This is a genomic window from Desulfosalsimonas sp. (genome assembly GCF_055149105.1).
This window is the reverse complement of the sequence record NZ_JBSRLA010000006.1, coordinates 1-57,671: the sequence shown is the minus strand read 5'-3', so window position 1 is coordinate 57,671 and position 57,671 is coordinate 1. Positions and strand designations below refer to the sequence as shown.

At 54.4% G+C, this 57,671-nt stretch carries 50 protein-coding genes (1 of these 50 running past the window's edge); 23 read left to right on the top strand and 27 right to left on the bottom strand.

Annotated elements, in window-relative coordinates:
- The 4 genes in view from lptF to ACTCIA_RS02525 are tightly spaced (at most 22 nt apart) and all read left to right on the top strand, a layout consistent with a single transcriptional unit that may run on beyond the window.
- Positions 1-524, top strand: partial view of an LPS export ABC transporter permease LptF gene (lptF, locus tag ACTCIA_RS02540; RefSeq protein ID WP_463000238.1) — the final stretch only. 664 nt of this gene lie to the left of the window's left edge; the window shows 524 of its 1,188 coding nt (coding positions 665-1,188); its start codon lies off the left edge, out of view; it ends in the stop codon at positions 522-524.
- On the top strand, positions 521-1,615 hold the full coding sequence (lptG, locus tag ACTCIA_RS02535; protein ID WP_463000237.1) for an LPS export ABC transporter permease LptG: 1,095 nt from the start codon (positions 521-523) through the stop codon (positions 1,613-1,615). Before lptF ends, lptG begins: the two co-directional genes overlap by 4 nt.
- Before the next feature lie 22 nt (positions 1,616-1,637).
- Positions 1,638-2,792, top strand: coding sequence for a tetraacyldisaccharide 4'-kinase (gene lpxK, locus ACTCIA_RS02530; RefSeq protein ID WP_463000236.1), 1,155 nt, complete (start codon positions 1,638-1,640; stop codon positions 2,790-2,792).
- Positions 2,789-3,448, top strand: a complete 660-nt coding sequence (locus ACTCIA_RS02525) for an RIO1 family regulatory kinase/ATPase domain-containing protein (RefSeq protein ID WP_463000235.1) — start codon at positions 2,789-2,791, stop codon at positions 3,446-3,448. The genes lpxK and ACTCIA_RS02525 overlap by 4 nt, the downstream gene beginning before the upstream one ends.
- On the opposite strand, the gene ACTCIA_RS02520 is transcribed toward ACTCIA_RS02525, so the two are convergent.
- The 8 genes from ACTCIA_RS02520 to ACTCIA_RS02485 form a co-directional block, all read right to left on the bottom strand.
- Entirely contained in the window at positions 3,445-4,035 is a 591-nt protein-coding gene (locus ACTCIA_RS02520) for a methyltransferase family protein (RefSeq protein ID WP_463000234.1), read from the bottom strand. The two genes, ACTCIA_RS02525 and ACTCIA_RS02520, sit on opposite strands and share 4 nt — an antisense overlap.
- A 44-nt stretch (positions 4,036-4,079) precedes the next feature.
- Positions 4,080-4,826: a 3-deoxy-manno-octulosonate cytidylyltransferase gene (gene kdsB, locus ACTCIA_RS02515; RefSeq protein WP_463000233.1), complete on the bottom strand. Its 747-nt coding sequence runs from the start codon at positions 4,824-4,826 to the stop codon at positions 4,080-4,082.
- Complete coding sequence (locus tag ACTCIA_RS02510; protein WP_463000232.1) at positions 4,823-6,118, bottom strand: 3-deoxy-D-manno-octulosonic acid transferase; 1,296 nt, start codon at positions 6,116-6,118, stop codon at positions 4,823-4,825. The genes kdsB and ACTCIA_RS02510 overlap by 4 nt, the downstream gene beginning before the upstream one ends.
- A gap of 134 nt (positions 6,119-6,252) precedes the next feature.
- Positions 6,253-7,185: a methylenetetrahydrofolate reductase gene (locus ACTCIA_RS02505; RefSeq protein ID WP_463000231.1), complete on the bottom strand. Its 933-nt coding sequence runs from the start codon at positions 7,183-7,185 to the stop codon at positions 6,253-6,255.
- Positions 7,182-7,853 carry a methylenetetrahydrofolate reductase C-terminal domain-containing protein gene (locus tag ACTCIA_RS02500; RefSeq protein ID WP_463000230.1) on the bottom strand — a complete coding sequence of 224 codons (672 nt, stop codon included), beginning with the start codon at positions 7,851-7,853 and terminating at the stop codon, positions 7,182-7,184. Before ACTCIA_RS02500 ends, ACTCIA_RS02505 begins: the two co-directional genes overlap by 4 nt.
- Positions 7,854-7,906: 53 nt before the next feature.
- On the bottom strand, positions 7,907-8,338 hold the full coding sequence (locus tag ACTCIA_RS02495) for a hydrogenase iron-sulfur subunit (RefSeq protein ID WP_463000229.1): 432 nt from the start codon (positions 8,336-8,338) through the stop codon (positions 7,907-7,909).
- Positions 8,335-12,804, bottom strand: a complete 4,470-nt coding sequence (locus ACTCIA_RS02490) for an FAD-dependent oxidoreductase (protein ID WP_463000228.1) — start codon at positions 12,802-12,804, stop codon at positions 8,335-8,337. The genes ACTCIA_RS02495 and ACTCIA_RS02490 overlap by 4 nt, the downstream gene beginning before the upstream one ends.
- Before the next feature lie 276 nt (positions 12,805-13,080).
- Positions 13,081-14,223, bottom strand: coding sequence for an FAD:protein FMN transferase (locus tag ACTCIA_RS02485; RefSeq protein ID WP_463000227.1), 1,143 nt, complete (start codon positions 14,221-14,223; stop codon positions 13,081-13,083).
- 180 nt (positions 14,224-14,403) lie between these two features.
- Here ACTCIA_RS02485 and mobB point away from each other — a divergent pair, with 180 nt between their 5' ends.
- A complete protein-coding gene (mobB, locus tag ACTCIA_RS02480; protein WP_463000226.1) occupies positions 14,404-14,901 on the top strand; it encodes a molybdopterin-guanine dinucleotide biosynthesis protein B in 498 nt (165 codons plus the stop codon).
- Entirely contained in the window at positions 14,898-15,761 is an 864-nt protein-coding gene (locus tag ACTCIA_RS02475) for a hypothetical protein (protein ID WP_463000225.1), read from the top strand. The genes mobB and ACTCIA_RS02475 overlap by 4 nt, the downstream gene beginning before the upstream one ends.
- Positions 15,762-15,799: 38 nt before the next feature.
- On the opposite strand, the gene metK is transcribed toward ACTCIA_RS02475, so the two are convergent.
- From metK to ACTCIA_RS02460, 3 genes are all read right to left on the bottom strand, one after another.
- Entirely contained in the window at positions 15,800-16,969 is a 1,170-nt protein-coding gene (gene metK, locus ACTCIA_RS02470) for a methionine adenosyltransferase (protein ID WP_463000224.1), read from the bottom strand.
- A gap of 72 nt (positions 16,970-17,041) precedes the next feature.
- Positions 17,042-17,956 (bottom strand): pantoate--beta-alanine ligase, encoded by a 915-nt coding sequence (panC, locus tag ACTCIA_RS02465; RefSeq protein WP_463000223.1) that lies wholly within the window; start codon positions 17,954-17,956, stop codon positions 17,042-17,044.
- Complete coding sequence (locus ACTCIA_RS02460) at positions 17,946-19,274, bottom strand: DUF1015 domain-containing protein (protein ID WP_463000222.1); 1,329 nt, start codon at positions 19,272-19,274, stop codon at positions 17,946-17,948. Before ACTCIA_RS02460 ends, panC begins: the two co-directional genes overlap by 11 nt.
- A 376-nt stretch (positions 19,275-19,650) precedes the next feature.
- Here ACTCIA_RS02460 and ACTCIA_RS02455 point away from each other — a divergent pair, with 376 nt between their 5' ends.
- The 11 genes from ACTCIA_RS02455 (at position 19,651) to serA (ending at position 32,703) form a co-directional block, all read left to right on the top strand.
- Entirely contained in the window at positions 19,651-20,487 is an 837-nt protein-coding gene (locus ACTCIA_RS02455; protein WP_463000221.1) for a methyltransferase domain-containing protein, read from the top strand.
- A 143-nt stretch (positions 20,488-20,630) separates the two neighbouring features.
- Positions 20,631-21,269: a corrinoid protein gene (locus ACTCIA_RS02450; RefSeq protein WP_463000220.1), complete on the top strand. Its 639-nt coding sequence runs from the start codon at positions 20,631-20,633 to the stop codon at positions 21,267-21,269.
- 148 nt (positions 21,270-21,417) lie between these two features.
- Positions 21,418-22,899: a trimethylamine methyltransferase family protein gene (locus ACTCIA_RS02445; RefSeq protein WP_463000219.1), complete on the top strand. Its 1,482-nt coding sequence runs from the start codon at positions 21,418-21,420 to the stop codon at positions 22,897-22,899.
- Between the two features lie 94 nt (positions 22,900-22,993).
- Positions 22,994-24,460 carry a trimethylamine methyltransferase family protein gene (locus tag ACTCIA_RS02440; protein WP_463000218.1) on the top strand — a complete coding sequence of 489 codons (1,467 nt, stop codon included), beginning with the start codon at positions 22,994-22,996 and terminating at the stop codon, positions 24,458-24,460.
- Positions 24,461-24,646: 186 nt separating this feature from the next.
- Positions 24,647-26,707 (top strand): hydantoinase/oxoprolinase N-terminal domain-containing protein, encoded by a 2,061-nt coding sequence (locus ACTCIA_RS02435; RefSeq protein ID WP_463000217.1) that lies wholly within the window; start codon positions 24,647-24,649, stop codon positions 26,705-26,707.
- Positions 26,708-26,744: 37 nt separating this feature from the next.
- A complete protein-coding gene (locus ACTCIA_RS02430; protein WP_463000216.1) occupies positions 26,745-27,191 on the top strand; it encodes an aminoacyl-tRNA deacylase in 447 nt (148 codons plus the stop codon).
- Positions 27,192-27,214: 23 nt separating this feature from the next.
- A complete protein-coding gene (locus ACTCIA_RS02425; protein ID WP_463000215.1) occupies positions 27,215-27,745 on the top strand; it encodes a glycine cleavage system transcriptional repressor in 531 nt (176 codons plus the stop codon).
- Positions 27,746-27,750: 5 nt separating this feature from the next.
- Entirely contained in the window at positions 27,751-29,502 is a 1,752-nt protein-coding gene (locus ACTCIA_RS02420) for an ASKHA domain-containing protein (protein WP_463000214.1), read from the top strand.
- A gap of 9 nt (positions 29,503-29,511) precedes the next feature.
- A complete protein-coding gene (locus ACTCIA_RS02415; protein WP_463000213.1) occupies positions 29,512-30,249 on the top strand; it encodes a DUF1638 domain-containing protein in 738 nt (245 codons plus the stop codon).
- A gap of 40 nt (positions 30,250-30,289) precedes the next feature.
- Positions 30,290-31,087 carry a methyltetrahydrofolate cobalamin methyltransferase gene (locus ACTCIA_RS02410; RefSeq protein WP_463000212.1) on the top strand — a complete coding sequence of 266 codons (798 nt, stop codon included), beginning with the start codon at positions 30,290-30,292 and terminating at the stop codon, positions 31,085-31,087.
- 23 nt (positions 31,088-31,110) lie between these two features.
- Positions 31,111-32,703 (top strand): phosphoglycerate dehydrogenase, encoded by a 1,593-nt coding sequence (gene serA / locus ACTCIA_RS02405; protein WP_463000211.1) that lies wholly within the window; start codon positions 31,111-31,113, stop codon positions 32,701-32,703.
- A 102-nt stretch (positions 32,704-32,805) separates the two neighbouring features.
- On the opposite strand, the gene ACTCIA_RS02400 is transcribed toward serA, so the two are convergent.
- From ACTCIA_RS02400 to ACTCIA_RS02365, 8 genes are all read right to left on the bottom strand, one after another.
- Positions 32,806-33,402: a F0F1 ATP synthase subunit B family protein gene (locus ACTCIA_RS02400; RefSeq protein ID WP_463000210.1), complete on the bottom strand. Its 597-nt coding sequence runs from the start codon at positions 33,400-33,402 to the stop codon at positions 32,806-32,808.
- Positions 33,395-33,853, bottom strand: a complete 459-nt coding sequence (locus ACTCIA_RS02395) for an ATP synthase F0 subunit B (protein ID WP_463000209.1) — start codon at positions 33,851-33,853, stop codon at positions 33,395-33,397. The genes ACTCIA_RS02400 and ACTCIA_RS02395 overlap by 8 nt, the downstream gene beginning before the upstream one ends.
- A 48-nt stretch (positions 33,854-33,901) precedes the next feature.
- Positions 33,902-34,150: an ATP synthase F0 subunit C gene (gene atpE / locus ACTCIA_RS02390; RefSeq protein ID WP_463000208.1), complete on the bottom strand. Its 249-nt coding sequence runs from the start codon at positions 34,148-34,150 to the stop codon at positions 33,902-33,904.
- A gap of 93 nt (positions 34,151-34,243) precedes the next feature.
- Positions 34,244-35,458 carry an ATP synthase F0 subunit C gene (gene atpE, locus ACTCIA_RS02385; RefSeq protein WP_463000207.1) on the bottom strand — a complete coding sequence of 405 codons (1,215 nt, stop codon included), beginning with the start codon at positions 35,456-35,458 and terminating at the stop codon, positions 34,244-34,246.
- A gap of 2 nt (positions 35,459-35,460) precedes the next feature.
- The gene (gene atpB, locus ACTCIA_RS02380) at positions 35,461-36,135 is read right to left on the bottom strand and encodes a F0F1 ATP synthase subunit A (protein ID WP_463000206.1); all 675 of its coding nucleotides are present in this window, start codon (positions 36,133-36,135) and stop codon (positions 35,461-35,463) included.
- 6 nt (positions 36,136-36,141) lie between these two features.
- Positions 36,142-36,534, bottom strand: coding sequence for an ATP synthase subunit I (locus tag ACTCIA_RS02375; protein WP_463000205.1), 393 nt, complete (start codon positions 36,532-36,534; stop codon positions 36,142-36,144).
- Positions 36,535-36,541: 7 nt separating this feature from the next.
- The gene (locus ACTCIA_RS02370; protein ID WP_463000204.1) at positions 36,542-36,823 is read right to left on the bottom strand and encodes an AtpZ/AtpI family protein; all 282 of its coding nucleotides are present in this window, start codon (positions 36,821-36,823) and stop codon (positions 36,542-36,544) included.
- A 185-nt stretch (positions 36,824-37,008) separates the two neighbouring features.
- Entirely contained in the window at positions 37,009-38,175 is a 1,167-nt protein-coding gene (locus ACTCIA_RS02365) for a response regulator (protein WP_463000203.1), read from the bottom strand.
- Positions 38,176-38,363: 188 nt separating this feature from the next.
- Here ACTCIA_RS02365 and ACTCIA_RS02360 point away from each other — a divergent pair, with 188 nt between their 5' ends.
- Both ACTCIA_RS02360 and ACTCIA_RS02355 read left to right on the top strand, forming a co-directional pair.
- Entirely contained in the window at positions 38,364-39,998 is a 1,635-nt protein-coding gene (locus ACTCIA_RS02360) for an endonuclease/exonuclease/phosphatase family protein (RefSeq protein WP_463000202.1), read from the top strand.
- A gap of 32 nt (positions 39,999-40,030) precedes the next feature.
- The gene (locus ACTCIA_RS02355; RefSeq protein WP_463000201.1) at positions 40,031-44,269 is read left to right on the top strand and encodes an acyl-CoA dehydratase activase; all 4,239 of its coding nucleotides are present in this window, start codon (positions 40,031-40,033) and stop codon (positions 44,267-44,269) included.
- On the opposite strand, the gene ACTCIA_RS02350 is transcribed toward ACTCIA_RS02355, so the two are convergent.
- A complete protein-coding gene (locus ACTCIA_RS02350) occupies positions 44,255-45,067 on the bottom strand; it encodes a DUF3786 domain-containing protein (RefSeq protein WP_463000200.1) in 813 nt (270 codons plus the stop codon). The two genes, ACTCIA_RS02355 and ACTCIA_RS02350, sit on opposite strands and share 15 nt — an antisense overlap.
- Before the next feature lie 1,077 nt (positions 45,068-46,144).
- Between ACTCIA_RS02350 and ACTCIA_RS02345 the strand changes: the two genes are divergently transcribed.
- Both ACTCIA_RS02345 and ACTCIA_RS02340 read left to right on the top strand, forming a co-directional pair.
- Positions 46,145-47,011, top strand: a complete 867-nt coding sequence (locus ACTCIA_RS02345) for an MBL fold metallo-hydrolase (protein WP_463000199.1) — start codon at positions 46,145-46,147, stop codon at positions 47,009-47,011.
- Between the two features lie 58 nt (positions 47,012-47,069).
- Positions 47,070-48,548: a CDP-alcohol phosphatidyltransferase family protein gene (locus tag ACTCIA_RS02340; protein ID WP_463000198.1), complete on the top strand. Its 1,479-nt coding sequence runs from the start codon at positions 47,070-47,072 to the stop codon at positions 48,546-48,548.
- A gap of 44 nt (positions 48,549-48,592) precedes the next feature.
- On the opposite strand, the gene ACTCIA_RS02335 is transcribed toward ACTCIA_RS02340, so the two are convergent.
- Complete coding sequence (locus ACTCIA_RS02335) at positions 48,593-48,973, bottom strand: cytoplasmic protein (RefSeq protein WP_463000197.1); 381 nt, start codon at positions 48,971-48,973, stop codon at positions 48,593-48,595.
- Between the two features lie 14 nt (positions 48,974-48,987).
- On the opposite strand from ACTCIA_RS02335, the gene ACTCIA_RS02330 reads away from it, so the two are divergent.
- The gene (locus tag ACTCIA_RS02330; protein WP_463000196.1) at positions 48,988-50,601 is read left to right on the top strand and encodes a sensor histidine kinase; all 1,614 of its coding nucleotides are present in this window, start codon (positions 48,988-48,990) and stop codon (positions 50,599-50,601) included.
- Between the two features lie 99 nt (positions 50,602-50,700).
- Complete coding sequence (locus ACTCIA_RS02325; RefSeq protein ID WP_463000195.1) at positions 50,701-51,207, top strand: peptidylprolyl isomerase; 507 nt, start codon at positions 50,701-50,703, stop codon at positions 51,205-51,207.
- A 34-nt stretch (positions 51,208-51,241) separates the two neighbouring features.
- Here ACTCIA_RS02325 and ACTCIA_RS02320 read toward each other — a convergent pair whose 3' ends face one another.
- From ACTCIA_RS02320 to ACTCIA_RS02295, 6 genes are all read right to left on the bottom strand, one after another.
- Entirely contained in the window at positions 51,242-51,844 is a 603-nt protein-coding gene (locus ACTCIA_RS02320) for a hypothetical protein (protein ID WP_463000194.1), read from the bottom strand.
- A 25-nt stretch (positions 51,845-51,869) separates the two neighbouring features.
- Positions 51,870-53,195 (bottom strand): DUF362 domain-containing protein, encoded by a 1,326-nt coding sequence (locus ACTCIA_RS02315; RefSeq protein WP_463000193.1) that lies wholly within the window; start codon positions 53,193-53,195, stop codon positions 51,870-51,872.
- Positions 53,196-53,213: 18 nt separating this feature from the next.
- Entirely contained in the window at positions 53,214-54,125 is a 912-nt protein-coding gene (locus ACTCIA_RS02310; protein WP_463000192.1) for a 3-hydroxyacyl-CoA dehydrogenase, read from the bottom strand.
- Between the two features lie 53 nt (positions 54,126-54,178).
- Positions 54,179-56,287 carry a molybdopterin-containing oxidoreductase family protein gene (locus ACTCIA_RS02305; RefSeq protein WP_463000191.1) on the bottom strand — a complete coding sequence of 703 codons (2,109 nt, stop codon included), beginning with the start codon at positions 56,285-56,287 and terminating at the stop codon, positions 54,179-54,181.
- Between the two features lie 33 nt (positions 56,288-56,320).
- On the bottom strand, positions 56,321-56,944 hold the full coding sequence (locus tag ACTCIA_RS02300; RefSeq protein WP_463000190.1) for a TetR/AcrR family transcriptional regulator: 624 nt from the start codon (positions 56,942-56,944) through the stop codon (positions 56,321-56,323).
- A 173-nt stretch (positions 56,945-57,117) separates the two neighbouring features.
- Positions 57,118-57,246, bottom strand: a complete 129-nt coding sequence (locus tag ACTCIA_RS02295) for a hypothetical protein (RefSeq protein ID WP_463000189.1) — start codon at positions 57,244-57,246, stop codon at positions 57,118-57,120.
- Positions 57,247-57,671 lie beyond the last annotated feature (425 nt).

The window sequence follows — 57,671 nt, the reverse complement described above, 5'->3', positions numbered from 1 at the left end:
GCAGCGGGGGGGCGCATGCCACGAATTTCAAGACCTATGATATCCGGCTGGATATCGCCGGGCCTGGTGCAAATATGGGATCAAGGCGAAAGGATGAGAAGGAAATGCGTTTTTCCGAACTGCGCGAGTATATAAAAAATGCGGAAAATCGGGATAAACGCTATTATTCGGTTCTTCTGGAACTGCACCGGAAATTCTCCATCCCTTTTGCCTGCATTGCCATGGGACTTCTGGCCCTGCCGCTGGGGGTCATGTCCGTGTCGGCAAGGAAGTCAGCCGGCCTGGGCATGGGCCTGCTCTGCTTTCTGCTTTATTATCTGCTTTTGTCAGCCGGCACAGTGCTTGGTGAAAGCGGCTGGTTCCATCCGGCGTTAGGTTTATGGGCGCCAAACGGGATTATGGGAGTCCTGGGACTTTATATGCTGGTGAAGACGGCAAAAGATGAGCCGGTTGGGCTGCTGCCCTGGTTTGCTTTCACAGTCGGCCGCGTCCGTGGGTTTTTGTCGGGCGGGGGAAAACCATGAGCATTATTCATCGATATATTACCGCTGCTTTTGTGCGATATTTTTCCATGGTTCTTGTCATGGTCGTGGCCATTTACCTGTCAGTGGATTTTCTGGGGCGGATCGACAACTTTATTGAAGATCAGGTGCCGGTGGGGAAGGTTGCGTTTTTTTTCCTGCTCAAAATTCCCTTGATCGTATCCCAGATTACTCCCGTGGGGGTGTTGCTGACAGTCTTGATCATTTTCGGCCTGATGAACAAAAACAATGAAATCATTGCCTTGAAAAGCAGCGGCATCAGCGTGTTTTACCTTCTGGTGCCGGTTGCGGCCATGGGTGCGCTGGTATCTGTGATCTTGTTTATGTTCTCCGAGGTGGTGGTGCCCATCAGCGTCTCAGAGGCCAACCGGATTGCCGAAGCCGGCGATGAGACACCCCGCACGGTGCCTCGGGAAAATATCTGGATCCGCTCAGGGCAAAATATTGTTCATGTGAAATATTATCGTCCAGCGGATGAAACGTATTCCGGGATGACCATTTACTTTCTGGACCGGGAATTTAACCTGGTGCGCCGGATAGATGCTTTGTCTGCCCGGTATCATCAGGACCGCTGGGAACTGACGGGCTGCATGGAGCAATCCTTTAGAGGCGGTGCGGCCAATGGCGGGGCCCCTGAGTTCAAAGGTCCGCAGGTCCGGCAGTACGATCAAAAGCAGTTTGATCTGGCCTTTTCCCCGGAAGATTTCAGAAGGGTGGCCCGGGAGTCCGGGGAAATGAATTTTATCGCCCTGGGCCGGTATCTCCAAAAGGCCGAGTCTGACGGCTATGACGCCACCCGTTACCGGGTGGACTATCATGCCAAGACAGCTTTTCCCCTTGTATGCCTGGTTATGAGTTTGATGGGAGCCGCTGTTGCCCTGGGCGGCACGACCCGGGATGGCATGGCAGTGAGTTTTGCATATGGCATTATCATTGCTTTTTTATACTGGTCGGTTTATAGTTTCTGTTTGTCTCTGGGTTATGGGGGAATGCTGCCGGCGTGGCTTGCGCCCTGGTGTGCCAACGCAATGTTTGGCCTGGGCACGGCTGTGATGTTGTTGAACCTGGAGTAGATGCGGGCAACCAAAGAAAAATATGTTTGAAAAATTAAAACACAAGGCCGGTGTTGTGAGAACCGATTACCGTCACAGCAATCCGTCTGCGCTGAGCCGGGTGCTTTATGCGGCCTCAAGGATTTACAGCGGGGCTGTAATGCTTCGCAACAGGGGCTTTGACAAGGGGATTTTATCGGTTCGCCGCCTGCCGTGTCCGGTTGTATCCATTGGCAATATCACGGCCGGGGGTACGGGCAAAACCCCCATGGCCCTGTACCTGGCCCGATTGATGTTTCAGATGGGCTACCGGCCCGCTGTGATCAGCCGGGGATACCGGGGCAAGGCGGAAAAAGCCGGAGCTGTGGTCACTGATGGATATCATTTGTTTGCTGATTGTGCCACAGCCGGAGACGAGCCATTTATGATGGCCAGTGTTTTAAAGCGAGTGCCGGTGCTGGTGGGCAGGGATCGGTTCCAAAGCGGCATGCGGGCCGTGGCGGCTTTTGATTCGGATGTGATTATTTTAGATGACGCTTTCCAGCACCGGCGGCTGCACCGGGACCTGGATCTGGTGCTGCTTGATGCCGCCCATCCGCTGGGAAATGGGCATGTGCTGCCCCGGGGGAGCCTCAGGGAGCCGGCATCCGGGCTTAAGCGAGCAGATGCCGTGATTTTAACCCGCAGCCAAAGCCGGGAGGCCCGGGAAAGTCTGCCGCAGATGATTTCCGGGCATGCCCCTGTGTTCCGTGCCGACCATGTGCCGTTTTTGTCCGGTATTTATGGGCAGGCCGACTGTCTGGAGGAAAAGGGAATTTCAGGCCACGGAGATCCCGGGGATTTGTCTTTTCTGGGTGCCGCCCGGGTTTTTGCTTTTTCCGGAATCGCGCGAAACCAGGAGTTTTTAAACATGCTTTCGGGATATGTTGGTTCATTGAGGGGTTTTGCACAGTATCCGGATCATTATTGCTATTCCGGCAGGGATCTGGGCAAAATTGAACAAAAGGCCATAGCTGCGTCCGCAGACTGCCTGATGACCACGGAAAAGGATTATGTACGCATTGCCGGCCGGCTGCCCACAAGCCTTCCCCTGGTGGTAATGGGTGTGGAAATGCGGTTTTTAAACAATGACGAGTCCGGGTTTATTGCGCTGCTGCGTCGTAAACTGCTGGAAACAAAACTGGAAACCAGATCATGAAGCAGCGAAGAGCTATATTTGAAACAGATGGGCACCAGTTGGAATTGCTGTCAAAAGGCAGATGGGCAAATGCGGATTTGTTCAGCTTTTCCGAGCGGGGTACCAAATGGGTGGTCAAGGATTATTCCGGATGCCCGCCGCTGGTATCCGGAACCTGGGGACGGTGGATGATAATGCGCGAATACCGGGCCCTGGTCCGCCTCCAGGGCATTGACGGCATACCCGAAAAGCCGTTTCTCCGCGATGGCCAAGCCCTTGGATATCAGTACGTAAACGGTATAACCCTTCGCCGGGTGCGCACCGAGGAGATTCCGTCCAATTTTTTTCCAGACCTGGAGCATTTGGTCCGCCGGATGCACCAGCGCAAAATGGTGCATCTCGACATCCGGAACCGGCGAAATATCATGCTCCGTTCAGACGGCCGGCCGGCGCTGCTTGATTTTCAGTCCAGCCTGAATGTGCGTCACATGCCCCCTGCATTGGGGCGCATGCTGAAGCAAATCGACCTGTCCGGGGTTTATAAAATCTGGTACAAGCTGAGGCCTGACTTGATGGATGCCTCTCGTCTGGCCAGATTGCAAGCCATTGAGCGCAGGCGTTTTATCTGGGTGTTTAAGGGCTATCCCCTGGAGCACATGAAAAAACGTCGGCGCTAAAGGGGCCGGATAAACGTGAAAAACAGGATAATGAGCCAGCAGATGCCCACGGCTGTGAGGTTGCGCACCCCGTGGTTGTCGGAAAAGCTTTTGCGGTCAAAAACAAAAAGCCGGGATGCGTCAAACCGCTTGTTAAAGGTGGGCAGATAGGGCCGGACATCGCGTTTGTACTGCTGGTAATCCTGGCCGAAAAGGCCGGCCAGCAGCTGTTCTTCCCGGTTGACCCGGTTGACCATGTAAAAGTAATAGATAACCGAGTAGGCAATCAGGATCAAAAGGCTGCCGGTTGCCATCAAGATGCCGAAAATCAGAAAGAAGCGGCCGAGATACATGGGATTGCGCACAAACATGTAGGGCCCGCCCGTGGTCAGCTGCTTTTTGGTTTTAATGGTGGCAAAACACCACAGCTGCAGCATTTCTCCGGCAACAGAGACGATCAGGCCCGGCAGAAACCATTGTTTTTCCAGCAGGGGCAGCATCAGTACAAACAAGACCGCCATGAGGGGAAAACGCAGTTTCAAAAATGTTTTCCTTGCTTTGCGGTTGTTAAACAATTCATTGATACGGTCAAATACGGGGGTGCTCATGAGACAACCTTTCCAGGGACGGTGCATCCCGGTTTGTTAAATGTTTACAATTGATTGAATTCGGCAACGACTTTCTCCAGATCTCCGGGGCTGTCCACGCTGAGGCTTTTTCCATGGGTGATTTCCACATGGATGGGAATGCCGTTTTCCAGAAGTCTTAATTGTTCCAGTTTTTCAATCTGCTCCAGCCGACCCGGCGGCAGGCTGACAAATTGATCCAGCGCGGATTTGCGGAATCCATAAAGGCCGATATGGCAGAAATAGGCGGCTGTTTGCGCATTTCTGGGATGGGGGATGGGCGCGCGGGAAAAATACAGTGCCCGCCCGTCTGGGGCAAAGGCGGCCTTGACCCGGTCCGGGTTTTGCGCGGCTTCAGGTTCCAGGGGATGGACAAGGGTGGTGACCGCCATTTCCGGGTCTGCAAACGGTCGGATCAGTGCAGACAGCATGCCCGGATCCAGCAGCGGCTCGTCGCCCTGGATGTTGACCACAACTCCGTTATCACGGATTCCAATCCGGTCTGCAGCCTCATGAACCCGATCCGTGCCGCTTTTATGATCATCGCGGGTCATCACCACGGGCACATCCAGGGCTTTTGCAGCACTGAAAATTCTTTCATCATCTGTGGCAACCACTACCTGCCGGAGCTGGGGGCATTGCCGGGCCCGGGTGTATACGTGCCAAAACATGGGTTTTCCCCGGATTTGTGCCAAAGGCTTTCCCGGAAACCGGGTGGAGGCGTATCGCGCCGGAATCACGCCGCAGCATTCCACGGGAACGGATAAATTCATGATTTCTTCCCTGGGTTGTGGGGTTTGAGGTGGGCGCCAATGGTTTGACAGGCCAGGGATGTGCCGCCCTGGCGGCTTTGGATATACTGCCGGGCCTGGTGTTTGATTTCACGGCGATCAGGCCGGGTTTCAAGCTGGCGCAGCAGCCGGGTCGCAGCCTTCTGCCAGGTGTTTTCCTTAAATACAAGGCCCTGGCGGAAAATGCTTTCCCCCACCCAAAAGAAATTGTCCCAGTGCGGCCCGATGACCGGCTGTACGCCGTGAACAAGGGGTTCCAGAAAGTTCTGACCGCCCAGGGGCGCCAGACTTCCGCCCACAAACACGGCATTGGCAGCGCTGTATGCATCCGAGAGTTCGCCGAATGTGTCCCACAGCAGGATATGGCCGGGTCTGGCCGGCTTTTTTAATTCCGAGCGCAGGGCCCATTCGGCGTTGATCCGGGAAAGGGCGGACTTCCAGAAGTCGATCCGGTGCATGTGGCGGGGAAACAGCCCGATGATCAGATCGGTGTTGGCGTTTCGGATCTGCTGAATCATCTCCAGGACCTGCGGTTCCTCGGGTTGCCGGATGGAACCAAGAACAAGAAATTTGCCCTCCGGTGGCAGCAGATTGGATAAGGTGCTGCTTTCTCCGGGTTCCTTGCCAACCTGCAGCCGGTCAAACTTGATGTTGGCCATCCGGGTGACAATGCGGCTTCCGAACAATTTTGAAAATCGGGCGGCATCGGCATCGGATATGGCAAGCACCTGTTCCGGGGCCAGGGCATTGAGCAGGCTTTGCAGGCGGATGTATCGGTTAAGGCTTTTTTTTGTCATGCGGCCGTTGATGATCACAGCCGGACAGCCCGCTTTTTTCAGGGCATGCAAAAGCCCGGGCCAGATTTCGGTTTCCAGCAGCACCACGAGTTTCGGGCTGATCTGGCCTACCGCTTTATCCATGATCGTTGGCCGGTCAAAGGGAAACCAGCAACACTTCAGTGCGGGTTTGTCGGTTTTCCCCTGGCTTCCATGGGCGTGTTTTTCAAGGATCTCCATGCCCTGACGGGTATTGGTGGTGACCAGTATTTGCGGCCGCAGCCCGGCTGTCAGAAGGCCCTCGGCAATGGCGCACGCCAGATAAGCCTCACCGGCAGAAGCGGCCTGGATCCACAGGTCGGCCGGGGGCAGAGGGGTTTTGAGTCGGCGCCGGGCATATCCGTCTTTTAGCCGGGCATTGAGCCGAAGGCTTGGTATGGCCAGGTGCCAAGCCGTATCATAGGCGGCAATGGCGGTTTTCATGCTTCGTGTGTTCAATTTTGATGATAATCCGGTTCCGGTTACAGGTTTGACTTGTGTCTATAGCACCTTTTGCGGGGTTTGATCAAAAAAAAAACCGCTCCGGTATCTGCCGGAGCGGTTTGCTGCAGGACAAAAAAGAAAATCTGCAATCAGTCTGTTTCAGGGCGGGGCATCAGTCCTGCGCGCTCAACGATTTCAGGGACTTTTTCCTCCCATTCAATGGCCATGATATGAAAGCCGCTCACACCTTTGAGCTCTTTTAACCGCTGAATGGTTTCCACACAGATGTTAACGCCTTCTTCGGCCTGCTTGCCCTTGGGGGTGTCGGCCATGCGTTTGACCACGTCATCGGGAACATCCATTCCCGGCACCCGGTTTTTCATGTATTTGGCCATGCCTGCGGATTTAAACGGGGTAACACCGGCCATGATGTAGCATTTTTCCGTCAGCCCCCGGTCTTCTGCCTGCCGGATCCATTCCTCGAATTTTTCCAGGTTGTAAATGCACTGGGTCTGGATAAATTCGGCACCGGCCTCGATTTTTTTGGCGAGCCGGGGAACCCGGATTTCAAATGGATCGGCAAACGGGTTGGCCGCAGCGCCCACAAACATTTTCGGGGGCCGCTTGATCTCATCTCCGCCAAGAAACGTGCCCTCGTCGCGCATTTTCCGGACGGTCCACAACAATTGCATGGAATCGAGATCATGGACGTTCTGTCCCTGGGGATTGTCGCCGAAACTCTGATGATCGCCGGACAAACACAGTACATTGGAAATGTCAAAAGAGGCCGCTCCCAGAATATCGCTTTGCAGGGCTATGCGGTTTCGGTCCCGCGTGACCATCTGCAAAATGGGCTCCAGGCCCATGAGCTTTAAGTGAATGCAGGTGGCCAGACTGCTTGTGCGCACAACAGAGGTCTGGTTGTCTGTTACGTTGATGGCGTCCACGCAGTCCTTGAGCAGTTCTGCTTTGTGGCGGATGACCTCGGGGTCGCTTCCCCGGGGCGGACCGCATTCGGAGGTGACCCCCAGATGACCGGCAGCCATGACTTTTTCCAGTTTGCTCGGAGTTTTCGCGCTCATATTTGTACATCCTCCCTCTCCACTTTTCTGGGGCCGCCCGCCCGGTCAGTGGACCAGTCCTTGACATTAAAGAGTTTTTCATAAAGATCCATGCGGTCGATGGCCTTGAGGCGATCGATGATCAGCTGCCAGGCGCAGTCGAGTTCCTTGTTGATCTCGCATTTGCCCTTGGAGGATCCCCCGCACGGGCCGTTAAACAGGCGCTTGGCGCATCTGGCCACCGGACAGATGCCGCCGGTATAAGCCAGGATGCACTGGCCGCAGGCCTGGCACCGCTCGGTCCACAATCCCCGCTGCTCGGTCACGCCCAGAAAACAGGTGTTGACGCCCGGATACACGGGAATGGAGTGGTACTTTTCAGCGGTGAACTGGATGCCGACGCCGCAGGCAATGGACACAATGGCATCGTACTGATCGGCAATATCCCGGATTTCTTCCAGGTATTCGTGGTCGCACTGGCGTTCCAGGGTGCGCTCGTCAACCTGCACATCTTCTTTTCCCTGGTTGGAAAAGTACATGCGCAGGGTGGCGGCCAGTACGCCCACTTCTTTTTTACCGCCTGCCTCGCAGACCGTGACGCATTCATTGCAGCCGAGAACCAGGATTTTTTTGGAATCCTTCACATATTCAATGATTTCCTCGACCGGCTTTTTATCTGCAACAATCATTTACAGACCTCTTTGATAGAAGGTTAACGGGTTGAGATGAATTTTATTTGGCGTCAGGCAGCTGACTGTTTCTTCTTTTTCATTGGGTTGGGGCCCAGTTCCCGTATCTGTGCATCCATTTCCCCCGCGTACTTGGCAAACAAGGGCCCGTCGCTGGATGACAGGTTATACATCCTGGCCCTGCCGGGATCCGCGCCAATGGATTGGAGTATCCGCTGCACCTGCTCAACCCGCTTGCGGGCACGGAAATTTCCGGTCTTATAGAGGCATTCCCCCTCCATACATCCAATTACGCAAACACCGTCAGCGCCTTTTTCCAGGGCCCGGAGCATGTGCTGCACATCCACCTTGCCGGTACACGGCACCCGGATGATGCGGAAACTCGTGGGGTATATCAGTCGCATGGAACCTGCCAGGTCCGCAGCCGAATACCCTCATTGGTTGCAGCAGAATGCGATGATTCTGGGATTAAAGTCTTGGCTCATGATTCTTCCCCTTCTTCCAGTAAAGCGTCTACCTTGCTCGTGATTTGATCGTCTTCATACCACCGCAGTTCAATGGCCTTGGCCGGGCATTCCGCAGCGCAGGCGCCGCAGCCCTGGCAGAGGGCGTCATCGATTTCACTGACGCCTTCCTCGTTGATCCGGGGCACCCCGTAGGGGCAGGTGCGCGCACAAATCAGACAGGATGCGCATTTTTCCGGATCCACCTGTGCCGTCACCGCAGAAAGTGTCAGATACGGCTGGGTCAGCATGGTGGTGGCCCGCGATGCAGCCGCCATGGCCTGTGCGATGGATTCAGACAGCAGTTGTGGGCTGTGTGCGGTGCCACACAAATAAACCCCTTCCTTGCTCATTTCAACAGGCCTGAGTTTGACGTGGGCCTCTGTGAAAAAATGCTCGGGATTGCGAATCAGTTTCATGATACTGGCGAGTTCCTCGGTGTCGGAAGCCACCATGCCCGCACTCAGAGCCAGCAGATCGGCATCCGCGCTGACCTTGCGGTTCAAAATATGGTCGTTGAAGACCACGTTGACCAGATCACCGGAAGCCGAAACCTCCGGCGGATCTTCCGGATCAAACCGGAAAAATTTCACTCCCAGCCGCCGGGCTTCGGTGTAGTAGTCCTCAAGCAGGCCGTATGTACGGATGTCTCTGTAAAGGATAAAGACCTGGGTTTCCGGGTTGAGCTTCTTTATGTGAATGGCGTTTTTAACGGCGCTCTGACAGCAGATTCGCGAACAGTTGGGGTTGTCCTCGTTTCTGGAGCCAATGCACTGGATCATCACCACCGTGTTGAGCTCGTCTGCAGCACCTTTTTCCTCCAGCCGGGTGCCGAGTTCGAGCTGGGTGACCACCCGGGGATTTTCGCCATAAAGGTATTCCGCCGGCTGATACTCGGTGGCGCCGGTGGCCATGATGGTCACGCCGTGTTCGATCTTGCGGCTGACCATGTTTTCGCCCACAAGCAGTTCGGTGGTGAAGTTGCCCTTAAAGCCGGAAAAATCGACAATCACGGAATTGGTGACGATCTCGATTTGTTTGTGCGCGCTGACCTGGTCCACCAGGCCGGTGAGGTAATCGCCCACATCCATGCCTTCGATGGTTTTGGTCAGGCGGTTGGCCAGTCCGCCGAGTTCGGCTTCCTTTTCAACCAGCACCACTTCAAAGCCCTGATCTGCAATACCGAGTGCCGCGTTCATGCCGGCCACCCCGCCGCCAACCACCAGGGCCCGCTTGGTAACCGGGATCTGGCGTTCATGCAGGGGGTGCAGGGAGGCGGCCCGCCCCACGGCCATGCGCACCAGTTCCTTGGCTTTTTCCGTTGCCATTTCCGGGTTGTCGCCGTGAACCCATGAATCCTGATTACGGATATTGGCCATTTCAAAGAGGTACTTGTTTAATCCCACCGATTCCAGGGTGTCCATGAAGATGGGCTCGTGGGTCTTGGGGGTGCAAGAGGATACCACCACCCGGTTGATGTTGTGCTCTTTGATGGTTTCCTTCATCTGGTCCTGGGCGTCCTGACTGCAGGTAAACAGGTTTTCGCCGGAGTAGACCACATAGGGCAGTTTCTCCGCATATTCCCGCACATGGGGGACATCGATCACGCCGGCAATGTTGATGCCGCAGTCGCACACAAATACGCCGATTCTGGGAATTTCGCCTTCCACATCGATTTCATCGGGCCGGACCACTTCCTTTAACAGGGTGTTTCGGGATTCGGCCAGATTCCGGCCTGCGGCACAGGCCGCAGCACTGGCTTCTGTGACCGAGGTGGGAATGTCTTTTGGCCCCTGGAAGATGCCGCAGGCAAACACGCCGTCCCTGGAGGTGTTGACCGGGGCAAACGGGCTGGTTTCGGCAAAGTTGTATTTGTTTAAGTCAATTTGGAGCCGTTTGGCTGTTTCCATGGTGGACCGGGGGACCTGAAGGCCCACGGAAAGCACCACCATGTCAAATTCCTCTTCCACGATATTGCCGGCCTCGTCCACGTAGTGCAGCAAAAGATTGCCGGTTTCCGGCATTTCGGTGATCGTGTGAATCCGGGACTTGACAAACCTGACCCCTGCGTTGTCCTTTGCGCGCATGTAGTATTTTTCATAATCCTTGCCAAAGGTGCGGATGTCCATGTTGAAAATGGCGCAGTCCAGGTCGTGTTCCGCATGGTCCTTGGCGATCATGGATTCCTTGATGGCATACATGCAGCAGACAGATGAGCAGTAGCCGTTGCCGCACCGGTTGGTGTCCCGGGAACCGATGCACTGGAGCCAGGCGATTTTTTCCGGTTCCTTGTGGTCCAAAGGCCGCACCAGATGACCCATTGTGGGCCCCGATGCCGAAAGGATCCGTTCAAACTCGGCTGCGGTCAGCACATTGGGACTTGATTTGTATTTGTAGGTGTCTTCCAGGTCCGAAGGATCAAAAACGTCATTTCCCGGGCACAAAACAAGGGAGCCCACCTCGATGTCGCGCTCCTGAACAGTTTGCTCGTGGTCGATGGCGTCGGCCAGGCAGGCCTTTACGCACTGGTAGCATTCCGAGCAGATGCCGCATTTCAGGCACCTGTCAGCTTCGGCCTGGGCTTCCTGCTCATTGTAGCCAAACGAGACTTCCAGGAAATTGCACTCCCTGGCCTCCGGGTCCAGGCATCGCACGGGCACCCGGTCCTTATGAGGCTCGTTGATCACGTCCGGCTTGTCATATGTCCATTCTTTTTCCCGGCCCTCGTGCAGATCCTGGCCGTTGATATAGCGGTGGATGCTTTCAGCAGCCTCCTTGCCGCAGGCAACAGCGTCAACCACCGACTTGGGGCCGTAAAAGGCGTCTCCCCCGGAAAAGACCCATTCCATGTTGGTCTGAAGCGTGACCGGATCTCCCTCCAGACCCCGGGCGTTCATGGGTACATTCTGGCCTTCGAGATCCGAGGCGTCGGTTGCCTGGCCGATGGACAAAATGAGCGTGTCTCCGAAAAAGGCCTCGCAGGCGCTTTCGTCAAACTCCGGGTTAAACCGGCCCTCCGGGTCAAATACATTGGTGCAGGTTTTAAATTCAATACCGGAAAACCGGTTTTCGTTGTTGATAAAAAAGCTCTTGGGACCGTAGGAATTGACGATTTTGATATCGCTTTCCAGGGCTTCCTCGATTTCATGCTCCCAGGCCGGCATTTCCTCGCGCTTTTCCAGGCAGACCATGGTGACGTTTTCCGCGCCTTTTCGCTTGGCGGTCAAAGCCACGTCAATGGCCACGTTGCCGCCGCCGATCACCAGCACATCCTTTCCCACGGGCACGTCATTTCCCAGGGCGGTTTCCCTTAAAAAATCCACGCCCTGGAGCACACCCTCGGCATCCTCGTTTTCAATGCCGAGGCTGCGACCCTTGTGCAGTCCGATGGCCATGAACACGGCCGAATACCCGTCTGCTTTCAGGCTGTCAAAGGTGATGTCTTTGCCGAATGTGACCCCGGTTTTGATTTCAACGCCCTGGTCACGGATAATATCGATTTCCCGCTGCAGCATATCTCTGGGAAGGCGGTATTCGGGGATGCCCACGGCCATCATGCCGCCGGCCACGGGCAGCTTTTCATAAATGGTGACCCCGTAGCCTTTCCTGGCCAGAAAGGAGGCGGCCGCAAGGCCTGCCGGGCCGGAGCCGATCACGGCCACTTTTTCGTCGCGTTTTTCTTCAGCGGCTTTGGGCAGTATTTTTTCGTCTTCCTGCTTTTCCCAGTCCGCCAGAAACCGGTGCAGTTCCCGGATGGCCAGGGGCTCGTCATAGTCGTTTCGGGTGCAGGCGCCTTCGCAGGGATGGTGACAGACCCGGCCGCAGACGCCCGGAAACGGGTGTGCGTCCCGGAACAGCTCTACAGCTTCCCGGTATTTGCCCTGGTTGATCAGCGCGATATATCCCTGAATGCTTACGTGTGCCGGGCAGGTGGCCTTGCAGGGGGCTGTTCCCCGCTTGCTGATGGCATAGGCACCGGGAATGGCCTGGGCGTACTTCTTGTAGGCCGCCTTTCGGGTAGCGATGCCAAAATCCTGTTCACTGGGGACTTCAATGGGGCAGACATTGGCGCATTCCCCACAGCTGGTGCACTTGGAAATGTCAATATAACGCGGCTCCTGACGGATATGGGCACTGAAATGCCCGGGATCGCCGTTTAATTCCAGCAGTTCGGTGTTGGTGAGCAATTCGATGTTTAAGTGCCGGCCGACCTCGACCAGTTTGGGCGAGATGACTCACATGGCACAGTCATTGGTGGGGAAAGTCTTGTCCAGTTGAGACATGAGCCCGCCAATGGCAGATGTTTTTTCCACTAAATAGACATAATATCCGGAATTGGCAAGATCAAGAGCGCTTTGCATCCCGGAAATGCCGGCGCCCACAACCATAACGGAGCCGACCGGCGCCTGGCCTGATCCGGCTACAGGGGCTTGTTCATTTTGTTCCATTCATGTTCTCCCTTATATTCTTAAATTCGGCCTGATACTGGTGAATATGACGGGACAGGGCCCAGCATGGCTTTGGAGGCCATGGTAACCATAAAACGATTTTTGTATTAAAGGGCCGGCAGGGTTATCGTTTGGCGTGTTCCTGTCGATGCTGCCGGCAACCGCCAGTATTGGAAATTTCTCAAAAATTTGATTCAGGTGATACTATAAATGCAATACAGTGTCAATGGGAATAAACACCCCTCTGTTCTTGGATATTCGGGCCTGCGGGAAAAATCATTGCCGGCTTCTGCTTTTGGTATCCATGTTATCTGGCAGATTCGGAGTGTATTGCTCCTGAATCTGTTCTTTTGAGCCTATGCTCAATACAAGGGCTTCAATGCTTAATTTTTCGGCCAGTTGCATGCCTTTTTCGGTTCCGAGCACCGTGATGGCCGTTGCCGCCCCATCCAGCAGGGCGTTTGATCTGCAGCCGAAATCAGCCGTGGTGACCCCGGCGATTTTTTCCGAAACCGGCCGGCCGGTTTTCGGGCTGAAAATGTGGTAAAAAGCGTGGCCCTGAATGATAAGGGGCTGACGGTAATTACCGCTGGTCGATACCCGAATATCGGTCGGAGACGAAATCGTTTTCCAGATTTTTCCCATGTCCCGGGGATGCTGGATGCCGATGCGCCAGGGACGCCGGGGACGGGATCCAAAAGCCGCCACTTCCCCGCCGAGTTGAATCATGCCCGTATGAATGCCGGCATCCCGGAGTACGTCCCGGCTCCGGTCCAGGGCAAAGCCCTTGGCAATGCCGCCGAAATCAAATTTCATGCCGCCGGCCGCGCACATCACAGCCTGCGGATGGTCCATTATCGTGACCTTGTCAAAACCGGTGCGGGCCAGTATGCGTTGAATTTCCCTGCTGGAAGGGATTTTTTGGGTTTTGACAGCGTTTTGCCACAATTTTTTCAAAGGAGCGGTGGAGGGGTCAAACGCCCCGCTGCTGGCATCCCACAGGCGCTTTGAAATGCGGAAAACCGCATGCATCTCATCTGAAACCGCCACCGGCGCTGTTTTGTCCGCGGCATTGAGGCGGCTGACCTCGGATTGCGGATCTGATGGATTGAAAATGCGGCCGATGCGCTCAAATTCATTCCATACCGCCCTGGCAACAGCCTCTGCGTCGCCCCGGCTGCCGTCCGGCAGGTAAAACAATACCCGTGCCGGAATATCAAAATAAATCAGCCGGCGGCTTTCCCACCAACCCGGCTCAGGCCGGGTGAGCGAAACAGCGGCCTTTTGTCCGGGATCATTTTTCAGGTCGTTTTTGGCATTTGGTTGGGTCAGGGGCAGAAAAAGCAGGGCTGCAGCTACGGCAAGACCGGGGATTGCGGCAGCTATGTATAAAAGCAATGAGTTTCGGGGTGTTTTCACAAACCGCTCCAGTGGTTGCAATTTTTAATTGTTCATCAATTTAAGCTTCCCGCGGGACCCAGTCAAGTTTTGTTCTCCGGTGCGCCGGGTTATAAAGACTGGCATTTTAAGCCAAATCATGGCATAGAGGAAAAAACCGGCTCCGGCAGCAGGCGGGAAAACAGCGAATGGGTTTGCGTGATGACAGATATTGTGGCGATTGTGGGCGGGAGCAACTCCGGCAAGACAACCTTGATAGAAAAATTGATTCCGGTGTTTAAACGCAAGGGATACCGGGTGGGAACCATCAAGCATGTGATGCATGAAATGGTCTTTGATCAGAGCGGCAAGGACAGCTGGCGGCATGCCAGCGCCGGAGCCGACACGGTTATGGTTGACGGCGACGAACAGATCGTTTTGTTAAAAACCCGGATACGCCCGCCCGCGGCCGACCGGCTGAAGAATTATGTCGCGGCCTATTTTTCAGACATGGACATTGTCCTGGCTGAAGGTTACAAAAAACAGAATCTGCCAAAAATTGAGGTGTACAGGGAAAACAGCCGAACCGGGCCGGTGTGCCTGGAGGATCCGAAACTGGCCGGTCTTGTAACAGATGTAAAAATGGATGCCGGGGTCCCGTGTTTCGGCCTTGATGACATTGAATCCATCGTTCATTTGATTATTCAGACAATTTCATGAAACAGGTGCTTAAAATCGCTGTTTTGATCGCCGCAATGGTTTTCACCCAGGTATGCCCGGGGTGGACTCAGGATTACGAACTGGTGGAAGCCACCGGCAGCGGCACCATTAACTGGACCCGGCGAATTGTTGAGGCAAAGGGGGCGGGCGGATCTTTTCCGGAAGCCACCAATACGGCCGACGGATGGGCGGCTGCATCCCGGAGCGCCAAACGTGATGCCTATTCACACCTGCTCAAAACCGTTGAAGATCTGCGTTTGAGCCGGCACGGCCGGGTGGGGACGCTGGTTGCAGACGATGACCGGATGCTTGCAAAAATAGAGCAGCTGCTGAAATCCTCGGAGGTCGGCAATACGGTTTACCGGTCGGACGGAACAGTGGAACTGGTTCGCCGGATGTCTTTTTCCGGCGCCTTTTCACAGTTGATCCTGCCGGAATCAATTGTTCAGCTGGAGATGAAGAATCTGGGGCGCACCGCCCTGGACCCGGATCACAGACCGTTTACCGGGCTGGTGGTGGATGCCCGGGGCGTGGATGTCAAGCCTGCCATGTGTTTTGCCATTGTGGATGAGGCGGGACGGGAGGTTTACGGGTCTGCTTACGTGAGTCGGGAATTTGTTGTTCAGCACGGCATGTGCGGTTATGTCACCGATGCCTCGGCCGTGGACCGGATCGGACGGGTGGGGAGAAATCCCCTGACGGTAAGGGCTCTGGGCACCAGCGAGGATTCGGATACCGATATTATGATCAGCAACACGGATGCATCCCGGTTGCGCAGTACAGTGGACAACCTGTTTTTTCTCCGGGAATGCCGGGTTATCGTTATTCGTGATCCGCTCACAAAAAACCCCCGGCAGTAATTGCCGGGGGTTTTTGTGCAGGGTAAACCGCCTTCGGGCTAGAGGCCCGCTTTGGACCGGATTTCATCGGCCTTGTTGGTTTTTTCCCAGGCAAAATCCGGATCATTTCTTCCAAAATGTCCGTATGCCGCGGTTTTGTTGTAGAAGGGCCGCAGCAGGTCCAGGTATTCGGTGATGGCTGCCGGCCGCAGGTCAAATACATCCCGGACGATTTCAACGGCCTTGTCCTCGGCAACTTTGCCGGTGTTGAAAAAATCCACCAGGATGGAAACCGGCTCGGCCACGCCAATGGCATAGGCCAGCTGGACTTCGCATTTTTTCCCCAGCCCGGCAGCAACCAGGTTTTTGGCAATATGCCGGCCCATGTAGCAGGCGCTGCGGTCCACCTTGGAGGGGTCCTTTCCGGAAAATGCGCCGCCGCCGTGTCTTCCCATCCCGCCGTAAGTATCGACGATAATTTTGCGGCCTGTCAGGCCGCAGTCGCCCATGGGACCGCCCACTTCGAATTTGCCGGTTGGGTTGATGAAATATTTTGTTTCATCGCCGATCATCTCCGCAGGCAGCATTTTTTTGATCACTTCCTCGATCACGCCCTCCTTGATTTGGTCGTAGGTGACATCCGGGGAGTGTTGGGTGGAGATGACCACCGTGTCGATGCGCTTGGGCCGGCCGTCTTCATACTCGATGGTTACCTGGGACTTGCCGTCCGGGCGCAGAAAACCGAGTTCATTGCTTTTCCGGGCTTCGGCCAGCCGCCTGGTAAGCTTGTGGGCGTAGAGAATGGGCATGGGCATGAGTTCGTCGGTTTCATCGCAGGCATAGCCAAACATCAGCCCCTGGTCCCCGGCGCCCTGCTCCTTGTAAAGGCCTTTGCCTTCGTCCACGCCCTGGGCGATGTCCGGCGACTGTTTGTCAATGCTGGTTACAACTGAGCAGGTCTGCCAGTCAAAACCCATGTCAGAGGAGCAATAACCGATATCCTTGATTGCGTTGCGAACCACATCCTGGAAATCCACCGTGGCCTGGGCCGTGATTTCCCCGGCGATAAAGGCAATCCCCGTGGTTACCAGGGTTTCGCAGGCCACCCGGCATCGTTTGTCCTGGGAGAGGAACGCGTCGAGAACCGAATCGGATATTTTGTCAGCCACTTTGTCGGGATGGCCTTCTGTGACAGATTCTGAAGTAAACAGATGAGATCTTTTTGTCATTGAACACTCCTTTTGTTTCAGGTTTATATTTTGATTTGTCCGAATTCACCTTATTTATAAAAGATGCAGCCGTCAGTCCGCGTTGTCCACCTGCGGATGTAAAATAATGTTGTCAATCAGGCGGGTTTCGCCCACCCGGACGGCCAGCGCCATCAGTGCGGGCCGGTCAATGATTTTTTGATCCGCCAGGGTATCCGGATCGCACACGGCGATGTAATCAATATTTGTTTCCGGGGCCGAGGCGATGATTTTTTCGACCGTTTCAATCAGGGCGGCAGCTTTTGTTTCTCCTTTTGCCACGGCCTTTTTGGCCTCTTCCAGGCCGCGGTACAGCTGCAGGGCGGATTGGCGCTGGGAAGGGCTTAAGTACTTGTTTCTCGAACTCATGGCCAGGCCATCGGATTCCCTGACAATGGGGCCTCCGATAATATCGATGCCGAAATCAAGATCCCGGGCCATTTTGCGGATAATGGCCAGCTGCTGATAATCTTTTTGGCCGAAAACCGCATAGTCGGGCTGTACAATATTAAAAAGCTTGGCCACAATGGTCATCACCCCGGTAAAATGCGTGGGTCTGGATCTGCCGCAAAGATGGCCGGGCAGATGGGTCTGGGTGATGTAGGTCTCGTAGCCTTCGGGATACAAATCCTTTTTATGGGGCATGAACAAAATGTCCACGCCGGCTTTTTCTGCCAGGGCTGCATCCCTTTCCGGGTCCCTGGGATAGGCGTCGTAATCCTCGCCCGGGGCAAACTGGGCGGGATTGACAAAAATGCTGGCCACAAGGGTATCTGCCAGTTTCCGCCCTTGCCGCATCAAAGAAAGATGGCCTTCGTGCAGATAGCCCATGGTCGGCACAAAGGCGATGGTGTTTCCCTGTGTGCGCAGGGTTTCAGCCGTTTTCCGCATTTGCCGGATATCATGGATGGTTTTGATGGCAGAGGTCTCCTTTTTGTGCTTTGCCCCTTGTTTTTCTTTATCGTTCAAGCTGGTTAAATACCTGGCCGGTGACTGCCTTGGGGTAGTAGAAAGTGGTTTTTCTCGGCATTGTCAGGCCTGCTTCGGCTATTTTGCGAACCTGCTCATTGGTGGGCGGGTTTAAGATAAAGGCCATATCGTATTCACCATTTTCCACAAGCTCAACCGCTTCGTCATGGCTGCTTGTATATCCGATCAGGGAATGATCATCCAGGCTCTGCTTGTCAAAGCCCATCAGCTTCATCAAAATCAGGCGCGTGAGAACGGTGACATCCAGGCCCTGAAGCGGTGCGGCAATTTTGTCGCCAAAAAGTTTTTCCATGACTCCGGGCTTTAATACCAGCGCATAGCATGCGGGCTCATCTTTCATGATCAGGCCGATGATGTGGTCATTTCGGTGCTTGTGCAGGGAGTTGTCAAGCGCTTCTACGGCCTTGCCGGGATTGGCGCCATCGCGGTCGAATTTCTCAATATCAAAATACTCGGCTGCCTGCTGCATAAACTGCCGGCGGGTATCTGCGGGTACGCTGGGAAGAAGCCTGTGCGTGGGCAAAATGATCAGGCCCTGGTCTTCGACCGCGCACAGATACATCATGATAAAATTGGCCGGATGGGTTTCATCAAAATCCGGATCATTCTGCCGGACCCACTCCCTGTAGTTTAAGGCGGTTTCATAGCGGTGATGGCCGTCTGCGATAAACAGGCGCCGCTGTTCCATGGTTTCTGTGACCTGCCGGCACAGTTTTGGATCGGTTATCCGCCACATGCGATGGAAATGGCCGCTGTCATCGGTGAATTCCGCCTCCGGGGAAATCTGCTGCACGTGATCCTTCAGGGTCTGGAGGATGCCGTCTTTGTCTGAATAAACCGAAAAAATATGGCTGAAATTGGCGTGACAGGCTTTCATCAGTTCCAGCCGCTCGGACTTGACCTTGGAAAAGGTTTCCTCGTGGGGCAGAATCACGCCGGATTCAAACGGCTCAAGCTGCACCGCCCCGATCAGGCCGTAACGGGTCACGGATTTTCCCTCAATGGGAAAGGTCACAGTGGTAAGGTAAAAGCCCGGGGTTTCATCCCGGATCAGCACCCCGTTTTGCCGCCAGTTCTGAAAGTCTGCGGCCGCACGGGTATAAGGATTGTCGGTTTCGTTGTCCTGTTCTGTGGCCGGGGCCTTGTCCAGCCGGATGGCATTGTTTGCATGGCGTTTGTAATAGGCCTGCTGCTCTTCTTCAGAAATCACATCGTATGGGGGCGTGACCACCAGGGAGAGGTCTTCGATTTTGCTGCGGTTATAGCGGACGCCCCTGAAAGGGTATATCTTTGCCATAAGTATCCTTTTTTCAGTATGTGGTTGCTCTTTCTGGTTCAGTTATAGTGCGAACACTGACGGGGATTTTTTAAGCTTGAAGTATTGAATTATGCCAAAAGATTATTTTTTTGTCAACAGGCTTCTTGCAATTTAGGAAAACTAATGTATTATATAGGAAAACGTTTCGTCAGAAAAAAGGGTTGACAGTTGTTGATATTTATTTTATTATATCAAAATATTATACACAATTCAATCAAATTACTCGGAAAAACTATGGGTTATCCTCGTTGAAACAAGCTTTCAAGTAAGAGGGTTATATGTTTTTTTGCAATGCACTAAAAACAGTGTAACTTATTAATTTTATAATATTTAATTCCAAAATAAGGAGGACCTGATGAGCAACGATATTCCGGAACCCGTAAAAGTTACAAAATCTTATTATGATAGTGAGGATGCTGATAATTTTTACTACACCATATGGGGCGGAGAAGATCTGCATCTTGGAATTTATGAGTCGGAAAATGATACGATATTCGAAGCCAGCCGTCGGACGATTGACCACATGGCTTCCAGATCCAGGTTCAAAGGGCAGGAGGCCAGGGTCATTGACCTCGGTGGTGGTTTTTCCGGGTCTGCCCGTTATCTGGCCAAGAATTACGGCTGGACAGCCGTGGTGCTTAACCTGAGCGAAACCGAAAACAATCGTGCCCGGAAAATGAACAAAGAGCAGGGCCTGGATCACATGATTGAGGTGGTGGACGGCAATTTTGCGGAAATTCCCTATCCGGATGCCTCCTTTGAACTGGTGTGGTCCCAGGATGCGATTTTGCACAGCGACAACCGGCAGAAGGTGCTGGAAGAGGCGTATCGGGTTTTAAAGCCCGGCGGGGAGATGATTTTCACCGATCCCATGCAGGCCGAAGACTGCCCGGAAGGGGTGCTGGGGCCGATATATGAACGGATTCATCTGGAGTCCCTGGGCTCTCCGGGATTTTATCAGGATTATGCAAAAAAAATCGGCTTTGAAGTTGTTGGATATGAGTCCCTCCACCCTTATCTGGCCCAGCATTACGGCCGGGTTTTAACCGAAATGAAAGCCCGGGAGGACGAACTGGAAAAGGTGGTCAGCCGTCAGTATATCGACAACATGAAAAAGGGCCTGCAGCATTGGGTCGATGGCGGAAACAAGGGCTATCTCACCTGGGGCGTGTTTCATTTCCGGAAAAAATAGCCGGATCCGGGCGCACCAATTAAATAGATAAAAAGAAAATTCGCCAAAGTCAAAAACAGGCATAATCTTTTTATCATGCAGCGGGAATGCGGTTTTGGAAAACTTTATGATTTTATACACCATTTACAAGGAGGAGGAGAAACATGGCAGTTGATTTGGGAAAAATGGCAGATCTGCTTATCGCGGGTAAGGTCGAAGATGTCTCCGGTTTGGTTCAGGAGGCCATTGATGAAGGCATGGAATCACAGGAAATTCTTCAAAGCGGGCTGATCGCCGGCATGGACGTTGTGGGCCAGCGGTTTAAGGCCTGTGAAATGTTTATTCCTGAGGTGCTGCGGTCAGCCAAGGCCATGAGCAAAGGGATGGAAAAACTGCGGCCCCTGCTGATTGAAAGCGGCGCCACCATGGCCGGTACCTTTGTAATCGGCACGGTTAAGGGCGACCTGCATGATATCGGCAAGAATCTGGTGGCCATGATGTTTGAGGGCGCCGGCTTCAAGGTGGTCAATCTCGGCATTGATCTCGACACCCAGGTGTTTGTGGATGCCGTCAAGGAGCACAAGCCCGATCTTCTTGGGATGTCAGCGCTTCTGACCACCACCATGCCCAAGATGGGCGAGGTGATCAACGCATTAAAGGAAGCCGGCATCCGGGACCAGGTCAAGGTCATGATCGGCGGCGCCCCGGTTACCGAGGAATTTGCAAAGGAAATCGGCGCCGATGTTTACGGAGCCAATGCAGGCAGCTCTGTGGACAAGGCCAAGGAAGTGCTGGCCGCTTAATTTGTGGATGTTGAAAGCGGGAAGCGCAGCCGCGGCCTGAATGTTTTCATGTTCGACCGCGGCTTCGCGTTTCTGCCGGCCAACCCCCTTATCAGAACGTCAAAACCCGGCTGTATTCACCTTGCCGGGTATAGATAGGAGATAGACTATGAAATCTGTAATGCCAGATATGCAACCGATGAATCAGACCGTTCAGGAGACCCCGCAATTTCGGGTTCTGACCGAAGACCAGATCGAGCAGATTTATTTTGCCGCCTTAGATGTCCTCGAGCGGGTCGGATCCCGGGTCCATCACGACGAAGCCCTGGAACTGTTTCGCAACAGCGGCGAGGCTGTGGTCGGAGATGACAAGCGCGTGCGGGTGCCGGCTTCCCTTGTGGAGCGGGCATTGAAAAATTATCCGCGCAAAATCACGCTTCAAGGCAGAAACGGTAAACGTTCCGTGGCCCTGCAAAAGGATCATGTCTACTTTGGTACGGGCTCGGATCTGCCCTTTACCTATGACCGCAAAACCGGCGAGCGCCGGCGCACCACTTATAAGGATGTGGTGGATGCCGGACGGATTGTGGATTACCTGCCCAATTTCGACTTTTTCATGTCCCACGGTATCGTAGGCGATGCACCCAATCCCCAGACCTACGACCGGCACCAGTTCATGGCCATGCTCGAAGGCTGCACAAAACCCATGGTGGTCACCAGCGTGGACGGCGAGGGCCTGGAGGACTTGTGGAAAATGGCCTGCGTGTTTCAGGGCGGCGAAGAGGAGTTTCGTCTGAGCCCCATGTTTGTGGCTTATATTGAGCCCATTTCTCCGCTGACAAATGATATCACCGCAGTGGAAAAACTTTTGTTTGCAGCGGAAAAGGGAATTCCGGCCATGTATACCCCGTGTCCCAGCTCAGGGGCCACGGCACCGGCCACCATTGCCGGCATGCTGGTCCAGTCCCTGGCTGAAACCTTGCTGGCCATTGCGCTGTGCCATCTGAAAAAGCCGGGTATGCCGCTGATCATGGGCGGGGTCACCACTGTGATGGACATGCGCACCACCACCTACTCCTATGGTGCGCCTGAAATGTCTCTGGCCTCTGCGGCCAACACAGACGTTTCCAAGTGGCTTAACCTGATCATGTTTTCCACCGGCGGGTGCTCGGATTCCAAGTGCCTTGATGAACAGGCGGCCATAGAGTCGACCATCAGCAACCTGACCGCCTTCCTTTCCGGGGCCAACCTGGTTCACGACGTTGGTTATATTGATTCCGGCGTGAACGCCTCCCTGGAAAGCCTTGTGATGAATGATGAGATCATCGGGATGGTTCGCCAGATGGGCAAGGGCGTGAGAACCGATGAGGAATATCTGGCCCTGAAGGAAATTGATGAAGTGGGCCCGGGCGGCGAGTATGTCACCCATGACCACACTTACGAGCACTGGCGCGAATGGTTTTTGCCAAAACTCATGGACCGCTCCGACTGGGAAACCTGGAACAACGAAGGGGCCAAGAGCATGTCGGACCGGGTCAATGAGGAAACCCAGCGGATCCTGGATACCCATGAGCCACTGCCCATTGATGACGATGCCAGAAAAGCGCTCAAGGAAATCATTGATGCGGCTGAAAAGCGCCATTCCAAGTAATTGAGAAATATCCGCCCCCGGCCTGCGGCCGGAAATCAAAATGGCTTTGACCGCAGAATGGATTTGTCGGATAGATCAGATAAGGAGAATGCAAATGACCTTCAGGACAAACTATACGGTAAACAGAACCCCAAGGTTTTCGCTGCTTTCAGAGGATCAGAAAGCGCGGATGTTCCGCGGGGTGATCAAGACATTAAACGATACTGGTGCAAACGTTCATCACGAAGGTGTCCGTGAGCTGCTGGCCAAAAACCGCTGTAAAGTCGACGGCAAGCGGGTGCGGATACCGCCGGAAGTTGTTCGCGACGCCCTGGCCTCTGTTCCGCCCACAACCACCATTTACAGCTGGGACGGCGATGAGGAAATGTGCTATGTGGAGCCGGGAAGAAGTTATTTCGGCCCCGGGCCCACGCCGCCCAATTTCATCGACACCGATACCCTGGAGCGCCGGCCCTATCAGCGCAAGGACGCCACCATCGTGGCCCGGGTCTGTGATGCGCTGCCCAACATCGGCTACGTCCAGTCTTTGGGTTCCATTGATGACGTCACCCACGCGCTTTCAGATGTGTATGAATTTGCCGACATGATTCAAAACACCCGCAAGGTGATCATGAACTGGGCCTTTAGCGTGGAAAACGTCATGGACGAGCATCGCATCGGCATTGTCATGGCCGGCGGGGAGGAGGCCTTTAAAAGGCATCCCAATTTCATTCACTACAGCGAACCCATCAGCCCGCTGACAAGTGATTTTGATGCCATCGGAAAATGCTATTACTGTGCCCAGCACCGCATTCCGCAGGTTTATACCCCATGCTGCATCGGCGGGGCAACCGTTCCGGCCACCCATGCAGGCCAGTTGATTGTGGCCATGTCTGAATCCATGGTGGGCGTGGTTGTCTCCCAGTTGCTCAATCCGGGTACCTGTATTCTCATCGGCGGCGTGCAGTCGATTCTCGACATGCGGCGGACCATTTATTCCTACGGTGCACCTGAGCTGTCGATTATGAGCGCGGCCTATACCGAGCTGCTCAATTACGTGGGCCTTCCCATGTATTCCACCTCCGGGTGCACGGATACCAAGAGAATGGATATTCAGTCGGCCATTGAAGCGGCTTATTCCATCCACACCGCCATGATGTCCGGTGCCAATTTTGTCCATGACAACGGGTATACCGAGTCGGGCATTACCGGCGATGTCTTTCAGACGGTCATGGATGATGAGATCATCGGCATGAGCCGCCTGATCTGCGGCGGCGTCGAGGTCAATGAAGAAACCCTGGCAGTCGAGGAAATCTGCAACGTGGGCCCGGGGGGGCATTACCTCTATGAGGACCACACCATGAAATGGTTCCGCAAGCACTGGCAGCCCACCCTCATGGACCGCAATTCCTATGAGGACTGGGACGCCCAGGGACGCCTGACCATGAAAGACCGGATTATCAAAAAGACCCGGGATATCATTGAAAATCACGAAGGTCCCGTGTCCCGTGTGCCCGAAGATGCGAAAAAGGATATCCAGAAGATTCTGGACTCTGCCGAAGAACGGGTACGATCCAAATAATCGTAGAATCAGTCGGTTAAATGGTTTCGAAAAGCCTGTGAGCGGACAATTTGCCTGCTTGCAGGCTTTTCGAATGTCCAGGGCGGTTAATTGATCTGTAATACTCTGATTTGTCAAGAATTTTGAATAAAAAACAAAATTTTTGAATTATAACAATAATTTTAAGCATATTCTCAGACAGGAAAAATGAAAACGCAGCAGCCATATGATCCCGGAGCCGGGCGGCGGGGGCTTGGTTCCGGCAAGGAAAAACAGGCAAATTATGTTGTTGGCATTGACACCGGCGGCACCTACACGGACGGGGTGCTTATGGATTACCGGTCCAGGGAGGTGCTGGCCTCAGGCAAGACCCTGACCACCCGCGAGGATCTGGCCAGCGGGGTTGTTTCGGTGCTCAAAATGCTCAAAATCAAGGACCCTTCCCGGGTGAAACTGGTGGGCATTTCCTCAACCCTTGCCACCAATTCCGTTGCCGAGGGAAAGGCCCGGGATGTAGGGCTGATTCTGATCGGCTATGACCGGGAGCTGGTAACCTCATTTCGGCTCGAGGAAAAGCTTTCAACGCCGTATTTTGAATTTTTTGCCGGCGGCCATTCCTCCCAGGGCGAAGAGCAGGCCCCTGTGGATCTCGACGGCATCCGCGCATGGGTGGAGGAAAACAAGGACAAGGTGGATGCGTTTGCCATATCCAGTTATTTCAGTCCATTGAATCCTTCCCATGAGGAATCCGCCTTTCAGGTGGTCCGGGATGTGTGTGATCATCCGGTGGTTCTGGGCCATCAGCTCTCAACCCAGCTTGATTCGGTAAAACGGGCGGCCACGGCAAGCTTAAACGCCTCGCTGGTGGCGGTGATGCATGAGTTTATCGAAGCGGTCAAGGCGTCTTTGAAAAATCAGGATATCCATGCCCCGCTGATGATCGTCAAGGGCGACGGCTCTTTGATGCCTTATACCGAGGCTGTGGAAAAGCCTGTGGAAACCGTGCTGTCCGGACCTGCGGCCAGTGCCATCGGCGGATTGTTTTTCTCCGGTCACAGCAATGCCCTGATGATCGATGTGGGCGGGACAACCACGGATATGGCCCTGATTGAGCAGGGACAGGTAACGGTATCAGATACCGGTGCCCGGGTTGGCGAGATTGAAACCGCGGTCAAGGCCGCCCGGATCCGGACTGCCTGCGTGGGTTGTGACAGCCGGATTTCCTTTGGAGGCCAGGGCGGCCGGGTGGAAATCGGACCGGACCGGGTGGTGCCGCTTTGCCGGCTGGCCTCCCGATACAGCCGGGTCCGCGAAGCGGTGATGGGCTTAACGTTAAAAGACAGCATTCATTGGAAAATTTCAGATATTGAGTTCTGGTTTCTGCATAAATCCGCTGATCCTGAAGAACTGGGCATTTCCGAGCACCGTCACATCCAGCTGCTCAACCTGCTCAACCAGGGCCCGGCAAGTGTCAGCGCCATACTTGAGGCTCTCGGGGTGCACCACCGCGTGCAGATCAAGGCTGATCCGCTGTTTCGCCAGGGTCTGATCGAACAGGCCACGTTAACACCCACGGATCTTTTGCACATCAACGGCCAGATGGATACATGGGACAGAGACGTGGCCCGTCAGGCCATGGTCTGCGCCTGTGACATATTCAGCCGAAATCCGAAAACCTTTGTCAGCCAGACTTTGGACCAGATCATTTCCATGATGGTGGAAGAAGCTGTTGTATTTCTTGCCGGCCAGGAAAAGGGCGCGGATCTGCCCGATACGGTTGACGGCCATTGGGGAAGATGGCTGCTCGAGGAATCCATCCGGGGCAACAATTCCCATTTATCGGTCAATATTTCCAGCCGGTTTCCAATCATCGGCATTGGTGCACCCGCCGGGATTTTCGTCAAGCGGGTGGCCGAAACCCTGAAGGCCCCGTTTGTCCTGCCGGCCCATGCCCACGTGGCCAATGCCGCAGGTGCTGTGGCCGGATCGGTGGTGGCGGAAAAAGAAGCGATTCTTTACGCCCAGGAGGCCGGGGACAGCCACAGTTTTATTGTCCAGATCGGAGACCGGCGGACGAGTTTTAATGAATACGAGGAAGCCTTGTCTCATGCGCGTAAAAAGGTGGACAAAATGGCCCGGGAAGTGGCCGAAGGCGCCGGGGCCAATGATCCCCAGGTAAAGGTGCGGGTTGTCACCGAAGGCGCTCTGGAGCGGATTCAGGCCCGGGCCGTGGGCAATCCGCGCCTGTCAGAGGAGTTCGGCGAATAATTGCCTGAACACGAATTATTAAGAGGCCAAAGAACCAATGACCCTTGAACAAAAAATTATCCAGTTGCTTGAAGCCCAGGGAATTTCATATGAGATTGCAGAGCATGAGCCGGTGTATACCAATCCGGCCATGGCTGAGGCCCTTGGCGTAACCGAGGGGGAAACAGTTAAATCGCTTGTGCTGGAGACAAAAGAAGGCGAGATGGTTGTCATGGTCCTGCCCGGAGACCGGAAGGTGGACTGGAAGGCAGCCGCATCTGCGGCCGGCACAAAAAAGGTTTCCTTTGCCAGGCCTGATGCGGTCAGCCGAACCGTGGGCTGTGAGGTGGGATGTGTGCCGCCGTTCGGTCACGGACTGCCGGTTTATATGGACAAGGCGCTTTTGGAAAAAGACCGGATGTATTTTAATCCCGGCGTGCATCACAAATCATTTTCAATCACCGGCAGCAGTTTAAAAAGCCTGTGCCGGCCAAGTCTGTTATAAAGAGTGGAGCAAGGGGAAGAATTATGAACCAGGAATACATCATTTCCGCAGTGGGCAAAAACGTCCCCGGCATTGTGGCCAAGGTTTCCCGGGCCGTTTATGAAAGCGGATGCAATTTTGAAGACTCCCGCATGAACCTGCTGGGCAATCATTTCGCCCTGATGGTGCTGGTTACGGCCGGGGAGGAAAAGGCGCAGCAGGCGCTTTCCGATGCCTGTGAGAGACTCGACCGGGAGCCGGATCTCAATGTGATTTTATTTGAGGTGGAAGGCGGCCGCAAGAGCGAATTTGCCACGGAAGCCAATTATGAAATCCGCGTCAAGGGTGTTGACCGCATGGGGATTGTCTACCGGACCTCCCAGTTGCTGGCATCCCGGAATATCAACATCATGGAACTGGAAACCCGGGTGGAAACCGGCAAGAACGGAAAGCCCATGTTTACCATGCGCACCAGTGTGGCTGTTCCCCGGGAAGTCGACGGGGAGTCATTGCGCAAGGATCTGAAATTTCTTGCCGAGGAAATCCCGGAAACCATTTCTCTGACCCGGATTTAGAGACCATGCCGGAAATTCAAATTCTGCCGATGAATCTGTCGGTGCGGACCCGAAAAGGTGAAAATCTCCGGGACGCCTTATACAGGGCCGGAGTTGAGCTGGAATCCCCGTGCAACGGCAAGTGCCTTTGCGGCAAGTGCCTGGTCTGCGTGGAATCGCCTGATAATGTGCCTGAAACCCCGCACAAGGAAATCACCCCTGAGCAGGCCCGGCAGGGAATCCGGCTGGCTTGTCAGCTGGTGCCGGCCTCGGATATGGTTGTCCGGGTAATCGGTGAATATAAAAAAGACGAGCACCGGATCCTGGAAGGCGACCGCGACTCAACCTTTTCTGAAAGGGATACCGGCGAGAAGGGCGCCGGCCGCAAGCATCTTTCTGATACAGAATCTCTTGTGAAAAATACGCCTGCGGCCGTCGTGAAGGTGTCCAACGGGATCTGCCGGCTGCAATATGCCGGACAGGGCGCAGAGGAGTTAAAGAACTGGCCGGAAAAAGCCGTTGCAAAGGGACTGGCCATTGATCTGGGCACCACCACCCTGGTGGTCTCGCTTATCGAGCTGCCAACAGGCCGGGAACTGGCCACCACTTCCAGTCTCAATCCGCAGATCCGTTTCGGCCATGACGTGATCAGCCGGATCCAGAAGGGATCGACGCCTGAGGGGCTTGCGGAACTGAGCCAATGTGTGCGCGACGGGCTCAATCATTTAATTGATCAGGCCTGTCAGGACTCTGGCGCGGATCCAATGGAGGTGCTGGATGTGGTTTTGGGCGGCAATACCACAATGCTGCAGCTTGCCGCATCTATTGATCCCGAGCCCCTGGGACAGGTGCCGTTTACCGTGGCCCTGCAGGGTGGCCGGGCCTACCCGGCCCGGCAATTCGGCCTTGAAGTCAACCCGGCTGCCCGGGTTTATGTGCCGCCCATTGTTCATGCCTATGTGGGCGCTGATATCAGCGCCGGGCTCCTGGTTTCCAGGCGCTTTTTCGAACCCGGCGGGGCTATGTTTTTTGTGGATGTGGGAACCAACGGGGAGATGGGGCTCAGCGCAAACAGTGAGTACCTGATGACATCCACTGCCGCCGGGCCGGCTTTTGAAGGCATGGGCATCTCCGCGGGCATGCGGGCGCGGATCGGTGCGGTGGAAGGGGTGGACACAGATGGCCAGGACCGCCTGGATATCCATACCATAGGTGACGCCCCCCCGCAGGGTATCTGCGGAAGCGGTATTATTGATATCACTGCGGCTTTGCTCAAACTCGGCGTCATTGACGCAAGCGGCCGCATGCGGCGGCCGGATGATACCAATGGCCTTGCCGGGACAATTGCTTCACGTATCATTGAAATAAACAAAATCCCGGCATTTCACCTGGGCGGCAAGGTCTATTTCACCCAGGAGGATGTCCGGCAGGTGCAGCTGGCCAAAAGCGCCATCCGTGCGGCCATGGAGATTCTGCTGCATGAGTCGGGCATGGAAGCCGGCAGCCTGGAGCGCGTTGTCCTGGCCGGCGGCTTTGGCTATTCCCTCAGGGCGCAAAATCTGGAAGCCATTGGAATGCTGCCCCCTGATACTGCGGACAAGGTTTATTTTGCGGGCAATACATGCCGGATCGGGTGTGCGCGCATGCTGCGCAATGCGGGCTATCGGCAATATCTGGAGGATAAAATGCAGTCTGTGCGGCATGTCTCCATTGAGACCCGGCCCGATTTCATGGAACTCTATGTTGAGAGCATGGAATTTCCTGAGACCAAGGAATAAAAATATCAGATGCCTGATTTGAAAACCGAAAAACAGCAAAATACAGCCGTGCCTCCGGGCCCGCGCCTGATTATCGCCTGCCGGGTGATGCAGCATGAACTCGATGCCCTGCGGCAGCAGCATAAGGATATGCAAGACCAGGACATTGAAATCTGCTACATGGATCAGAACCTTCACCTCACCCCGGAAAAAATGCCCGGCCTGATCCAGGAGCAGATTGATGCGCACGCGGATACCGCCCAGAGCATTGTCCTTGGCTACGGGCTTTGTTCCAACGGCATTGTCGGGGTCACGGCCAGAAATCAGCATATTTATATTCCACGGGTCCATGACTGCATTGCCCTGCTGCTTGGCTCCAGGCAGGCCTATTTTGAGGCTTTCCGAAAGCGGGCCGGCACCTATTATCTCACCCCGGGCTGGGTGGCCGAGGAAAAAGACCCCCTGGGGATGGTGGAACACGAGTATGGTCCCAAAATGGGGCAGGATATGGCTGAGTGGGGTATTCGTGAAGAGCTGAAGCATTATACCCATATCGTGCTCATCAACACCGGCGCAGGGGATATGGAAAAGGTTCGCAAAAGGGCAAAGGCCAATGCAGTGTTTCTGGGCAAAGTTTATGAGGAGGTTTCCGGCTCAACATCTTATTTTGAAAAATTGCTCTTCGGCCCCTATGATACGGAGGATTTTGTGTGCCTGGGACCGGGGCAGAGGGCCGGGCAAAAGCCTTTTATGAAGCAGACTGAGTAAAACAAATACAATTCACCATAAATTTTTAAGGAGGTTGACAATGCTAATTGTTGGAGAACTGATTAATTCCAGCCGCAAGGCCATCAAGGAGGCCATTGATGCCGAAGACGCGGAGGCAATCAAGAAAATCGCCAGAGACCAGGCAGAGTGCGGGGCGGACTACATCGATGTCAACGCCGGCACCTATGTGGGCAAGGAAGACCAGTACATGAAGTGGCTGGTCTCCACCGTGCAGTCCGCAGTGGAAATTCCCTGCTGCATTGACAGCCCGGATCCCAAGGTGGTGGAGGCCGCCATGGAACTGCACAAAGGCACACCCATGCTCAATTCCATTTCCCTGGAAAAGGAACGCTGGGATGCGCTTCTGCCGGTGGTGGCCGGATCGGACATTAAGGTTATTGCCCTGTGCATGAGCGATTCAGGTATGCCCGAGAGCAAGGATGACCGGTTGTCCATTGCCAGTGACCTGATCAACAGCCTGGTGAAAAACAATGTGCCGGTGGAAAACATTTACGTGGATCCCCTGGTGCAGCCCATTTCCACCAACGACTCCTATGGCATGGAATTCATGAACGCCGTTGAGGCGATCATGACTGAATTTCCGGGTGTGCATACTGTCTGCGGGCTTTCCAATATTTCCTACGGACTGCCTGAGCGCAAACTGCTCAACCAGGCCTTTATGGTCATGGCCATTTGCAAGGGGCTTGACAGCGCTATTATCAATCCCCTGGACAAGCGCATGATGGCCAATGTGTATGCAGCCGAAACCCTGGCGGGCCGGGATGAATTCTGCGGCAATTACCTGACGGCCTACAGGGAAGAAAAGCTGGTATTGTAAAATAAATCAAAGGGAGGACCTATATGACTTACAAGGTACTGGTCAGCGACAAGCTTGGAGATGCCGGAATCAATCTTTTTGAACAGGAAGACGATATTGAAGTGGATGTGAAGACCGATCTTTCCCCGGAGGAGTTAAAGGAAATCATCGGCCAATACCACGGCCTTGCCGTGCGCAGCGCCACCAAGGTCACAAAGGAACTGCTGGAGGCCGCAGACAATCTCCGGGCCATCGGCCGCGCCGGCATCGGTGTTGACAATATTGACGTGGACGAAGCCACCCGCCGGGGCATCATTGTCATGAATACCCCCGGGGGAAATGTGGTAACCACCGCAGAACATGCCATTTCCATGATGATGGCATTAACCCGCAACATCCCCCAGGGAACGGCATCCCTGAAAGCGGGCCGGTGGGACAAGAAAAAGCTCCAGGGCAGAGAGGTCATGAACAAGACCCTGGGTGTGATCGGCTTCGGCAAGATCGGCTCTATTGCGGCAAACCGGGCCCGGGGGCTGAAGATGAATGTTATTGTTTATGATCCTGTGGTCACTCCGGAAAATATCAAAAAGGCAAAATGCGAGCCGGTAAGTCTGGATGAACTCTATGAGCGCTCCGATTACATCACCATCCATGTGCCCAAGATCAAAAAGACATCCAATATGCTCAACAAAGACGCTTTTGCCAAAATGAAAGACGGCGTGATGCTGGTTCATTGCGCCCGCGGCGGTATTGTGGATGAAGATGCGCTCTATGATGCCCTGAAGATGGGAAAAGTGGGCGGGGCTGCCATGGACGTTTTTGCCACCGAGCCGCCGCCTGAGGGATTTAAACTCTTTGAATTTGACAACGTGATCTGCACCCCGCATCTCGGGGCGTCCACGGCCGAGGCCCAGACCAACGTAGCCGTTGACATTGCTCGTCAGCTCATTGCATATCTAAAAAACGATACCATTCAAAACGCGGTCAACGTGCCCTCGGTTTCCGGAAAGGTGCTTGAGGAACTCGACCCGTTTATCAGACTTGCCGACCGGATGGGGCGCATGTTGTCTCAGTTGTCCGAAGGGCATATCAAGTCTGTTGAAATTGATTATGACGGCAATTTCGGGGACAATGACATGGCCCCGGTGCGCACGGCGGTTGTCTGCGGTCTGCTCGAACCCCTGGTGCTCGATGACGTCAATGCGGTCAACGCTCCGTATCTGGCCAAGGAAAAGGGGATCAAGGTGCTGGAGTCGTCCAGTGATGATGCCCAGGAGTTTATCAACCTGATAACCGTGACAGTCAAGACCGATAAGGACACCAACGTGGTCTCCGGAACCCTGTTTGGCAAAAGTGACCCCAGAATCGTCCGCATCAACGACTTCCGGCTGGAAATGCGGCCCTCCGGTTACCTGGCCCTGATCCACAACATGGACATCCCCGGCGAGATCGGGGTGATCGGCACCATTCTCGGGGATCACAACGTCAATATCGCCCGTATGACAGTTGGGCAGGAAGAGCCGGAAGGAGAGCGCAACATTGTGTTTCTGCGAACCGACACGCCCCTGACCAAAGAGGTGCTCGACAAGCTGGAAACATATCCCAGAACCCGCCGGGTGATTTACATGGAATTGTAAGATATTTGATAGGAAAATAGGACAAAACAAAAAAGGCCCGGAAGGCCAAAAGGCTTTCCGGGCTTTTTAATGGATTTGCGTCTGAGTTTTGCCGGGGCAGGCTTAGCCTGACATACGTTTTACGCTGGTGACGTAAAAGTCAATGAGCTTGTCCTGATCATTTTCCGTGATTTCCTCCGGAAGCCGGTTTCTGGCGAGGTTTGCGGCGGTGTCCACAAGTTCGGCCATGAAATTTTTCCGGGCATCGGCAAGCCGCTGGCTGGCATTTTTCTTTTCCCGCTCAAGCATGGTTTTGCTTTGCTGCCGCGCATCATCGATGATTTGCTGCCGGGTCCGCTCGCCTTCCTCAATGATCCGCTGCTTTAATTTTTCATAACGCTCGCTGCTTTCCTGCATCTGGCTTTGGGTTTCATTGATCTGCTCCAGCAGTTTTTCCTTGCGGCCTTCGACCTTTTGGATCGACTCGGAAACCTGCAGTTTCTGGGTCTGGAGAAACTGCAGAAACGGCTTGCGGCCGTAACGGTAAAGCAGATACGCCAGTATGATGAAATTGACCCAAAGCATGATGATGTCATATACCGGGCGCCAATCTTCGGCACCGCCTTGTTCGGCCAGCGCTGCAAAGGCTGTCAGGTGCAGAAGCAGGATGCAATTAAATAGTATTTTGCAGGTTGTTTTGATACTGCCTATGTTACCCACGCGATACCCCCCGCTCCAGAATGGTTTCCATTATTGTTCCGGCCAGTTTTTCAGATTCAGCTTCAATGTATTTGCGGGCCTCGGAAATTTCCTGGTTCAGCAGTTCGGCGTTTTCCTCACGGATCTGCCCTATCTCGTTTTTGGTTTCACCCAGAATTTCCTGAGCCTGCTGGTTACCTTGATTTTTGAGGTCTTCCTTTTCCGAGTTGGCCTCCCGGACGACTTTTCTTTCGTGTTCCCACAGCTGCTGATTGAGATCCTCAAGCTTTTCAGATGACTGAAGAATCTCGGATTCTATGTTTTCGATATAATTCTCCCGTTTTCCCATGGTCTCCCGCAAGGGCCGGATCATGATCCGGTTTATGAGAAACAGAAAAATCAGAAACGATATCAGCTGGGCAATCAGGGTTTCGTTTAAGCTGATCAGTGCAAGATTTTCGACAATTTCCATCACGGGCCTTCCCGTATCAGACGATGTAATGATCTGAGTTCATCACTTTTATACCACAAACAGGAGCAACAGTGCTATGACAAGTGAATAAATACCGGTCGACTCGGATACCGCCTGACCCACGAGCATGGTTCGTGTAAGCAGTCCGGCTTCTGCGGGATTTTTGCCGATAGCTTCGCAGGCCTTGCCGCCGACAAATCCTTCGCCTATACCCGGGCCGATCGCACCAAGTCCCATTGCCAAACCGGCGCCGAGAAATGAGGCTGCATGAATAATGTGAATGCCTTCAATTGCCATTTTTCATTTCCTCCTTTTTATGATTCTGGAACATGTTTTTTGTTGCAGTAAATAATCCGGTAACGTCCTTGAGCGCTTTAACCTTTTTTAAGCCTACATAAGGAAAATGAGCACAAGGGATATAACAAGAGAGTATATTGCCGTTGATTCTGACACCGCCTGTCCAACAAGCATCACGCGGGTCAGGTCCCCTGTGGATTCTGGCCTTCGTGCCACCCATCTGGTTGCCTTGCTTCCTGTGTAGCCGATGCCTATGCCCGGACCTATTGCACCAAGGCCCATGCATAGTCCGGCGGAAAAAAACGCTGCAGAAACCGATATGTTATCTGCGGGAGCGTATTTTTTAAAGATCAGGATAAAGCTGATAAGCAGCCCGTAGATTGCAGGAGTTTGGCTGACAGCCTGGGCAAGGAGCATGATGTTTGTTACCGGGGTGACACTAAGCGGTTGGCGCGCTATTCCCTCGCAGCTGGTTTGGCCCACAAGTCCGCTGCCGACTCCGGAGCCGATAGCGGCCATTCCTGTAGCTATGCCGGCTCCAAGAATTGCTGCCGACGTAGGATGCAGGGGCAAGCCGGAAAAATTGGTAAACATGAGTATAAATGCCACCACCATTGCAAAAATAGCCGGTGTCTGGCTGACTGCAGCTCCGATAAGCATGTTGGTTGTAAGGCGGCTAGACATGGCCGGCTGTCGGGCCATGCCCGCACATGCCGAGCCCGCGGGATAGCCCGAACCTATTCCTGATCCAACGGCCCCGAATCCCATGCACATGCCTGCTGCCAGAAGAGCTGATATCATATGGGGACTGGAGGCTGAGAAGTCTATGAACATGAGCATAAACGCCACCACCATTGCAAAAATAGCCGGCGTCTGGCTAACAGCCGATCCTATGAGCATGGTGGTTGTAATGCTGCGGTTCATCTCAGGCTGAAGGGCAAGTCCGCTGCATGCTTCTCCGGCGGGAAAGCCGGAGCCTATTCCGGATCCGATGGCACCAAAGCCCATGGAAAGTCCGGCCCCCAGAAGCCCGGCGGCGGTAATCATGGATATGGTTCCGCCCACGGCAAAGAGCAACAGCACTGCAATGACCAGGGCGAAAATGGCCGCTGTTTCCGCCACAGCCTGGCCCACGAGCATCATTTTAAATATTTCACCCGAATAAACAGGATTGCGTGATGTGGCTTCGTTGGCCTTGCCAGCGGCAAACCCTTCGCCTATGGCCGCTCCTATGGCTCCTAAGCCCATGGAAAACGCCGCTCCGGCGAAAGCTGCAACTCTTACCCAGGAATCAATATCGATTGTCATGATCAATTCACCTGTACTGCTATGTAGACCAAGGTGAGCATTGTAAATACAAATGCCTGTATCGCGCCGATGAAAATAACGAAAAACGCATTGAGAAATGGGGGCAACACCAGACTGTATACCAGGTGGGATACCACAAGAATGATTATGGTTCCGCCCATGATATTGCCGAAAAGACGAAATGAGATGGATATAACCTTAGACATTTCCCCGATGATGTTTAGCGGCGCCATGAAAAAAATCGGATCAAAATAAGCCTTGATGTAATTTTTAAAACCTTTATGCCGGATGCCGGCATAATGGGCAATGACAAACCCCATTATGCCAAGGCTCAAAGGCGTGTTCAAATCGTTTGTGGGCTCGTGAAGGTGAGGGAAGAGTCCGATCCAGTTGCAAAAGAGCAAAAACATGAACAGGGCAATGATCATGGGCCCGTAGGTTTTGGCCATATCTTCGCCCAGGGCATCTTCAGTCAGGGAGTAAAACTGAAACACAAAAGTCTCCCCAATGGTCTGCAAAGCCCCCGGGATCATCTGCTGCTTTCGCGCAGCAAAATAACCGAAGATCAGAAGCCCGATGATGACCAGCCATGTCATGGCCATGATGTCAAGGTTAAACGTCATCTTGTAGTCGGACACGGTAACAATGAGCTGATTTATTTTCCCGAGTTCTTCCATATCGCGTCAATAATCCAGGTTTTTGCGGGTTGATGCATATATGCCCTGTGTGGCCAGTATCATGATCTGTATCATAAACAGGCCCACAACGGTTGCCGCTATGTTAAACGCAGAGTATTTGATTGCAATGATCAGAGGTGCGGCCAGCAGGACGTACCGGATAAAAATCGATATGCCTGAAGCAACAGAAGCGCGCCGGCGGGAGCCGGAGATTCTTTTGGGCAGGGTTTCGCCCATGAGGATGAAATTAAGGGAGCTAAAGACGGTTCCGAGAACCAAGCCCTTTCCAACGGGTTTATGACCGGCCAGAACAAGTACAACAGCTACAGAAACCGCAACGAGCATTGCGATCGAGCAGTATTTTTTCTGCACCTGCCGAATTTGTTCCTGTGGTTCCAAACTGCCGTTATCCTCTGCTGTCTTTGTGCTCGTTTTCTTCTTTTGAAGAATCCGGGTCTGTTACTTCCATGATCTGACGGTAGACAACCACACCGCCGCCCACAATGCCAAAGAGGATAAAAAGAATGGTAAAAATTCCTTTCGTCCCCAGCCAGTTATCCAGAAAACGTCCCACAAACAAACAGAAAACAATGCAGCCGACCATGGTAAGCCCGAGCTGGACAACAATCTGCAAATGCTGAGCCCACGGTCGGTTGTTGTTGAAGTTAAAAAATTTTTTGGGCGTCATAGTGATTGTATCCCTTTAAAGCTCACGCATACTAACAACTGCTTCCCGGGCAGTCAAGAACTTTTTTGGCTCCAATGGACCGTAAGATCCGGAGGAAATGGATGATTCTCCGGGCACTCGGCCGGTCTGTCCGCCGCTCCGGGACGCTGGTTGCCAAAAATTGGCCGGAAGGCTTTCATTATTGTTCAAAAAGGTTTTTTGGCGGACAATCCCTTGCTTTCCCTTCCCCCGGGCAAGGCCACTTCGGAAAGAATTTTGGGGATGATGGTTTTTAGCTGCGTCTGGATAAAAAAGCAGTTGCCGTCTTCTGCCATCAACGCCAAAAAACGGTAATTGCCGCTTGTGTACATATCCGTGTTGTGCACCAGCAGAATTCCCTGTTCCGTGTGCAGGGTCAGGCCTCGGCAACGGCCCAGTCCCTTCCGGCTCAAATGCCGGGAGCAGTCCGTATACATCTGATTGGCCATCTTGGAAATGGCGCTGAAATCAATGTCAGCCCGATAGGATGTGTCATTGGCAAGGACTTCGCCGGTGCTGCTGACAATGGCCAGTCCCTTGTAGCCTTTGGCAGAGCGAAGAATGCCCGTGTGTTTGTGCAGGGCATCTTCGAGCTTTGATCCGATCCGGGTCCCTGCGCGCGATTCATAGGCCGAGGATGCCGGAGAGTCGTCCGCCGGCCGGGCCCCTTTTTCCCAGGTGGCCTTGGCCAGGGTCATCAGGTCAATGTTGGTTTGCGCCTGCCGGTCTTTTTCAGCCAGCGGGGCGAATGATAGATGGATACCCCGCCATTCGGCGATCTGTTTTGCTGCCGCGTCCCCTTCGAGTTCCGCGGTCCGGGCATTGAGCAGTCGTCCCTTTTCCAGGTAACAGATCCCTTTTTGCCGGTTGCCTGACTTTATATCCATTTTGCAGGTTTTGCGGGCAATGGCCAGCAATGGCAGGAAATTGGTCATGGTCATGCCGTTTCGGGTCTGGCCTTCGTCACGGAGGTTTAAGCCCACAAAAATAGCCGAGGCCAGCCTGCCGAAGGAAAAGGGCTTTTTCAGGTAATACAGAACCCCGGTATGGCCTGTTCGGTCAATAAACCAGGGCTTGGGGTCATCTTTTTCCAGAATGACAATACAGGGGATGGAGGGATATCTCCGGGTCATCAGTCCCAGCAGATCCAGCCCGTCGCCCTGGGGCAGGTGGATGCCGGTGGCCAGGACGGCAATCCGGGTGGAGGCCAGGATGTCTGTGGCGGTTTTGACTGAGCCGGCTGTGAGCAGTTCAAAGTGATGCAGATCCCTGAATCCGGCCCGAATCTGCTCCAGCGTGCTGCGGTGGTTTTCGACAATGAGTACCTTGTCCATAAGCGGTCCGTATCCAAAAGAGGGCGGCTGCATGCGGCAGCCATGGGATGTCAGAATGTGTTGCTTGACGGCATTTGTTTATTTTATTATAACTATTTTGATTAACGGGAGATATATTGAATGTCAATAAAAAAACAGGAAATTGGGGTGTTTTTTGCAATGCCGGCACCTGCAGGCGGAAGTGGGAAATGCCCTTGATACCCTTTACAAAGCCATTCAACACCTGGAAATCATTTATTTTGGCGGCAGTGCTGCTCTGCCTGGCGTTGCCGGCTGCCTCCTGGGGCGGGTGCATCAAAATCGCCACCTATAATCTGGAAAATCTTTTTGACCTCAAACATGACGGCACGGAATATCCCGGCTATATTCCGGGCGGTGGGCTTGGCTGGGACAGGGATATGATGGAAACCAAGGTGGATCATTTGGCCCGGGTGATCCATGATCTTAACGCCGATATTATCGGCCTGCAGGAAGTGGAGTCTTTGACCGCCCTTGAAAAACTTCGGCGGCGCCTGGCGCAGAAGGGCAGCGCCTATCCTTACTTTGCCATTGCCGATGCCCGTGATGCCACAGTCAGGTGCGCCCTGCTGTCAAGGTTTGCTATTTTGGATTCATCGGAAATAGTTGCTGAAAAAGGCTCCGGCCGGAGTATTCTCCGGGCGGACATCGATATCTCGGGAAATCGGCTGATTGTTTTTGTCAATCACTGGAAATCCAAAAGCGGGCCGGAAAGCCGCAGGCTGGCCAGCGCCCGGGCCCTGGCCGAGGCTGTGAAAAAGCTGCCGGAAAAAACCGATTATGTGCTTATCGGGGATTTTAACACCAATTACAATGAGCATGAAACCATCCGTCACCGGCCGGCGTTCAATGACACGGGCGGAAAAACCGGGCTGCAGCATGTTTTAAATACCCGTTTTCAGGGCGCGGCCGTGGATGAACCGCAGCTGATCAGAGCACCGGCGCAAAGCCTGCATTACAATCTGTGGCTGGAGCTGCCCGGTGACCGGCGCTGGTCAGCGCGGTTTTTCGGCCGTCCCCAGAGTCCGGATGCCATTTTGCTGCCTGCGGCTCTCTATGACGATCACGGCATTTCCTACCTGGACAATTCATTTGACCGTTTTGATCCGGGCTATCTGTTTGACCGGCATCGCATCCGGCGCTGGCAGCGGGCGGACCGGGGCCGGGGCCGGCATCTGGGGCGCGGGTATTCGGATCATCTCCCGGTATATGCCTGTCTGCAGACCGGGCCCTTTGTTTTCCGGCCGGAGGCCACAAGCCCTGCCAAGAGTTCGGAAAAAGCCGAAATAGCCGATTTGTATGATGTCAAAGCCGGGGCGGTGCGCCTTGAGCTGAAAAATTGTGCCGTGATTTACCGCCACGGCGATAATGCCGTGATCAAGCAGCCCGGCGGCCGGCCTGTTTATGTGTATAAGGCGGCAGCCGATCTGGACAAAGGCCGGTATTATGATCTGGTTGTCACCCGGTTGAAACGTTTTCACGGCAACCTGGAGATCACGGATGTCAAAAAGGTTCGTCCACGTCCGGGCATTGCCCCGGTTGGTTCTCTGTATATTTCAGATCCGGACGCGGATTTTTCCGATCCAAAACTGGAAAACGAGGTCATCGAAGCTTATACCGGCCGGTATGCCAACGGGCATTTTTACTATGGCAATCAGCGGCAGATCCGGCTATATTTTCGCGACAAGGCTCTTGCGCCGCAAGCTCCGGCGCAGGTCCGGATACGGGGTGTGCGCATTGGTTACCATCGCAGCCCGGAGCTTGTGATTGAAAAAAACACACAAATCAGAGAAGTAAAACCATGACAATGACTATGCAGGACACGGAAAACCCAAACATGACACCCCTGGTACTGGGATTGGATGCCGGATCGGTCAGTGCAGGCCTGGCGGTTCTGACGCCGGACAGGGAAATTCTGCACTCGGATTACCGCTTTCATCACGGCCAGATCGCCGCCACCCTTGAAAAGATGCTGGCAAGCGTGGATCTCGGCCGACTGGCGGCTGTCTGCCTCACTCACTCCACACCACAGATCATTGACGGGGACTGGCGCTGTGATGACCGGGTGGCGGTGATTGCCGCAGCCGGTTTTTTTCACGACAAAATCGGGGCCATACTCCATGTGGGGGGTGAAAAATTTTCCCTTATGCGCTTTGACAAACACGGGGGGTATGCCGGCCTGGAGACCAATACCTCGTGTGCTGCAGGAACCGGCAGTTTTCTGGATCAGCAGTCCGGACGGCTCAATCTGTCCGGCATCTCGGAGCTGGCCCGGATTGCTGCGGACAATAACGGTGCCATTCCCAAAATCGCATCCCGATGTGCGGTCTTTGCCAAAACCGATTTGATTCATGCCCAGCAGGAGGGCTACAGTCTGGCGGAAATTTGCGACGGGCTGTGCCGGGGTCTGGCCAGAAATATCGTGGACACGGTGTTCAAGCATGAAACCCCCAATACCCCGTTGATTTTTTGCGGGGGTGTGGCCCGCAATCCCGCAGTGATCCATCACATCAGCGAAATGACGGGAATGCAGCTGGCTGTGGATGAAATGGCGCCTCTTTACGGGGCCGTGGGAACAGCCCTGTCCTGGATCGAGGAAAACCGGACCGGGAAAAAATCAAAAAAGGCTGCTGCCTTCCGGGCCCCAAGGCCGGTGGTGCGGCAGGCTGACTTTAAGCGTACATACGGTCATCCGCCCCTGGTATTGGAGCATTCCCGATATCCGGATTTCCAATCCCTGGAGGCCTATATCTACAAATCCGGCAGCCAGGATTTTGCCAGCAACGTGGAAGTCGACATATACGCCCGGCTGGAACCGGAAATCCGGCAGCAGGTGTATCTTGGCATGGATATCGGCTCCACCAGCACCAAGGCGGTTTGGCTGACACCGGAAAAACAGGTTGTCGCCGGATTCTACACCCGCACCGCCGGCCGGCCCGTGGCCGCCCTGTGCAGCGTGCTGGAGGCCATGGATGATCTGGTTGTCAAAAAAGATCTGGATTTGTGCATTGCCGGTGCCGGTACCACGGGCTCGGGCCGAAAGTTCGTGGGCCGGATTGCCGGTGCCGACCGGATTCTTGACGAGATTACGGCCCATGCCCGTGCCGCACGGGAGCTCAACGCGGATGTGGACACCATCATTGAAATCGGCGGCCAGGATTCCAAGTTCACCACCCTGAAAAACGGCAGGGTGACATTTTCGATCATGAACACGGTGTGTGCGGCCGGCACGGGAAGCTTCCTGGAGGAACAGGCTGAAAAGCTCGGTGTGGACCTGGCCGATTATGCGCGACTGACCCAAAACGTGGCCGCTCCGGTGGCAAGCGATCGGTGCACGGTTTTCATGGAGCGGGATATCAATTACTACCTGAGCCTGGGCTATGAGGTAAGAGAAGTGCTGGCCGCGGCCCTGCACTCGGTACGGGAAAATTATCTCACCAAAGTGGCAGTGGAGGCCGGCATTGGCGAAAACGTCTGCTTTCAGGGCGCCACTGCCAAAAACCGTTCCCTGGTGGCCGCCTTTGAGCAGCGCCTGGGCCGGCCGGTTTACGTCTCCGAGTTCTGCCATCTCACCGGTGCCATGGGCGTGGCCCTTTACCTGGCAGATGAAGGCCTGTCGCAGAGCACATTTCGGGGCCTGGGCCTGCATAAGGCCGAAATTCCGGTTCGGTCCGAGATCTGCGATCTTTGTCCCAATCACTGCAAGCTCACCATCGCCGACATGGCAGACGGCCCCGTGGCATTCGGGTTTTTATGCGGCCGGGACTATGATACCCGGCATTTTGTGGACAACAACCGGGCCGGATTTGACCTTGTTAAGACCCGTGGCCGGGTTTTTGCCCCGGATGTGGCCGCACCCGCACAGGCGGGCCTGACTGTGGGCATTCCCGCGGCCCTGTATATGCATGAAGATGTTTCCTTGTGGATTGATTTTTTTCATCAGCTCGGCATGCGCACCTACACCGCGCCCAAAAGCGCTGATGTGCTGGCACGGGGAAAGGCGCGCGCCGGAGCGGAATTTTGCGCGCCCATAACAGCCCTGCACGGACACGTGGATTATTTGCTGGAGAAAAGCGATTTCGTTTTTCTGCCCCATTATCTGGAAGAGCGGGAAAAAGACGGCTCCGCCCGGCGCCAGTACTGCTATTACTCCCAGTTTGGCCCGGCCCTGACCGCGGCCCTGGACGACTCCGGGCAAAACCGTATTGTTTCCCCGGTGATCCGGTCTTTGTACAATCCATTTCACACCCGCCTGGCCCTTTACCGGGCCGTGCGGCGGATGAATCCGGAACTCGGGTTCTTTGAGATCATCCGCGCCTATGAACGGGCCCGGAGCCGTCATCAGGCGGGTGTTGAAAAATGGCGGCAGGTTTTTGAACAGCGGTTTTCCCCCTCCCGGGATATTGCCGTGATGTTTCTGGGCCGGCCCTACACTGTGCTGGACCCGGCCATGAACAAAAACATTCCGAAAATTTTCGTAGCCCTGGGGGTCAAGGGGTTTTTCCAGGACATGCTGGATCTGGAACACGGCGATTTTTCTGAAATTGCCGGGTTTCTGGAGGAACTGCACTGGAATTATGCCGCAGACATCATCAAGGCGGCAAAGGTCGTGGCTGAGACCCCGGGCCTGTATCCGGTTTTAATGACTTCGTTTAAGTGTTCACCGGATTCGTTTGTGCGGGATGTGTTCCAGTCCCTGATGGAAGGGGCAAACAAGCCCTATTTGATCCTGGAGCTTGACGAGCACGGATCGAGTGTGGGCTATGAAACCCGAATTGAAGCAGCTGTGCGGGCTTTTGACAATCATTTCCACTCCGGGCAGCCCCAGAAAAGCGATGCCGGCCGCATCAATCCGGCCAACTCTTCGGGAATGCAGGGAAAAACAGTGGTTCTGCCCAGCTGGGACCCGATCACCTGCCGCTTGCTGGCGGCCAATCTTCGGCGGGAAGGCATTGATGCCAGGGCGGTCACCGAAACCCCGGATGCAATCCGGCGCAGCATGCAGTTAAACAGCGGCCAGTGCATCCCCATCAATGTCATGGCCCAGGAATTTGTGGACTATGTAACTGAGAATGATCTGGACCCGGCCAATACGGTGCTCTGGATGGGATACTCGGAAGTACCCTGCAATATTCGGCTTTATCCTTACAAGATAAAGGAGATGATATCGTCTTTTGGCAGGGATATGGCCGGGGCGGAAGTGTATGCCGGTGAGATATCATTTTCGGACGTATCTCTTCGGGCGGCCACAAATGCCTATTTCGCCTTTATGTTCGGCGGTCTGCTGCGGCGCATGGCCTGCCGCACCCGGCCCTATGAAAAAAATCCCGGGGCTGCGGACCGGGCGGTGGAAGCCGGCATCCGGACCCTTGAAAAAGCTTTCCTGGGACTGCAGGACAAGGAAACGGCCGTTATTGAGACTGTCAAGCGGTTTGAACACATTGAAACCGTTGCCGGCAGCCGGCCCAAGGTGGCCATTTTCGGGGACCTCTATGCCAGGGACAATCCTGTGTTTAACCAGGACCTGATCTCCCTGATCGAGGCCTGCGGGGGGGAGGCTCTGACCACGCCGTATACTGATTATGCCAAGATGATCGCACCGGCTTATTTCAAGAAATGGTTCACAGAGGGCCGGTTTGCGAGCCTTCTGGTCAACCGGGGGCTGCTGGCCACCATGGTATACCGGGAAAAAACCTATTTCCGGCATTTCCAGAAGGTCTTAAAAGAGCCTGAGCCGGTCTATGACGTGGCCCCTGAAAAGATCCTGGCCCAATTCGGCATGGTGGGCGAAAACACGGGCGAGTCCATGGACAATATCCTAAAAATTTACTACATCTGCCGCCACCATCCCGAGGTGGCCCTGTTTGTGCAGACCTCGCCGGCGTTTTGCTGCCCGTCTCTGATCACCGAGGCCATGGCCAAAACCATTGAGGCGCAAACCGGTGTGCCCGTGGTGTCGATCACCTATGACGGCACCGGCGGGGAGAAAAACCGAAAGATCGTGCCTTATCTCAAGTTCGCCCGGCCTCCGGAGGCCGGCGGCGGGGTTGGTGCCGGTGCGTCATGGGTGCCCTGAGTGGTTGCGCGCTGCGATTTTTTCAAACATTTTGACCATGCCGGCCAGCAGGGTGTAGATGGATTCGGCATCCAGTTGCTGGTCCGCGCTTTTGTCAAAAAACAGATGAAGACTCGATCCCATGCCTTCCTCGGGCTGCCAGTAGCAGACCATCACGGGCAAAAGGGGCAGGGGGTGGAGCACCACGGAAATATCTGCGTCAATATGGGCCTGCACCCGGCGGCCGGCAAACACGTCGAGCATGTCTGAAAACAGGGCCGTATAGGTGCCTGCCAGGTGTTTTAAGGGTTTTTCACAGTTTTGCTGAAAATGGTTGTACCGCTCCGGACCGCCTTCCAGTTCCCGGAAGGTGATCCACTCGCCGGTGACAGCCACGCCCTTGCTGTGCAGCACGTGATTGAGAAACGGCATGGCCACCCAGGCATTAAGGTGGATGTCGGCAGACAGGTTGCCGGCTGTGTCCACGGAGAATGCTTTTCCCATGACCCGCAGGGTCAGTTTTTGCCCGTCAAACTCGCCGTTGGTCCGCTGAGCGGCATCGGCCAGGTCAATGTCCGGGATTTGTTCCTGCAGTTCTAACACGGCTTGATCCATGAATTCGTCAATGGTGTCGGGCCGCTCTGTGGCGTCCTGGTATTGGGCCAGCACTTCAGGGGCGATTTTCGGGCACTGGTCCAGGGTTTTTCTTCCCTTGAACACGGCCACGCCAAAAGCCATGCAGGTTTTTTCATTACACGCCCGGCAGTTGGAGCCGTCGGTGAGCTTAAACACGTCCATGGGGCTGTTGATCTGGGCCATTTTTCAATACTCCTTGAAAGCTTCTTGCATTGTCCGATATTTGTCAGGTGTCAGGAAGGAAGCCCTGCGGCCGGGCTTTGGTTTTTTCGCTCCTGACCGTTTACGGATTCATCAAACGCCTTCGCTAAAATTTCAAAAACTCGGCCTGTCGGCCTCAAACAGTTTGAAATTATTACGCTCCGGCATTTGATGAATTTTTCCGTAAACGCTCAATGTCGCTTCAAAAACCAGACCCCGACCTTGGGCTTCCTTGACAATCCGTTGCTGCCGCGCGGCCTCAGTATGCCGATGCAGTGCAAAAGTCTTTGTATAATGCACATTCATGCTGTGTGCAACCCGGCAGTTTGACATGGCCGGGTAAAAATCCAGGAAGCCTGACGAGGCGCGAGAACGACAGCATCGGCACCATCAGGGCTATAACCAAGGCGTAAGCAGCTTGCGCGGGTTTTCGCATGTGACGGGTCGGGTGCGGTTTGTTTGTCTGCGGCGGGGTTTCGGCGATCGTCCCGGGGCTTTGGCGGGAATTTTAAAAACTCGGGCTGATCGCCCTCAGACAGTTTAAAATTCCGGTCGCCAAAGCCCCTGTCCGATCTTATGCCGAAACCGCGCCAATGCAGCCAAACAAACCACCCCCGCCCCGCCCCATGGCCAAAGCACTGGAAATATGCGCCAGCAAATATTTTTGAATATCGGTCTGAGGTTGGTAGATTTGAAAGGGTGTTTTCAATGTTTTTTTGCAGAGCTGTTGAATTCGGAATAGCTCCCCCAAGGAAGCCCTAAGGGCGGGGGCGGGTTTTTGAAGCGACATTGAGAATTTTTGCGGGAAAATTCAGCCGAGGCCGGAGCCGGAAAATTTCAAACTGTCTGAGGCCGTAAGGCCGAGTTTTTGAAATTTCGGCGAAGGCATCGGCTGAATCCGCAAAAAGGCTCAGGAGCGAAAAAACCCGCCCCCGGCCGCAGGGCTTTCCTTCCTGACACCCCCGCCCCCGTCTGCGAAAATCCGGGACAAGGGTCGGTTGTTGGTTTTGTCAGGAATGCAAAAACGTGATATAAGGGACGGTATTTAAGGAGACGGCCATGTATTCTTTGATTGATCTGGATATCCCGGAACTGGGGTATACCCGTTTTATTTCGTCCTGGCTTTATTCGGGACCGGACATGACCTTTCTGGTGGATGTGGGCCCGGCGTGCACCGCGGATGTGCTTTTGGAGACCCTGGAGCGCAAAGGCATTGAAAAGCTTGACTGGATTCTTTTGACCCATATTCACCTGGATCATGCCGGCGGGATCGGGCATGTGGCGCGCCGGTTTCCGGAAGCGCGCATCGTGTGCCATCCAAAGGCGGCAGACCACATCATTGATCCCTCCCGGCTGTGGGCGGGCACAAAAAAGGTCCTGGGAAACATCGCAGATGTTTACGGGCCCATGCTGCCGGTGGACCAATCGCGTATCCTGACCCCGGAAGATATGGACCCGGATGCCGGCATCGGCATTATTGACACCCCGGGTCATGCCGCCCATCACCAGAGCTACGTGTTTGAAGACCGGCTTTTTATCGGCGAACTGTTCGGGGTGTTCCACGAGCTTGGCGGGGAGATCTATCTGCGGCCGGCCACCCCGCCCAAATTTATTTATGAGCAGTTTGCCGCATCCCTTGACCGGGTGGCGCCGGCTGCGGACCGCAAGGTCTGTTTTGCCCATTACGGGATTTACCCGGACGGGAAAAAAGTACTGGACCTGGCCAAAAACCAGCTGTCTTTGTGGCTGGAAGTGGCGGGGGCTCACGTGGAGAATCCCCGTGTGGAAGCCATTGTTGAGGATCTGAAAAAACAGGACCCGGTATTTGCCCGAATCGATGATTTGCCGCAGGCTTACCGGGACCGGGAGTACTATTACGTGGGCAACACCATCCGCGGCATGCTTGATTATTTTCGGAGAGCCTGAGGGTGCGGGCGCGCAGAACCTGCTTGCTTTTGATAATTATTTATAATAGTTAGAATTTATGCTGAAAAAGAAAAATTTGTTCACAACCATGACCCCGGTTCTGGTCTATGGCCGGCCCCTTCTGGTGTTTTCCGGGATGATGTGCGCGGTGGCGGTGATGCTAAACCGCAGCCCAAACGTGTTTCTGGCCGGAACCCTTCTTTTTTTCGCCGCCATGGTCTTTGACCTGATGGACGGGTGGTTTTCGGCCCGGTTCGGCCCGGAGATCTCCTTTGCCGAACTGGCCGACAAGATCATGGACCGGGTGGTGTATTCCATTATATTTCCCCTGGTGGCAGTGGGCAGCATGTGGCGCCTGCATTACCTGATCCCCGATCACAGCCGCCTGGAGCTGGTGCATGCGGTGTTTGTGCTCATGCTGTGCGTAACCGTGCTGATCCGGGACAATTTTGCCCATTTCATGCGCGGATTTGCCATCCGACAGGCCCGGGAGCCGGAACTGCGGGAACTGACCCGCCTGCGAACCGCCGTGGCGGCGCCCCTGGGGTTTCTGCTCTATGTCCATGCCTTCTACATACCGGTGGGGGATGATGTCGGGTTTTTGTATGCAGGGCTGAGCTGGCTGGGCGGTCTTTCCGTGCGCAATCTTTTTGTCATTGAAATCGTGTTTCTGGTGATCAATTTTGGCTCCATTGCCTTTTACTGCCGGAAATACGGGACCTACTGCCTGGATGCGCTCTGCGTGGAGGATATGGCGCTTCGCCGCCGGATTCTGGCGGCTTTTCCCAATGCTCTGACCGTGATGAACGCCATGATGGGGCTTCTGGCGGTTTTTTTTGCCTACCAGAGCAAGATGACCGAAGCCTACCTGCTTTTGATCGGGGCGGCGGTATTTGACAAACTCGACGGGGCCATGGCCAGAAGGCTGGGGCTGACCGAGCCTCTTCCGGGGGCAGCGCCCAAGCATATCACCTTCGGCGGGATCATGGATGACGTGGCAGACGCGGTGAGCTTCTGCATTGCCCCGGCCTGGATTTTTTATGTGTGTCTTTCAAATCATCCGGCCCCGGAAATCCGGGACCTGCCCGTATACATTCCCGCCCTGGTTTACGCATTTTGCGGGTTTGTGCGGCTGGCGTATTTTACCCTGGACCGTTTCCCCGTGCCCGGGTTTTTCAAGGGGCTGCCCACCCCGGCGGCCGCCCTGTTCGTGACCGCGCCGTTGATTGTTCTGGCGCAGACAAATTCGCCTGCTTCACAGTGGACAATGTTTTTGGGTTATTTCTGCATGGGACTGATGGTATTTACGGCTTTTCTAATGAACCTGTATCCGGTGCGCTATATCCACATCGGCCGGTTCATGGACCGCAATCCCTGGTTTACCTGGACCAATCTGGTGCTGATGGTGGTGTTTGTGTTCACGCCGTATTTCGGTTACCTGGTTTTTTGCCAGATGATTTTATACCTGCTCTCCCCCCTGATCACCTGGCGGGTGGATCCGGATACCGCTGCAAAGGAGGCGGGGAAAAACAGTTGAAAAAAATGTACCGGCCGGCAGCAGACCGCCGGCCGGCCGGAGCATTATTCATACGGCGTATAGATCCGTGATCCGCCCTGCTGAGGCTGTTGCTTCTGTTGCTGTTGTTCTTGCTGCTGCATCTGCTTTAGGCGGTCAATGGTTTGATCCAAAGCTTTTTTCATGGCGCCGGGAAATTCATCCATGGCCTCCTGCAGACTGGTGGCAGACAGTTGGGACTGGATGGGCAGGGGACCTTCGGGGGTCATGAGCTGGGTGGAGCCGTAATAAATCCTGGAGCGGGAAGGGTCTTCAGAGCCGTCGGCTTTTACCGGGGTCATGCACCGGATCGATGCCACCTTCAGGTCGGTGACCGATTCTTCCCGGTATAGGTTGTCCTTGTCGACAGTAAAATCAATCTGTTGAGATTCTGCAGAATCCGGCATAAGGTACCTCCGTTATGTTTAAGATGTTTAAGCCTGAATTTACCTGGGTAAAATATGCATCCCCTGGCCGATGTCAACCTTCGAGATCCGGCCGGAGGCCGTCGGGATCCGCCCTGGCTGCAGCCGTGCTGGTGCTGATCGTGATTTATCTGACCGGCTGGTATAGCTACCTGTTGTTTCATAGTGTGGTGGAAACCTTTGCCATTCTGGTGTCTTTTTCCATCTTCCTGTTTGCCTGGAATACCCTGCCGTTTTCCCGTCAGCGCTACCTGGCGGTACTGGGCATTGCCTATTTGTTTGTGGGCGGACTGGACATGCTCCATATGCTGTCTTACAAGGGCATGGGGGTGATTGTCGCTGACGGGGCCGATCATGCCACCCAGGCATGGATTGCGGCCCGGTACATGGAGAGCATATCTCTTCTGGTGCTCCCGTTTTTGTTTCATCGCAAGGCCGATTACCGGGTGGCGTTTGCCGTCTACGGGGGGATTTTCCTGGTCCTGTTTTTATCTATTTTTGTTTTTCCTGTTTTTCCAAAATGTTATGTTCAAGGCGCAGGGCTGACCCCTTTTAAAGTCATCAGCGAATACATCATATGCGGGATTCTGATTGGTGCTGGTGCGGCGCTTTATCGCCGGCGCAAGGATGTGGATCCGGTAATGTTCGGATTTCTGATGGCGGCCCTGGCCGTGACCGTGGCCTCTGAGATTGCCTTTACCCAATATGTCAGCGTCTACGGGCCGGCCAATCAGATCGGGCATATGTTAAAGCTCATATCCTCTTATCTGATTTATCGCGGAATCGTGGCAAGGGGTCTGCTGTCGCCCTATCAAAGCATGTTCCGGGAACTGGACCAAAGCCGGAAGGAGCTGGAGCGTTATTCCCGGGCCCTTGAAACCCGCGTGGCAGAGCGTACCCGGGAACTGGAGCAAACCAACAGGGAGATGCGCCATTTGTCCGGGCAATTGGTCCATGCAGAGGAAAAAGAGCGCAGGCGCATTGCCCGGGATCTGCACGACAGCATCGGCCAGACCCTTAGCGCCATTAAGCTCACAGTGGAAAATGCCGCAGAAACCCTTGGTCAGCGCATGGATCGGCGTTATCTCAAGGAACTTGAAAAACTGGTGCCCATGGCCAGAACCGCAATTGACGAAGTGCGGCGGATTATCATGGATCTGCGGCCGCCGGTGCTGGAAAAGGGGATTTTGCAAACCATCGGCACGGTGTGCCGGGACTTTGAGCGCCTGCATCCGGATATCCGGGTGCAGACCGATTTGTCTGTAGCCGAAGACCAGGTGCCCGAGGAGGTAAAGGTTCCCGTATTCCGCCTGCTCCAGGAGGCATTGCACAATATTGACAAACACAGCAATGCCAGCAGCGTGGATGTGATTTTTTCCCTGGAAGCCGATCGTCTCCGGTTTGAAGTGGCAGACAACGGCAAAGGTTTTGATCCCCGGGCAGCCGAATCCGGTTATGGTCAAACAGGCTTTGGTCTTAAGGGCATGCGGGAACGCGCCGAACTCAGCGGCGCCGGGTTCCAAATCCAAAGCCGGCATGGCGGCGGCACCCGGGTGCAGGTTGACTGGCCGGCTGCTACGGGCCCGGAGGCGGCGGCAGCCGGGCGGTAATTACTTTATTGATTTTACTTAACACTTAATCACTTAAAACTTAACACTGCCTGTAAAAAAGACTTTTTACAGGAAAACACAAAAGGAGCTTTTGCGGAGATGAATGTTTTGCTTGAAACCAGCATGGGTGATATTGAAATCGCCCTTGACGCGGAAAACGCCCCAAAGACGGTGGAAAATTTTCTGGGCTATGTTAAAGACGGTTACTATGACCAGACCCTGTTTCACCGGGTGATCAACGGGTTTATGATCCAGGGCGGGGGCATGGACGTCAACATGAATGAAAAGCCCACCCGGACCCCGGTGGCCAACGAGGCGGACAACGGATTGAAAAACGAGGCTTATACCGTGGCCATGGCCCGCACTTCAGATCCGCACAGTGCCACAGCCCAGTTTTTTATCAATGTAAAGAACAACACTTTTCTCAATCATACGGCCAAAACTCCCCAGGGATGGGGGTATACCGTATTCGGCAAGGTGGCCAAAGGCCATCCGGTGGTCAATAAGATCAAGGCGGTAAAAACCGGATCAAAGGGGATGCATGCAGATGTGCCGGTTGAGCCGGTGATCATCCGCAGTGCAACGGTGGTATCAGAAGCCTCCTGATCAGAAGTCTCCTGAAAGATTTGCTGCAAACCGCTTACCACTCGATTTTTACAGCTATGACCGAAATTCCGAGGGCTGCGGCGGATGCCCCGCCAATTCCCCCGTGACCTGAATCATTGTCGGCTTCGGCAATCACCAGGGTGGCCACCAGGGCGGCTGTTCCCAGGATTCCGAAAACCGCATGGGTGTCGTGGGTGGAAACCCCTTCCGAGAGGTCGATGACATTGCCGTAGCCGGCAAAGCCGGTTGCGCACGTGGCCCCGGCAAGCCAGGCAGCTCCGTAGGATGCCGCCCTGTGAATTTCATGGGATGAATTGGACACGGCTGCAAGGGCGGTCAGGGCCAGGGTGCTGTATCCCAGGTATTTATGGGCGGTCATGGTGCTGAAAGAGGTGCTTTCCCGGATCGACTTGCTGTCCGGCGGATCTGTTGCATGGATGTTGCCGGAGGGTCTGGCTGCAAAAACAGGTGCAGGTTGGGTTTGCTCAAAAAAATCCGCATCCGGGAAAAGCATCTGCGCATCCGCCCGGCCGGAAACCGTTTGGGCCGATGCCGGGCCGGGCAATGCGCAGATCATCAAAACCATGAGCCATGCTGCGAAAACCAGATGTGCAAAGCCCCCTCTTGTTTTGTTCATGACATGGCCCTTTTCCCCTGTATTTTTATTCCACCCGGAAAAAGCTTTCCTCAAATTCGGGCCGGTCCTGGTATCTGGCCATAAAAAAGCCGGGCAGGGATTCGGCCTGTGCAAACAGATTGGGGTCTGCCTCAATACCGGCTTCATGCAGGGCCTCGACCACTTTTTTCGGCTCAGGCGGACATCCCTTGACTGCAATCATTTTTTGGATGTCCGGATGATCCTTGTTTTTCTTATACATGCACTGGCCCAGCAGGATCGTGGCCTTCATGCCCGGCGAGGGGTCCATGGCCTTGCCGGTGAGCACCTCCACGTTGTCCCAGGGCTCACCTTTCCATGCATAGCGGATGGCCGTGAGCACCAGGCCGTTTAATGCCGTGCAGTAGGTGCACATGGTGTCGTCAAATTTCCGGTAAAACAGGCCGTCAAGCCCCTGCTTGGCAAGGGGCACCGGGATTTCCCGGGAGCTTTCACTGCAGTAGTCAAAATCATACTCGTGGTAACGGGCCGCATCTTCGATTTTTTCCCCGACGATTTCCACGTCCGATAAATCCGCCGGCCGGCCGCGGTTGGCGGCCGCGTGTCTGAGATACGGCACCTGCGCCGGATCATGGCCCAGCAGGCGGGTGCCGGTTAGATCTGCTGACAACACATCGGCTGATGCCGCCAGCAGGTTGGTCCTGTGCATTTTGCCGTCAAAGCCCGGGCCCCGCTCCACTGTGTAAATGCCGTCGATTATGGTGAGCATGGGCGGCATTTTGTCTGCCAGCCGGGCAATGTGGAAATGCAGGTCTTTTTCAGGATCCGCATTGTGGCATTTTTTCCGTGAGGCAATGTCAATGGTGCCCTTGAGATTCTTTATGCCCAGGCTGACCATGGTTTGATTATGGGTCTTTAATGGCGGAATGTCCACCACAAAATCGCTGTTTAATATATCCGTGTTGAATTTGAGTTCAATGCCGTCGCCCAGGTCCACTTTTTCAAACGGGCGGTCCATGACATTGACGGTTTTGACACCGTATTTTTCCGTGAGTTTCTTGTATCCCAGGGTTTCAAAGGCATGGGCCGGTGTCTGCTTGTCCTTGGGGTCGGCCACAATGCCTTCGCCGATGGTAATATCGGTGATGCCGTGTTCGGCAAGCACGCGGACCACATCCTCGATGACCCGGGAGGTGGTGATCACCCCCCATTTGGGAAAATCGCAGACCTTGGTCCAGAATACAATATTGGGCTTGATAAAAACCTTTGCCCCGGAAGGCAGATGGTCCAGGCCGCCGCACATATCGATGGCGGCTTTTACGGATTCATAGGGTTTTTCGTATTTGACGATGGATACGCGGTGTTTTTTCATTTGTTTCAGCTCCTCTGGCTATTTGTTTTTGCCCTCGGTAAAACCGGGTTTGGAAAATGCGGGCTTTGGATAGGTGTAAAAGCCTGTTCCGGTTTTGGCTCCCAGTCGGCCGGAGTTTACGTAGGGTTTTAAAAATTCGGCGTTTTTTATATCCTGGGGATCGCCGCCGGCTTTTGCCCAGTAATCGGTAACCTTCCATACCGTGTCAATGCCAATGGAATCCATCATGCCAAAGGGGCCGATGTCCATTCCCATCACGCCCATCCAGGCACGGTCCACGTCCTCGGGGGCGGCCACTTCATTGGCCGCCAAACTCTGGGCGCTTTTGAGCAGTTCCATTAGCATGGCATTAAACACATACCCGTTGTTCTCCTTTTTTAGCACAATGGGGATGGTGCCGATTTTCCGGGCAAAGGCCTCGATGACAGACACGGTCTCTTTGGATGTGCCCGGATGGGGCATGACATCGACAATCTTGTTGTAGCGGATGTCATGGAAATGAAATGCCGCAAACCGGTCGGGCCGGCCCGTGGCTTCGGCAAACATGGAGGGCAGAAGCGACGAGGTGTTGGTGGTGAATATGGTTTGTTCCGGGCAGATTTCATTGAACCGGGCAAACACTTTGGCTTTGAGTTCGGGGTCCTCGGGCACGGATTCACTGATCAGATCGGCTTGTTTGCCGGCTTTTTCGGCATCGCGTTCCGGGCGGATCCGGGTGAGGGCCGCGTCGGCTTCCTCCTGGCTCAATTGCTGATTTTTGACAAAGATTCGGGCCAGCTTGCCCATGCGGTCCATGGCGGCATCCATCATTTCCTGGCTGATGTCATGCAGGATCACATCATATCCATGAGCAGCACACTGAAATCCGATCTGCTGGCCCATGGTGCCTGAACCGATAATCAGAACTGTTTTGATGTCTTCTGGCTTCAATTGGGTCTCCCTGGGTTTCATGTTGCCGGCAGGCAGGGCCGGCTTGTGAGATTTTAAGCGTTTGGTTGTTTCCCTGAGTCCGGCGGCATTTTTTCCACCCGGCACATCAGGGACTTGATGGGCACCGAACCGGTGACCGGGCACAAGGGCGCGTCGTTGGTGATCATGTTGATATTAATGCGTTTCCATCCGTCTTTGACCCCGTACCAAAACCCGTGGTGGGAATGGACCACCCGCGGGTCCATGTCCTCGAAATACCGGGCCCGGATTTCCACCCGTCCCCGGGGTGATATCAGATATACCCATTGCCCGTCCGCAATGTCAAGCCCGCGGGCGGTATCCGGATGGATCTGCAGTTCCGGGTCCGGGGCCCGTTTTTTCAAAGAGGTGATGTTTCTGTGGGATGAATGGTAATACACCAGCAGGCGGCCGCCTGTGGTCAGCACCAGGGGAAAGTCCCCGGTCAGATCCGGCCGGGAGACCGGGCTTTCATCCGGTTCCCGGAACACGGGAAGCGGAGAGATGCCCAGGTCTTTTAAATAATCGGCGCTAAGGGCCACCTTGCCCGTGGGCGTGCGGAATTTGCCCTTTTTCTCATAGCTTTTGTATTTAAACCCGTCAAAATGCCACTGTTTTTCCTTAAACTCCCGATATGTGGTGCCCATGGGTTCCAGCCGGTAGTCCAGGATCTGCTCGATGTTCTGGAAAAAGCCGGTCATGTCCAGTTTGCCGGCCAGGTCGATGAGCATCTGCTTTTCATCCCGGCATTCGGGGATCGGCTCCATGGCCTTGGGCTGGGCAAACACGTGGCTTTTCATCAAAAGATCCTCCACATCGTCGCGCTCGGTCCAGTGAGCCGGCGGCAGGATCACGTCTGCCAGGGCGGTGGTGGGCGTGTGGAAATAATCCACGGCAAAGAGAAAATCGAGTTTTTCATAAACCTCCCGCACGCGGTTGGAGTTGGGGTAGGCGCACACCGAGTTGTTGGCAAACAGACCCACCACTTTCACCGGGTAGGGCTTTTGCTCTTCAATGGCCGGCCACACGGTCTGGGGTGGTGACGGAATGGGAATGAAACCCATTAAGGGGAATTGGTCAACGCCGAGTTTCTTTTGCGCCTGGGCCTTTGGCAGGTTGAGAAACGGGTCGTGATCTGCGCCGTAGCAGGCGCGCTTGTGGGTGGGCGGCGGACAGCGCAGGTTGCCGCCGGCTACTTCCAGGTTGCCGGTGATGGCCGCCAAAATGGTCAACGAGCGGGTGAGGTCAAAAGCATCATTTGCCTGGCATACCCCGCCCATGCCCGGGCCCAGAGAAGCCGGCGCGTTTTGGGCATAGGCCGCGGCCGCATCCCGGATTTTTCCCGGATCCTCCCAGGTGATGGCAGCGGTTTTCTCGGGTGTGAAATCCGCCACATGGGCGCGCAGGGCTTCAAACCCGTCGGTCCAGTTTTCCACGAAATTTTTGTCATAAAGCTGGTTTTCAATAATAACCTGCATGAAGCAAAGGGCCAGGGCCACATCCGTGCCCGGCCGGATCTGGAGCCAGTAGTCGGCCTTTTTGGCCAGCCGGGTGCCGCGCGGGTCCACCACGATCAGCTTGGCCCCTTTTTTGAGCCCGTCGCGGATATCGTTCATGTAAAGCCCGGGCCAGGAGTTTTCCGGGTTATGGGCCCACAGCATCATGCACCGGCTGTTGGCATAATCCGGATCTGTGAGGCCAAAACCGCATGTGGCCGAACTGCCCATTACGATGGGGCCACCGCTCATGTTCGAGGGGGCCATGAAATTCGGGGACCCGAACTGCGTCAGAAACCGGTTCAAATACGGCGCCATGCCCCGGGTGGTGCCCGAGCCAAGCACAACGGATTCCGCGCCGAACTGCTCCTTTGCGTTGCTCATTTTGTCGGCGATAATCGACAGGGCATTGTCCCAGGAGGTCTCGGAAAACCCGCCATTGTTTTTCACCAGGGGCCGGGTGATACGTTCGTTGTGATATACGATTTCCGGGGCGGCCGCACCCTTGGGGCAAATGTAGCCGCGGCTGATGGGATGGTCCTTGTCGCCCTTGACACCGGTGAGCCGGCCGTCTTCAATGGTTAACACCACTCCGCAGCGGGAATGGCATTCAAAGCAGATGGTTTTTACGCTCTGTGTTGCTGCCATGGATTTGCTCCTTGTCTGTGAAAATCGCTCGGTTTAGATGTTTTCAAGCATCATTTTGGTGGCTTTCTTCATGTCGCGGTTGTACTGGTCAACCATGTTGCCGCGGACAAAAAAGTGCCGGAAATGTCTGGCGCCCTCAACCAGGGTGATCACCCGGTTGGCGGCGCGCAGCGGGTCCTGGGTTTGGATTGCCCCGGCATCGCAGGCCCGCTGGATTTCCTTTGTGAGAAAATGCTGAAAAGATTCGTAAAGCGTTTGGATTTTTTCGTGAATGCGCGGGTTTCTGAAGCTGACTGCGAGCATGGAAAAAGAGCTGGCAATATGGATTTTTTCATAATACTGGCGGCTCCAGATAATTTCGATAAGTTTTTCCAGGCGGTCGGCGGGCTCCAGGCCGCCTAACCGGATTGTTTTAAAAAGCCGGCCGTATTCATCGATGACGTAATCCACAAGCGCCAGGGTCAGGTTTTCCTTGCTGCCGAAATAATGGAGAATCAGGCTGGGATGGATCCGGATGCGGGCGGCCACCTTGGCGATGGAGGCGCCTTCAAGGCCCTGCTCCAGGATGGTTTGATAGAAGCTCTTGACGATTTCGGGCTTCCGGATTTCCGCATTCTGCCGCTGACGGCCCGTCGTGTCCGGATGTTTAGAAGACATCGGCAAGTCCCAAATACGTTGATGATAAGTATTCTTTTATGGGGTGCCGCCCCGGAAATCTGAAATAAGGTTATTCCCCCGCCCCGGAGGACGGGGGAATAACCTTTGGAGGGGGGCTTGAGAATAATTAACTGAACAGTTGGTTAATTAATAGTCCATTATTCAAATTTCTGTCAAGATAAAAATGTTTCAGAAATTGATGGTTTCGCAAAAAGCTTTTTACCGCGGCCGCTGTTATTGAAGGAAGAAAGTCCTGCGGTCGGCGTCAGCTTTTTCGCTCCTGATCGTTTTTGCGGATTCATCAAATGCCTTTGCTTAAAATTTACCAATTCACCCTGTCTTCCTCAAACAGTTTGAAATTTTCACGCAAAAACCCTCAATGTCGCTTCAAAAGCCGACCCCGCCCTTGGACTTCCTTGGAAGCGTTTCCCCCGGGCCGCCGCCCGGGACCGAACACTGCAAATAACTTTTTGCCCCATGTTTAAAAGCTTTGATTTTATTTTTTTGAACATTGAACATTGAACATTGAACCTTGAACCTTGAACCTTGAACAAAGTTGTTTAGAAGGGTTTTTGCCGGGCCAGCCCACGGGACCGGGCTTGAAAATAACGCTTTTTAAGACTTGAATGTGTTGCTTCCGACTCCCTTGGTGTGAAACTTTGCACACAGTCGGCCATGATGCCGGCCCGGGGGTGGTTTGCGAGTCGCATTGAGCGCGCAAGCGGTC

Bases quoted from the DNA above. Each gene is read 5' to 3' on its own strand.
- lptG (WP_463000237.1), top strand. From the start codon at position 521: ATGAGCATTATTCATCGATATATTACCGCTGCTTTTGTGCGATATTTT.
- lpxK (WP_463000236.1), top strand. From the start codon at position 1,638: ATGTTTGAAAAATTAAAACACAAGGCCGGTGTTGTGAGAACCGATTAC.
- ACTCIA_RS02525 (WP_463000235.1), top strand. From the start codon at position 2,789: ATGAAGCAGCGAAGAGCTATATTTGAAACAGATGGGCACCAGTTGGAA.
- ACTCIA_RS02520 (WP_463000234.1), bottom strand. From the start codon at position 4,035: ATGAGCACCCCCGTATTTGACCGTATCAATGAATTGTTTAACAACCGC.
- kdsB (WP_463000233.1), bottom strand. From the start codon at position 4,826: ATGAATTTATCCGTTCCCGTGGAATGCTGCGGCGTGATTCCGGCGCGA.
- ACTCIA_RS02505 (WP_463000231.1), bottom strand. From the start codon at position 7,185: ATGAGCGCGAAAACTCCGAGCAAACTGGAAAAAGTCATGGCTGCCGGT.
- ACTCIA_RS02500 (WP_463000230.1), bottom strand. From the start codon at position 7,853: ATGATTGTTGCAGATAAAAAGCCGGTCGAGGAAATCATTGAATATGTG.
- mobB (WP_463000226.1), top strand. From the start codon at position 14,404: ATGACAGATATTGTGGCGATTGTGGGCGGGAGCAACTCCGGCAAGACA.
- ACTCIA_RS02475 (WP_463000225.1), top strand. From the start codon at position 14,898: ATGAAACAGGTGCTTAAAATCGCTGTTTTGATCGCCGCAATGGTTTTC.
- metK (WP_463000224.1), bottom strand. From the start codon at position 16,969: ATGACAAAAAGATCTCATCTGTTTACTTCAGAATCTGTCACAGAAGGC.
- ACTCIA_RS02460 (WP_463000222.1), bottom strand. From the start codon at position 19,274: ATGGCAAAGATATACCCTTTCAGGGGCGTCCGCTATAACCGCAGCAAA.
- ACTCIA_RS02455 (WP_463000221.1), top strand. From the start codon at position 19,651: ATGAGCAACGATATTCCGGAACCCGTAAAAGTTACAAAATCTTATTAT.
- ACTCIA_RS02450 (WP_463000220.1), top strand. From the start codon at position 20,631: ATGGCAGTTGATTTGGGAAAAATGGCAGATCTGCTTATCGCGGGTAAG.
- ACTCIA_RS02445 (WP_463000219.1), top strand. From the start codon at position 21,418: ATGAAATCTGTAATGCCAGATATGCAACCGATGAATCAGACCGTTCAG.
- ACTCIA_RS02440 (WP_463000218.1), top strand. From the start codon at position 22,994: ATGACCTTCAGGACAAACTATACGGTAAACAGAACCCCAAGGTTTTCG.
- ACTCIA_RS02435 (WP_463000217.1), top strand. From the start codon at position 24,647: ATGAAAACGCAGCAGCCATATGATCCCGGAGCCGGGCGGCGGGGGCTT.
- ACTCIA_RS02430 (WP_463000216.1), top strand. From the start codon at position 26,745: ATGACCCTTGAACAAAAAATTATCCAGTTGCTTGAAGCCCAGGGAATT.
- ACTCIA_RS02425 (WP_463000215.1), top strand. From the start codon at position 27,215: ATGAACCAGGAATACATCATTTCCGCAGTGGGCAAAAACGTCCCCGGC.
- ACTCIA_RS02420 (WP_463000214.1), top strand. From the start codon at position 27,751: ATGCCGGAAATTCAAATTCTGCCGATGAATCTGTCGGTGCGGACCCGA.
- ACTCIA_RS02415 (WP_463000213.1), top strand. From the start codon at position 29,512: ATGCCTGATTTGAAAACCGAAAAACAGCAAAATACAGCCGTGCCTCCG.
- ACTCIA_RS02410 (WP_463000212.1), top strand. From the start codon at position 30,290: ATGCTAATTGTTGGAGAACTGATTAATTCCAGCCGCAAGGCCATCAAG.
- serA (WP_463000211.1), top strand. From the start codon at position 31,111: ATGACTTACAAGGTACTGGTCAGCGACAAGCTTGGAGATGCCGGAATC.
- ACTCIA_RS02395 (WP_463000209.1), bottom strand. From the start codon at position 33,853: ATGGAAATTGTCGAAAATCTTGCACTGATCAGCTTAAACGAAACCCTG.
- atpE (WP_463000208.1), bottom strand. From the start codon at position 34,150: ATGGCAATTGAAGGCATTCACATTATTCATGCAGCCTCATTTCTCGGC.
- atpE (WP_463000207.1), bottom strand. From the start codon at position 35,458: ATGACAATCGATATTGATTCCTGGGTAAGAGTTGCAGCTTTCGCCGGA.
- atpB (WP_463000206.1), bottom strand. From the start codon at position 36,135: ATGGAAGAACTCGGGAAAATAAATCAGCTCATTGTTACCGTGTCCGAC.
- ACTCIA_RS02370 (WP_463000204.1), bottom strand. From the start codon at position 36,823: ATGACGCCCAAAAAATTTTTTAACTTCAACAACAACCGACCGTGGGCT.
- ACTCIA_RS02365 (WP_463000203.1), bottom strand. From the start codon at position 38,175: ATGGACAAGGTACTCATTGTCGAAAACCACCGCAGCACGCTGGAGCAG.
- ACTCIA_RS02360 (WP_463000202.1), top strand. From the start codon at position 38,364: ATGCCCTTGATACCCTTTACAAAGCCATTCAACACCTGGAAATCATTT.
- ACTCIA_RS02355 (WP_463000201.1), top strand. From the start codon at position 40,031: ATGACACCCCTGGTACTGGGATTGGATGCCGGATCGGTCAGTGCAGGC.
- ACTCIA_RS02350 (WP_463000200.1), bottom strand. From the start codon at position 45,067: ATGGCCCAGATCAACAGCCCCATGGACGTGTTTAAGCTCACCGACGGC.
- ACTCIA_RS02345 (WP_463000199.1), top strand. From the start codon at position 46,145: ATGTATTCTTTGATTGATCTGGATATCCCGGAACTGGGGTATACCCGT.
- ACTCIA_RS02340 (WP_463000198.1), top strand. From the start codon at position 47,070: ATGCTGAAAAAGAAAAATTTGTTCACAACCATGACCCCGGTTCTGGTC.
- ACTCIA_RS02335 (WP_463000197.1), bottom strand. From the start codon at position 48,973: ATGCCGGATTCTGCAGAATCTCAACAGATTGATTTTACTGTCGACAAG.
- ACTCIA_RS02330 (WP_463000196.1), top strand. From the start codon at position 48,988: ATGTTTAAGATGTTTAAGCCTGAATTTACCTGGGTAAAATATGCATCC.
- ACTCIA_RS02325 (WP_463000195.1), top strand. From the start codon at position 50,701: ATGAATGTTTTGCTTGAAACCAGCATGGGTGATATTGAAATCGCCCTT.
- ACTCIA_RS02320 (WP_463000194.1), bottom strand. From the start codon at position 51,844: ATGAACAAAACAAGAGGGGGCTTTGCACATCTGGTTTTCGCAGCATGG.
- ACTCIA_RS02315 (WP_463000193.1), bottom strand. From the start codon at position 53,195: ATGAAAAAACACCGCGTATCCATCGTCAAATACGAAAAACCCTATGAA.
- ACTCIA_RS02305 (WP_463000191.1), bottom strand. From the start codon at position 56,287: ATGGCAGCAACACAGAGCGTAAAAACCATCTGCTTTGAATGCCATTCC.
- ACTCIA_RS02300 (WP_463000190.1), bottom strand. From the start codon at position 56,944: ATGTCTTCTAAACATCCGGACACGACGGGCCGTCAGCGGCAGAATGCG.
- ACTCIA_RS02295 (WP_463000189.1), bottom strand. From the start codon at position 57,246: ATGAATCCGCAAAAACGATCAGGAGCGAAAAAGCTGACGCCGACCGCA.